Below are 57,671 nucleotides of genomic sequence, written 5' to 3'. Positions count from 1 at the left end.
GGATGGCGATAAGAACGACGATAAGAAGGACAAGAACGACGATAAGAAGGACAAGAACGACGATCATAAGCGCGATAATGAAAAGAATGACGAGGGAAAAGATCATAACAGGAAAGAAAATAACAGGAAAGACAATAACGGGAAAGGGGACAAGAAAGGAGACAAGAAGGGGTACGAGGGAGAGAAGAGTAAAGAGAACGATAGAATGAATGGCAAAGAGAACGATAGAATGAATGGCAAAGAGAACGATAGAATGAATGGCAAAGAAAACGGCAATCAGAACGCTAGAGAAAGTAAAGAGACCAAGAAAGATAATAATAAAGAGAATAATAAAGAGAATAACAGAGATAATAGTAAATCAAATAGTCAGCGTAACGGTAAATAAAGTAGCAGATAAGGGGTATCATTGTAGAAATCGTCGACATCGTATAAGTGTATAATCGACAAACTTTTTTTGGGAAGCTGGCATGACTTGATTTAATGAGGAGGGGCATATTTTGCAAGTGATATGTCCCTGTTTGTATTGCAGAAAAACAGTTGTTGGAAAGAATTTATGGAGCGGAGTCTATCGGATCAAATGAGACAAAAACAGGAAAAAATTTCGGAGTAACTTCAAAAGCAATAACTTTGCCGTTCTTATCTTTGTAAGAAATAAAATAATTACCAAACTGAGATGAAAACTCTGTTTTCTGATAGGAAAAATCCAAATCATTATATTTGAAGCTTGTATAAACGGAGGCCGTTAATCGAGCAGTCATTTTCTGTATAAAATTGAACTGGTAAGATAGTATTATTAAAAATAATATTAATAATGTTATAGTCGATTTCTTATACTTTCTCACGCCTCATTTCTCCTTTCTGAGAGGTTATTTATATAAAGAAGTTCTAACAGGAATAGTCTAACATATATGGTATCAATTATAAACCAACCAGACTATTGGGTAACCTCCTGGATCGATGCTAATTCAGAATTCTCCGTACGCCTCCACAACCGGTCCGCCGCGTTTTTGCCTCTCCGCATGGAATTCTTCCGGCGATACTTCCGGCGAAGCAGCCTTCAGCGACGATGCTGCGTAACTATTGTAGTTATTTGTTTTTTTGCGGCTATTTACTCGACAAAAAACGCGTCAAAAGACCCTTTGGAGCGAGTGGTATCGGGTCTTTTTGTGCGGCGTGTTTCGACAGTATCTCCTGTTGACATGAATTAGAAGAAGTTACTATGATATTTGTAAATGGTATGGGTACGCCGTTCTGTGCCGCAGGAGATGAGGGATAACATGCAAGCGATTCGAAAGCGTTATTTTCCGGCGCTTGCCGAATACATTCGAAGCGGTAGCGAGGCATCGCTCTTTGAAGCGACTGAAATCGGTAAATTGCTTCATGGTATTCATCCGGAAGATATTATTGCGCTTCACGAAGAAACGATGCAGATTCTTGTTGCCAATGTCGAATCGGAGGAAGCGCTTCAATTGTACAGTCGTTCTTTTCTATTCCTTATTGAGCTCATGGTTGCCTTTCGCGTTCGGCTGCAGCCAGAGCAGACGCCAGAGCAGCGTTTCAGTGAAATGAGAGATATGCTGCTGCACTCACACCGCTCATTTCGTATGGTCAAAAATAAATATGAGAATGTGCTTCAGCATATGGATAGCGGTATCGCTATTTTTGATGGTGACGGCATCCTGTCCTTTATTAATTTGCAAATGGCCAAGCTGCTGGATATTCCACGCAAAACGTTGATAGGCTGCGGACTTCGCGACATACTGTCTCATCCGCAGCTTCGGCGGGGAACGAAACGCATCATTCTTCGCCTCTACAAGGAGATGTTTCTTAGAAGGAGCCGGTATTTGGAATTCGAGGATGCCAGCGGCAGGCACTTGCTCGTGACCGTCACTTATGGCGATCAGCTCGATGGCGATTATTTGTTCAGTGTGAAGGATGTGACGGAGTTCAAGCAGATCGAGCAGACAGCTTATCAGAATGACAAGCTGGCGATGCTCGGCAAGATCGCGGCGGCAATTGCGCATGAGATTAGAAATCCGCTTACTTCGATTCGCGGTTTCATCCAGCTGTTGAAGCCTCTTCTGCTGCAGCTCGGCAAGGAAGAATACGCCCGGATCATTCTGGCTGAGATTGATCGGGCGAACGATATTATTTATGAGTTTCTGAATTCGTCGAAGCCTTCTGCGCCTATGAAGCAACGGGAGTATATTAATTTCCTCTTGAAGGAGGTCATTATGCTCTGTGAGAGCGAAGCGCTTATGAAAGGCTGCGGGATCAATCTGGAATCCTATGATCAGGATATGGCGATCTCAATCGATGTCAAACAAGTGAAGCAGGTGATTCTAAATATTATACGCAATGCGATGGATGCGATCGGCGAGCAGGAGCAGGAGCATGTGGGGCGAATTGATGTCATCACGCGCCGTGAGGGCTCTTTTGCAGAAATCAAAATTCGGGACAACGGCAAAGGAATGGATACGACGACGCTGAGCAGGCTGTTCGATCCGTTCTTTACGACGAAAGTTGCTGGAACCGGACTGGGATTATCGGTGAGCTATCGCATTATTCGGAATCATGGCGGCTCCATTCGTGTGGCCAGCAATCCAGGTGAAGGGACGGAATTTAATATCTATTTGCCATTAGTGGAATAAAGGCTTAGAATCGGGTTAGTGACTGATTCTAAGCTCCTGCCAACCTTCTAAACGGAAGGCGAAATGGGCTGTCAATGTCAAGAATCGGGGCAACCCGATTTTTTTGCGTTAGGGAATAAGTGGAAAAGATATCAGGTGATTAGAAAAGAATTGAAGGAGATGTTCAGGATGGGTGTTCAATTTACATATGGAGCTAAAGGGCTGGAGTCCGATGCAATTGTGCGGTTCGTAAGCCGTGAGGAATTGCAGGGCGTAAATGGCGCGGATACGGAGTGGGTACATCCGCAGTTGGACGAGTCTCTGCGGAGCCATTATGCGAAGGAGCTGTTCAAGGGGGAGCCCAAAGAGACATTAAGCCTGCCAACGCTTGGTCTGCTGCCGGCATCACATGTCATCTATGCCGGTGTTGCGCAATCGGGGCTGACTGTGGATGGTTTGCGTGATGCCGCTGCCGCTGCGGCTAAAGCAGCAAGAAAATTGAAGGCTGTAACTGTGGAGCAGCAGCTTCCTGTATCTGTCTGCACCGGTGCGACGGAATACACGATCAGTCAAGCCGCGCAAGCGATGACGGAAGGCTACTCGCTCGGCTTGTTCACCCGGAAGACGGAGAAGAAGGATGACGAGAAACGGTATGCTTCTGTACAGACGGTTATATTCACGCCGCCAGCGGATAGGAGCGGTTCCTCAGAAACCGCAGAGCAATGGGAAGCCGGATTGCGCCGGGGCACTGTGTTCGCGGATGCCGTGAAGTATGCGCGGGATCTGACGAATCTTCCGGGCAACAAACTTACGCCTGAGCTGCTTGCGGAGGAAGCGGAGGAGCTGGCTCGGACGTACAGCCTCGATTGCGAGGTGCTGGATGAGTGGTCAGCCGCGGAGCAAGGAATGGGCGGTCTGCTGGGCGTCGGTCAAGGAAGCGTGAATCCGCCTCGGATGATTGTCCTGCATTATCAAGGTGCGCCTGATGATAAAGATGTTTGGGGCCTGATCGGCAAGGGGATCACATTCGATACTGGCGGCATTTCGCTGAAGAAGGCGGAGGGCATGGAGGAGATGATCTCAGATATGGGCGGCGCAGCAGCGGTGCTAGGAGCAATGAGAATTCTGGGCGAGCTGCGTCCGGCTGTCAATGCGGTTGCCGTTATTCCATCTGCGGAGAATATGCCTTCTGATCGAGCGATCAAGCCAGGCGATGTACTGAAGACGATGAGCGGGATTACGATTGAGGTTGTGAACACCGATGCGGAAGGGCGTCTTGTTCTCGCTGACGGATTGACGACAGCGATCAGGCGCGGTGCGACAAAGCTGGTCGATGTCGCCACACTTACTGGAGCAGTAATGGTCGCGCTTGGAGATGTTGCGACAGGAGCGGTGAGCAACGATGAGACGCTTCAGCAGCAGGTTGTGCTTGCCTCGAAGCGGGCGGGCGAACGGATTTGGCCGCTTCCGGCTTATCCGGAGTTCCGCAAGCAGCTAGAGAGTGATGCTGCAGATATGAAGAATAGCGGTGGGCGGCTTGGCGGTACGATTACAGGAGGACTGTTCATTGGGGCATTCGCTGAAGAGAAGCCGTGGGTGCATCTGGATATCGGCGGCACGGCATGGCTTGAGCGTGAACGCTCATGGGAATCGAAGGGTGGAACCGGTGTTATGGTTCGTACGTTAGGCGAGCTGCTGGTTTAGAGCGAACGGAAGGGCAGCAAGAGAGGAAGCAGCAAGAGAGGAAGCAGCAAGAGAGGAAAGGCAGGCAAGAGACGGCAAAGGACGGCAACGTAGAAGTTAACATCATGAAGGAGTTCATATACCATGTCATTCTTGCAGCATGTCATGTCCGTGTTCCATCGCAAGAATCTGTCCAGTTATCGCAGAGGGCTGTTGACTTCCATCATGGAAGGCATTCCAGCAACCGTCATTTCAAATTTGTTAGGCGGACCTATTCTGACGGCGTACATCCTTTATCTCGGAGGGGCATCGGAAGAGGTAGGGCTCGTTATGGCCATTCCTGCTCTTGCGAATATGATCCAGCTTGTGGCTGCATATTATATGCAGCGGCTCAATAACCGGCGGCTTTTCCTAATCATTACTGGAATTACGCATCGTTTAATTTGGGTAGCGACAGGATTTATTCCATTCTTGGTTGCAGAGGAATACCGGGTTACGGTGTTCATCGCAATGTTTCTTGTATCGTTTCTATCAGCTTCAACCGCAGGCATGTTCTGGACCTCTATCATTGCGGACATGGTGCCTCCAAAGGTAAGAGGCCGATACTTCGGCATTCGCAATACGATTCATTGGGCGATTGCGAGTCTTTCGCTCCTGATTGGCGGTCAAATTCTGGAGCATATGAATGAGCGTACAGGATTTGCACTGCTGTACAGCATCAGTGCGATTTGTGTGGTTTGGAATGCGATAGAGCTCTGGCGATACCCTAATCCGTTATTCGAGAAATCAGTAGAGTCAAGCTCTGCCCGGCGCTTCCTGAAGCCGCTGCGGGATGCTTCGTACATGAAAGCGACGCTGTTTATCGCATTATTTATTTTGGTGCAGAATGTTGCGGTCCCCTTGTTCTCCTACGTCATGCTGGACATTCTAAAGATCAGTTATTTGTGGATCACAGTTATTACGACGGTTCAGATGGTTGTCATGATGTTTAGTTATTATTACTGGGGAACGTTAAATTCGCGGTTTGCGTCCCGGACGCTGTTGCTGTGGACACTGCCTATTATTGCGCTGTCCTGTCTACTGTGGGCGGGAATAGAGCTATTGCCGGTCATTTTCGTCCTGCTGCTCGTTCATATTGCTTTAGGCTTCGGTCTTGGCGGGTACAATCTGGTTGTGTTCAACTTCGTGATCGGCGATACGCCCAAAGCAGATCGTCCGATGTATATAGCGATATTCTCCGCATTGACCGGACTTACGGGATTTCTAGGTCCGATGATCGGCGGCTGGCTCTATAAGCTAATTGAGGATAGTCCGTATTGGCTGCAAAGCTACGGTATTGCGTTCTTCACTGGCATGCTGCTGCTTGCGCTTGCATTGACAATCGGGCCGCTGGCGCTGCGTGTGCAGCGTCGAAGCAATTAATTTCGAAGTGTTTCAAGGGAAGAGCTGTGTCAGCCCGCGTTGGAGGGCGCAAGAAGACACAAGAAGACACAAGAAGACGCAGCAATTTAGAAGGAGGCGGTTGTAGTGGATAGCGGTAGGGACAGCAAGAGCAAGGAGGAGCGCGACCTCGCTTCGCGTATTCCGCCAGGGCAGCGGTTGACGGAAGCGTTCCCCGTCCTGCATCATGGCTCGGTTCCCCATTACAATGATATGGGCAAATGGGATTTGCGATTGTTCGGACTTGTGGAAGAGGAAGCGGTTATTACCTACAGCGAATTTCTGAAGCTCCCACGGCAGGAGTTCGGGAATGACATCCATTGTGTCACGACATGGTCCAAGCTCGACAATGTTTGGGAAGGCGTTGCTGTTGCAACGATTATGGAGAAGGTGAAGCTGAAGCCGGATGCGAAGTATGTCATGCTGCATGCTGAGCATGGCTGGACGACGAACCTGCCGCTAGAAGATTTTCTGCGGGACACTTCATTGCTGGCTATGCGCCACAATGGAGAGCTGCTGACGCCGGAGCATGGTTATCCGGTGCGTATGGTTGTACCGCATCTGTATTTTTGGAAGAGCGCCAAATGGCTGCGCGGCATTGAATTTATGGCGGCTGACAAGCCCGGGTTCTGGGAACGAAATGGCTACCATATGTACGGCGATCCCTTTCGCGAGGAAAGATATGATTTTGATTGAAATGACTAAGACCCGCAAGAGGGACACTTTTTACGAAAGCGTCCTTCTTGCGGGTCATTTGTTTTTCTGGCGGATCTTTCGTTTGCTTCACATCACAGCTTGCAGTTTACAAGGTCCGTTGGAACACCTGATAGCTGAACGGGAGCAGCTTAAGACTCGTTTTGTCGCCATCCGATTCAATGGTTGATCCTGTGAAGGCTTCGGTCCAAGTGCCTTGCGGAAGAATGATCTCCAAGGTATTGGTCACCTCGTCGGCATTAGCCGCGATAATGAAATGTGAGGCATCATTAAACCGCTCATATGCTAGACGTTTGTCGTTCTTCTCCGCATGGAGGAAGCGGAACTCGCCGTTGCGCAGAACCTCATGCTCGCGGCGGAGACGGATGATGCTCCGATAATGCTCGAACAGCTCCCGATCCTGCTTGCTCTCATCCCATTCCATACATTTGCGGCAGTCAGGATCCATCTCGCCATTGATTCCGAACTCATCCCCGTAATAAACGCAAGGTGTTCCTATGAATGTGAACAGAAACAGCGTCGCGAGCCTCATCCGCTGCTTGTCATCACCGCAGATCGTTAGAAGCCTCGGTGTATCGTGGCTGCCCAGCAGATTGAACGCGGCTTCATTCACCTGCTGCGGGTAGCTGGATAGAATGCTGCCAATCGCATTGGCGAACCTTGCGCCGTCTAATGTTCCTCTGTTCGTAAAGAAGTCCAGCACAGCATCAGTGAATGGATAGTTCATGACAGCATCGAATTGGTCGCCCTGCAGCCACATCATAGAGTCATGCCAGATCTCGCCCAGAATATAGGCTTCAGGGTTGGCGGACTTCACGACTTTACGGAAATCACGCCAGAAGGCGTGATCCACCTCATCGGCCACGTCAAGGCGCCACCCGTCGATGCCGATCTCCTCGATCCAGTAACGGGCGACATTGAGCAAATATTCCTTCACTTCAGGATGCTCCGTGTTCAGCTTGGGCATTATCGGCTCGAAGCTGAACGTTTCGTAGGTCGGAATGCCGTCCCTTACTTCAAGCGGGAATTCACGGACATGGAACCAGTCCGCATAACGGGATGCCGCTCCATTGCTTTTTACATCGAGATAAGGTGGGAAGGTTGCGCCGCAATGGTTGAAGACGGCATCGAGAAGGACGCGGATACCCCGTTTATGGCATTCCTGCACAAGACGCTTCAACGTCTCATTGTCGCCGAAGTTAGGGTCCACCTTCAAATAATCCTGCGTATCGTATTTATGGTTCGTGGTCGCTTCAAACACTGGATTGAAATAGATGGCGTTGACACCCAGCTCCTCCAGATGATCGAGATTGTTAATGACGCCCTGAAGATCGCCGCCGAAGAAGTTCGTCCGGGTCGGCTTGCCGCCCCAAGGCTCAACGCCCTCAGGATCGTTAGAGGGATCGCCATTAGCGAAACGCTCCGGGAAAATTTGATAGAACACGGCATCCTTCACCCAGGCAGGAGGGGTGAACACGTCGATGGGATTGATATAAGGGAACTCGAATAAAGCCGCCGCGCTGACGGGCATCTCCGGGGTGAAGCCGCGCTCATTCATATAGGTGCACAGATTGCCGGATTGCAGTATAAAAGCGTAAGCCAGCCGCTTGAATGGCGGGCGAACAGCCGCTTCCCAGAAATCAAACAGCTCATTGGAAGCGAACTTGACCATGTCGGTTACGATCTTGGTGCCATTGAAATCCCACTTGTCAACGGCAAGCACCTGCACCTTGTCCATGTCGTCTCGTTTGGTTTTCAGGCGGATATGAATGGTCTCGAAATCATAGGCATAGGACCAGTTTTGTTTGGGACGGTGGTAGACAGCTTCCAGCAGCATATTGAATAATCCTCCTTGTTGGTCGAACAAATGAATGTGAAATTAGTTGCATTATATCATGTAGCTCTTTGGCATTTAAAGGGCGCTTAGATTGCAAGGCTTGTCAAGTGTGCTGGAAGTCTGGAGAAGTGCGGCTCATGCCGCTGATCTCTCAGGCAAGGTATACGCGTAGAATGAATATTTTTGATTGTGAAGGGCATAATGGATGTCGGTATTGACAATTTCAAATATAGTTGCATAATACAATTATATACCTTTCATCATGGGGCTCAATTTGCACGGTTAATCATTGATTAGGGGGATGAGAACGATGAAGGCACATGAAATGATGATCAGCCAGGTGTTTAAAGTGAAGGAAACGGATTCGATTCGGTCTGTTCTCAAAATATTTATTGATCGCGGCATTAGCGGACTCCCCGTCGTTAATGACAGGGATGAAATTGTCGCCTTTATAAGTGATGGAGATATTATGCGCTATATTGGAAAGCATAAGGATTTTATTATCGATACCTTCTTTTTTGTGAATGTGATCAAAGGCGATGAAGATGAGTTTGAGGAGAGGGTTCAGAAGATACTGGATTTAAACGTGATGACAATTGCCAAGAAAAAGGTGCATAAAGTAAGCTGGGACGAAGAGGTTGAGAATTTCGCCATTGTTTTGGGAGAGAAACAAATTAAGAAGCTGCCGGTAGAGCGGGATGGGGTATTGGTTGGCATTATCAGCCGTGGGGATGTGATCAGAAATTCCTTCAAGGACCTGCTGTAAGCCGATTATGCAGAAGCTGAACAATACGGTGATCAGAAGAAATACACCGCGAAGTAAAGGGGCAGCAGGTGAGTGACAGGCACCTTATACCTTTCTTGGCGGTGTATTTTTATCGTTTCTAGGAAGCATAGCGTGACTGCGTCTATTCCTCCAACACGATCTCAACAAAATCGGTCAGTGTCTCATTGCCGGAATAATCGGTCAAGGAGAAGCCATACAAGTAGCTGCCGTCAGGCAGCGAGCCATAGGCCAGATCGATCCCGTCGCCTACTGTGAACGGATCTCCGTCAATATAGCCGTCTTCATCCGTCGCTTCGTCGTAATAATAGAATTGCGGAATGATCTCATCGCCTTGTTTGAGCTTGATCAAGTTTTTATCCGGCATGCCAGTTTCCTCGCTGATTCCTTTCCACGCGCCCAGCACCTCGAATTGATCGGACTCGATATCGTAATGAACGAGGACATCCATTTCCTGGCCATTAAGCTTGACTGGAATCCCGTAACGGATGTAATCTTCGCCTTGAGAGATGAGATCAAGTGTCACAAAGTTTTCGTCCCACATCAGCCACTCGCCGGTAAAATCATCGCTCAGAATGCCTTTCTCCCAGTCCACATCGACGTAATGATCGTATCCCAAATAAAGCATTTCACTGTCAGAACCTTCGACAAGCATCGCTACAACTGCGTAGATTTGCTCGATTCGCTCCATATCATCCGGGTTCACGTACACCTGATACGGAGCTGACTCGTCTTCATTGTCATTATAAGAAAATGTGAAATCGCTGTTGTCCACAAGCTCAACCTTCGCCGAATTGCCCTGCAGCCGCTCAACATAGGTATGTAAAAAATCGGTGTAGATGTCTGAAAAGCCGATTGTTGAATAGCTCTTCAAATTTTCGGTAAAATTCTCCTTGTCCTTGTGAGGAAAATAAATCGACAATCCGCTAGCCGCTGGACGGCCTACACTGTTCAGATTATACACAACGGCTTCCTTCAATGCCGATTCCAGCGCTTGCGCTGACGCCGGATATGTATCCGATACGTTGCGTACTAAAGCCATCAAGTCAACCATATCTGTCGTACCGCCGTGCGCGGATGCGCTGCCATAATCCTCCGCCCGACTGCGGCTATTGGCGAAGCTGTAGAAGTTTTTGCTGTTAACGGCTATGTCGGAGTGGGCCTCCTCGACGAAATTTTCGAGCGCCTGGACAACGCTGGCCATCTTGCTCATATCCATGACGGACAGCGTAATCGACATATCCTGCTCGTATTCTTCAGCATGAAGCTTATAGGAGTCGGCAATTATGCGTCCGAGCTGACTGCCGTCCATACTGGACTCGCTGGAGAGCGCCGTCATGATGGCTTGGTAATTCCAGCCGTGTCCGGGCTCCAGCTCCTCTGAAGCTATCATATAACGACCATACGGGCTCAGCTTATAAGCCGTTTCCACAGTGGCCATCAGGCATGCGTCAAAGCCGATTAGCTCAAGCTGTGTCTCCGATTGCTCATAGGCTTTACTCAGGCCAGCTTCTATCTCATCGAGCGTGAGGGAATCGTTATCGAACAATTCATCCGCGCCAAAGCCAAGCACCGCACCGCCGCCGTGGTTCCAGAAAACGAGAGCATACTTATCCGCAGGATAGTTCTCCACCCCCCAGGTGACAAAATCCGTCAGTGTATCGGAAGCGCCCATGTTCTTGGCGCCCAAGCTTTCCACAAGAACGAGCTTGCCGTTCTCCACAATCCAGCGTTGATTCTCTTCGCTGCTAACCTGCTCATTGGCCCAGCCTTTCGTGCCGCCTGTCTCCAGAACGAGATGAACGCGATCGCTCGTCAGACCCTCCGTCATCTCCAGAATATCGGTCGTTGCCGCTCCGGAATATTCGCCGCTTTCCTCATCATAGTCGCTTTCCAGATCGGAACCGTTCATATACACGAGCACCGTATAATCGGTCATGCCGTCGACTGCTTCTTTTATCTCCTGGCTCATCTGTGACGGAGCCTCTGAGAATTCCTCTGTCCCTATGCTCGCTAACCACCACACAATCAGCGCCGCTCCGATCAACGAGATGGCGATCCAGCCTATCTTTTTCATCCTGCCTGACCCTCTTTTCTGAAATAAAATATAATCGCTTCTAATATAACGAGTTTGAAATAAGAGAAAAGAACGATCATTATAGCGAAATTTGTCATTTTATTATAATAGGGTTGAGCAGTTAGTACTAGCATTATTCGTTAAAAGCAGCTGTTGCGAGTTATGAAGAGTTCATCAAAATACATATCGAGTATCGATTTGCCCGTTTTAGGCGTATCCAATCCAATAAGCAGGGAAAACATGAAAAAACAGCCGGTACACAAGATACCGGCTGTTTCAATAAACGGCTTATTGTTGAATTTCATAAATTGCGTAAATTTCATCAAGCATGAGGTTAGCAGCGAGCACGCCGCCAGCTGTATTCCAAACAGCGTCATTCACCCGAATTGCCTTGTTGTTCTTCACAACGGAGAGGCTCTGCCAGAGCGGGTCCTTCAGCATCGTTTCTTCCATCTCTGTTCCTTTGCCATCGCCTGTTTCATAGGTGAAGTAGAACAGCATGTCCGCATCTACCTCTGGAAGACGTTCCTTCGTAATTTCTTCTACGAATGTGTCTGTATATTTCTGATTGTCCGGACGCGTAATACCGAGCTTGGAGAAGGCAACTCCTGTAAAGGTATCCTCCAGGTAGATGCGTGTTTTTCCAGCCATGAAGCGAACGACAGATACTTTCTGATTCAGCTTGTCGCCTGCTTTTTGTTTGAAATCTGCAGTGCGGCTATCGTAATCGGCAATTACTTTCTCGCCTTCGGCTTTTTTGCCTAGTGCATCAGCATACAGGAGGAAGTTCGCTTGCCATTCTCCGCGAAGCGTCTCTGAGAAGACGGTCGGAGCGATGCCTTTCAATTGCTCGTATACTTTCTCCTGACGCAATTTATTACCGATAATAAGGTCTGGCTTAAGACTTGCAATAAGTTCAAGGTTCGGCTGACTTTCGTCGCCTACGACTTCGACGCCCTCCATCTTCGCGGAGATGTGCTCATACCATGGATTGCCTGTCCAGGATTTAACTGCGCCTACTGGCTTCACGCCAAGCGCGAGCAGCGCTTCAGTTCCTTCATTAGTCAGTACGACTACACGAGCCGGCGTTCCTGTAATTTCTGTGCTGCCCATTGCATGGGCGATGCTGCGTGCTTGCTCTGACCCGCCTGTTGCAGCAGTGTCATTCTTCTTGTTGTCGGACTCAGCGTTGCCGCAGCCTGACACAATGATTGTGAATGCGAGCAAAATAGTGGAGACAGTCCAAGCAAATTTCTTGTTCAATACATGTGACATTGATTATGACTTCCTTTCTTCTGCGAATGACTCTCAATATCAGTCAAGGAGAAACTATAGCAGGATCAATATTCAAAGTCAATAATCTGTGACAGCTGCCTCTGATAATGATTCTTATAATCATTGACACCATCTGTTGCATGACCTAAAATTATTGAGTGCCGATCGATAAGGTTCATCCTTATAACATTCGGCCTTAGCAACCAGGAAAGAGGACATCATGAATACTTTACTAACTACGACCTCACAGAAGATAACGGGTTTGCTGGTTTCTCTGATTGCGCTTGCTGCCGGAATCATCTGCAGCATAGTGTTCGGAGTGGCCAATATTAGCTGGCATACAATTGTAGAATCTTACACCGCATACAATGGCTCGCAAGAGCATCTTATTATTCAAACGACAAGAGCACCTCGTGCATTCATTGCCGCGATCGCCGGTGCAAGTCTGGCAGTAGCTGGCTCGTTGATGCAAGGAATAACCCGCAACCCGATTGCATCTCCAAGCATCTTCGGCATTAATGCCGGGGCTGCTTTCTTCATCGTTGTAGGCGCTGCATTCTTCGGGGCAAGTAGCCTCGAAACATTCGCCACACTCGCTTTCCTTGGCGCGGCATTCACAGCTACAGTTGTCTATGTGCTTGGCTCCATAGGCAGTGACGGTCTGACACCGATTAAGGTGACACTCGCTGGCGCTGCGATGACAGCCTTCTTCTCTTCGCTTTCTCTGGGTGTCCTGCTGACAGGCGGGCAAACATTCGATCAAGTGCTGCATTGGTTCGTCGGCTCCGTGGCGGGTCGCGATATGAGCATCTTTACATCCGCAGCTCCGTATATGGGCATTGCGCTTCTGGGGACCCTAGTCATTGCCAGACATATGAATTTGCTGGCGCTAGGCGAGGATGTCGCTACTGGACTCGGGCAAAAGACGATCTACATCAAGCTCGCGGCGGGAATTATTGTCGTGCTGCTTGCAGGCGGGTCGGTAGCTATCGCTGGACCCATCGCTTTTGTCGGCATTATTATTCCTCATCTAACACGCCATCTGGTCGGCATTGATTACCGCTGGGGCATTCCTTACTGCGCAATGCTTGGGGGCGTTCTATTGCTGGCAGCCGACATCGGGTCGCGATTTATTTCTTTTCCCAAGGAAGTGCCTGTTGGCGTTATGACCGCTATTATTGGTGTGCCGTTCTTCGTCTATATTGCCAGAAGAGGGGGCCGCGCTTAATATGAATAGCTGGCTAACGCTTAGAGGTCGTTATCATTCGTACCAAATCCACCGCCGAACGATATTCATGATCCTGCTTCTGTTGGCGGCGAATGCTGCTGCCATTGTCGTATGCACAGGTCTGGGGAGCACAACGATCAGTCCGCTCTCCGTCATACGGACGCTTCTGGGTGCAGGAGAATCATCCGATTTCATGATTCTGTTCTGGCTGAGACTGCCGCGTGTTATCATCGCTGTCATGGTAGGCGCAGCGCTTGGCGTATCAGGCGCATTGCTGCAAGGGATCGTGCGCAATCCGCTTACTTCGCCGGATATTATAGGCATCTCGGGCGGAGCCGCGCTCGGCACTGTTATTTTCATTCTTTATTTCTCGCATGTGAGCATTAGCTATATGCCAATTAGCTCGATTGCCGGGGCATTTGCCGCCGCCTTTCTTATTTATCTGTTCGCTTATCGGAAGGGGATCACTCCGCTTCGGCTAGTGCTGATCGGTATCGGTATGGCTACTGCATTAACGGCAGTTACCTATATGTTGATCCTTACATCATCGTTCACGCCTACAGCTGTAGCGGTTAAAGCCTTCACCTTTATGACGGGAAGCATATACGGGGTTTCCTGGGAGCGGGATGTGATGACCTTGCTGCCGTGGCTTGCTGTACTGCTGCCTGTGTCATTCATTTATGCCAGACATTTGAATGTGCAAGAGCTTGGCGATGAGGTTGCAACCAGTGTTGGAAGCTCCGTTAATGTGAAAAGAACGATTCTGCTCATCATCAGCGTCGCACTCGCAGGAGCAGCGGTTGCTATTGGCGGCACGATCAACTTTATCGGCCTGATGGCTCCGCATATTGCCCGCAAGCTTGTCGGTCCTGCATATGGCGGGGTCATTCCGGTATCGGCGCTTATTGGCTCTCTCGTTCTGCTGTTGTCAGATCTTGTCGCCAGAATCGCATTTATTCCACTGGATATTCCTGCAGGTGTATTCACTGCCGCCATTGGAGCGCCTTTCTTTATTTACTTACTGTATCGAAACCGCAAATCATAAAGGGAGTGAGCCCATGTCGGTCATACAAGCAGAGAAACTTACGTTGTCCTATGGAAAAGAGCCGGTCTTCTCCAATCTCGATTTAGCAATACCGCCAGGCCAAATTACGGTATTCATCGGCAGCAATGGCTGCGGCAAATCAACGCTGCTGCGTTCGCTTGCTCGTCTATTGAAGCCTCAGGACGGGGCCGTTCTTCTTAATGGCAAAGATATAGCCAAGCTATCCAGCAAGGAAGTGGCAAGACAGCTTGCGATTCTGCCGCAAGGCCCGACTGTTCCAGAGGGGTTGACCGTGCAGCAGCTCGTCAAGCAAGGCCGCTATCCTTATCAGAGCTTTCTTCAGCAATGGTCCCATGAGGATGAGAAGCAGGTGAAGAGAGCGCTTGAAGTAACACATATGGACGGGCTGGCTTCCCGTTCCGTAGATTCGCTCTCCGGGGGGCAGCGGCAGCGGGCATGGATTGCGATGACGCTGGCCCAGAACACAGGGACAATTCTGCTGGATGAGCCTACAACGTATCTCGATATGACACATCAGATTGAAATTCTCGATCTGTTATTCGAGCTTAACAAGCATGAGAATCGCACTATTGCTATGGTGCTTCATGACATCAATCTCGCCTGTCGTTATGCGCATCATATTGTAGCAGTCAAGGAAGGCCGCATCTACGCGCAAGGCGAGCCGGAAGCGATTGTCAACGAGCAGCTCATCCGCGACGTATTCGATATGGAGTGTCAGGTTATGGCCGATCCCATCTTCGGCACTCCGCTCTGCATTCCTTACGGCAAGGGACGCATGCTGACGGGCTAGTGAAATCGCGATTGCTGCTTCGACGAAGAAGCAGCAATCCCGCGCAGCTCCCAGCACATGCTGCGAGCTGGTTATTGCTGATAGAACATACAATAAACAGGTATGTGATTGAGTTGTGTTTCCGCATGCAATTGAAATCCGAATTGTCGATACCAATTCACATTTTCTTTGTTTTCCGTATCCAGCGCGACGCCTCGTGAATTTGCATCCGCAATGACGGTGTTTATTAGCTGCTCCAGCAACGCTGTTCCAATGCCTTTTCCCTGCGCCGCAGGATCTACGCCAATCATAATGAGGTAGTGATGCGCCGAAGGGGGCGCAGAGGATCTCGTCACTCGCATGTAACGATTAAGGGTCACTAACGCTTGCCCTGACAAGCGAAATAACAACGGAATCAGCCTTCCTAGCAGCAGCAAGCCTCCTTGCACCTGCCGAAGCTTGCGCGTTTGCGGTTTCTCTACGACATAGGCGCCGAGCAAGACATTATTTTCGAATATCCCCCACATCTCTTCATCGAGCATGAAGCTCTTGTCAAACATAAAGGACATAAAGGCGGTCATTCTGCTGTGCGCTTTGCGATCACGCTCTGAATTTTCGAATAAGTGCAGGAATAAGGGATCGCGGGCGAATGCCCTGCTCATAAGCGATACGAATGGGGCTTTGTCCGACTTGGTTAGCTTGGCAACGTTATACGATGCACTCATGCTTGTTCTCCGGCATCGCAGATATTACTGGCATCGCTGTTCACTCTGCCATAATGATCGACGGCGAAGCTGAACAGCACTTTAAGCATAAATAATAAGCAAGCGATCAGCATATAGGGCTGTATATCCGGGAGCAAAGGGATGCAGCCAAGCCCCGCAGACAGGAGCAGACCCGCAACAAATCGCTGGGATTGCTTGCTGTGAAGAGCATTGACGATAAATGCGCCTCCGATTGTGTAGCCCCATACGCCTATCGAATACCAAATATCTGTATGCAATAGCAGCGCAACAAGTATAATATGGACGTGAATCGCAATGAATACGATGCGGTTTTTTTTGCGTGCGGCATAGTAATTGCTGGTCGATGCCGTGAAATTGGCGGCGCAGCCGGCAAAGATGTCGAACATGAGCAGCAGCGCCAGAACGCTGCGCCATAGCGGCACATTATCGCCAAGCTCAGGGTAGGCGGAATATAGGGCTACTGTCAGCAATCCGCCAAACAGCAGTATCGCCGCAATCATGCCAATACTCTGCCTCTCGCCAAAAATATCATGCAGAAATGAAGGGATTCGACGCTGTTTCATAACAAGCTCACTCCAATCAAAATTGTAATTTCATATGCATGAGGCATTGCTGATAAATAAATTATATACTCAAAATATCGATTCACTCTAAAATTATTATAAATTCACAACGTTAAAATTTCAATAGTTTTGTACTGAACGCGTTGATTTGCTCTAAATCCTGAGCTACACTACAAGTGAGGTGGAGAAGATGAATGGATTCGAACGACGGAAACAGAGGAAAATCGAGCAAATATATGACGCATCCTTTCAACTTTTTGCCAAATTCGGCTTTCAAAAGGTCAGTGTGAACGAGATCGCGGAGCAGGCAGGAGTTGCCCCGGCGACCATATACAATTATTTTGGGACAAAAGAACAGCTCTACGCTGATGCGCTATTGAACTGGATGGACAGACAGCTGGCCCAGTATGAGGACATCCTGGATTCAGAGCGTTCCTTTCCAGAGAAGACGAAGGAAATCATGCTGTATGAGGTGAATCATTTGAAATTTTTAACGGATGAGCTGCAGAAGGCGCCAGCCTCCGATAGAAATAGTTTGATGCAGATGATGGAGAGCTACAGCGAGCAGAGGATAATGCGTTTTTTTATGAAGTTTGTTGCGATGGGCAAGCAGGAGGGCTATATTCGGGAAGACTTCCCGGAGGAGCTGATGCTGCTGTACTTCAACATGTACAAAAATGAGCTGGGCCGATGTTGGGAATCGTCGAAGCAAGGGCATGGAGCTCAAAATATAGATCAATTAATGGAGCTGTTCTTTCATGGGTTGGTTGGCGAGGCGGGCAGGGAGAGGCGGGGCGACAGGGAGGCCGTTCGAAACGAGCCTAAGAACGACTAAGAGGCTCGTTTTGTGATTTTAACTGAACGTACGGTTAAATTTTGACATGAGTTTACCAAATGCCTCGCATTCCTCATCAGTCCAATCCTTCAGCAGAGCGCCGATTCTGGCGGTTCTGGCTGCTTTTGTTTCGATGAGTTCCTTTGTGCCCGGATCAGTGATTTGAAGAGAGTATGCCCTCCGGTCCAGCGGGTCTGGAATTCGGCGAACATATCCTCGCTGCTCCAAGACTGCGGCTTGTCTGCTGACAGTGGAAATATCCAATTGAAATTCTTCTGACAAGGCTTTAATGCCAGCGGAGCCATGGTGGGCGATTTGCTGCAGCAGAAGATAAGCGGAACGGTCGAGAGTTCCGATATTCGTGGTTGTAAAGGATGTGATCCGGCGGAGCAGGAGCGCGAGTTCAAATTCAATCGTTTCTAATGCATGTTGATCCATATCGTTTACTGCCTGCCTTTCTCATTATTTTCTAAACGCAATAGTATCATATTTATGGGGAAAAGAGGATATGCACTCGATCAGAATGAATAGTTAATCTAGCTGAATATGGGGCTGACTACAACGATGAAAGCAGGGCTGGGAATGAAGGATGACCGTCATTATTTGGAATTAGCCTTTGAAGAAGCAGAGCAGGCATCGCGTGAAGGGAGCATACCGATCGGCGCTGTACTGGTTGCTCCGAATGGGGAAGTTATAAGCCGTGGAAGGAATCAAGTGTTTACAGCATGGGACCCGACATGTCATGCCGAGGTTGATGCAATAAGAAAGGCAGGCAAGCTGCTGTTTCAACCTGAATACAAAAATAAATGCACCATCTATTCGACTGTTGAGCCCTGTCCAATGTGTACAGGAGCATTGATTCTCGCAGATATTAATAGGTCTGTATGGGCTCTAAGCGACGATTATTTGGGGGCGGTAAGGATATCGAAGTCAGGAGAGCACTTTAGGCATAAATACGACAAGCTGAGTATTACAGCTCAGCCATACATAGATTTGGCGGCAAGGTCCGAAAGGCTGCATAGAGAATTCGACTCCAAACGTGGTGTTGTGTATAAGGTGAGCAAGATAAAAGACCCAAAGGCATAGCTTCATGCAACTTTTATCGAATAAAGCACGTTTATGAAGAAGAAGCAGAGCCGACATTAAAGGAGGGAGCTTATGCTTATTCTTAATAAAGGTTGGATAGCTGTAGTAGCGATCATGCTGCTGCTTACTGCTTGCAACGGAACGCGCGAGCCGGTGCCGGAGCCGCAGAATCAAGTACAGGAATCGCCAGAGGTGTCGGAGCCGGGGGATCAGGTGCAGGAATCACCAGAGGAGCCGCAGCCGCAAGAGGATACTGAGCCGACGCCGACGGAAGGACAACCGCCAACTGCGAAAGAATCGGCGGCAACGGTCATGAAAGCGCTGAAGGCTGGCAATATGAGCACGCTCGCGGCATGGGCGCATCCTGAGAAAGGGATTCGGTTCTCACCATATGCTTACGTCGATACGGGGACGGACCTTGTATTTACAAGGGATGAGCTGGAAGGTCTGATGGCGGATTCCGAGAAGCGAGTATGGCGGACGTTCCCCGGATCGGGCGAGCTGATTGAGATGACCTATGCGGAGTACCATAAGCAATTCGTCTATGATGCGGACTACATCAAGGATGCCGAGATCGCGGTGAACGAGGGACTTGGGCAAAGCACGACGATTAACAATTTGAACGAAGTGTACCCCAAGGACAGCCATGATTTCGTCGAATATCATATCAAAGGGATCGATCCGGCAGTCGAAGGAATGGATTGGCGCAGCCTGCGTCTTGTCTTTGAGAAAATCGGGGACGATCATGCCCTCGTTGGCATCATTCACGATCAATGGACACCATAAGGGAAACAATACAATAGGACGGCAGCAGTCACCGAACAGTGAACTGAGGCCGTCTTTTCTTTCATGCGCTTGGAAACTTGAAAAAAACGTTGCGAAGGATCACAATAAGAACATCGGTTTGGACTTTGTTTGCTTGCGGAAGCTGCCGGTAGAATGGAACATGAAGCAGGAGGGATAGCCAGTGGAGATAGGAATAAGCACATTTGTTGAGACATCACCGGACGTTGAGACTGGTGAAGTGATGAGTCATGCACAGCGCTTGCGCGAGGTTGTGGAGGAGATTGTACTAGCAGATCAGGTAGGGCTGGATATATTCGGTGTGGGCGAGCATCATCGTCAAGATTATGCGGCGTCTTCTCCTGCAGTCTTGCTGGCTGCGGCAGCGTCGCAGACGAAACGGATCAGGCTTACAAGTGCGGTGACGGTACTCTCCTCTGCCGATCCGGTGCGTGTGTTTCAGGATTTTGCTACACTGGATGGAATCTCGAATGGACGAGCTGAAATTATGGCGGGTCGAGGGTCTTTTATTGAATCCTTTCCGCTGTTCGGATATGATTTGGACAACTACGATGAGCTGTTTGATGAGAAGCTGGAGCTGCTGCTGAAAATACGGGAGTCTGAGAAAGTGACATGGAGGGGCGGGCATCGCCCGGCGATTCATAATCTGGGTGTATATCCGCGTCCGGTTCAGAATCCGCTGCCCGTGTGGATTGGCAGCGGAGGCAATCAGCAATCTGTTGTCCGCGCAGGCTTGCTCGGCCTGCCGCTTGTTCTGGCAATTATCGGGGGCAGTCCGCTGCAGTTTGCACCGCTCGTTGAGCTCTACAAGAAAGCGGCGGCTCACGCAGGCCATGATGTCTCGCAGCTGCCGGTTGCGTCACATTCGCACGGATTTATTGCGGAGGATAATCAGCTTGCGGCTGACCAATTCTTCCCTTCGACTCAGGCGGTCATGAATTTGCTTGGTCGGGAGCGGGGCTGGGGGCCGTACAGCCGTGCAAGCTACGATGCTGCGCGCAGCTTCGAAGGAGCGCTGTATGTCGGTGACCCGGAGACAGTTGCCGGCAAAATCATTCATCTTCGCAAGCATGTAGGCATCACGCGCTTCATGCTGCATGTACCGCTTGGCACGATGCCGCATGAGAAAGTTCTCCGAGCTATTGAACTGCTTGGAACAGAGGTTGCGCCGCGGGTTAGAGATGAAATTTCCAGATGGGAAGCCGAGAACGAAGCGAAATAATGAACATTTGTATCTATGAAAAGGCCATCCCGTGCTCTAATGCTGCGGGATGGCCTTTCATTCATCCTTAATAAGAAATGGTAGGCTTGCTTGCTCAGAATATTTCGATTGCCTTGAATATTCCTTGACAGGAATATTCCCTAAGTGGTATATTTCAAATACAAGGTCGACAATTAAACAACGGAGCGAGGTGGTATGGAAGAATCCGAATAATGGACACAACAACTTTTAGCGCATTGTCCGAGCCTAACCGCTTACGTATCGTTGAGCTCCTGATCCATGGTCCATTGACGGTAGGGGATATCGCCGATAATCTGGAGCTCCGCCAGCCTCAAGCCTCGAAGCATTTGCGTGTTTTGTTGAAGGCTGAATTAGTTGAGGTGGAGGCTGTCGCCAACCGCCGGAATTACAAGCTCCGCTTGGAGCCGCTCCAGGCAATGGACCATTGGCTTGAAGCCTATCGCAATATTTGGAATGACCGATTCAACAATCTGGACATTTACTTGCAGAAGCTGCAATCTGAAAACAAAGAAAACAATGATAATTAAAATTCAAGGAGGAATATGTAGTGTCGAACAAAATGATTACCAAGGTAGAGGGTCAAGAAATTACGCTGGAGCGTGTTTTTAATGCGCCGCGCGAGCTTGTATTCAAAGCTTTCTCGGAGGCTGAGCATCTGAAGCATTGGTGGGGACCACGCGGCTGGACGCTTACGGTATGCAACATCGATTTTCGTCCGGGCGGAATTTGGCATTATTGTATGAAGTGCATCGATGAGAACATGGGGGATTATTTCGGATACGAGTCTTGGGGCAAAGGGGTTTACCAGGAGATCGTAGAGAGTGAGAAGATCGTTTACGTCGACTACTTCTCGGATGCCGAGGGCAATGAGGCGGAAGGAATGCCGTCATCTGATATTACAATGTATTTTGAAGAGTACGAAGGAAAGACGAAGCTCATTAGCAAGACTAAATATGCGTCTGAGGAAGCGCTCAAAACTGTTCTGGAAATGGGAATGGAGCAAGGCATTACGGAAACATGGGATCGTCTTGCCGAGCATCTGGAATCGGTACAATCGGTATAATAAGAGGGAAGATAGCGATAACCCGGAACAGAATTTCTTGCAAAATAAGAAGGCCATCCTGCGCTCAGGATGGCCTTTCTTCAATTAAGGACTGCAATTCAGTCGATACATAAAGGACTGTAGTTCAATTCAGTAGACACATAGGCATACAGAGGGCACTGTCACGCCGATCCATATCAGCGCTTGGAGCCTGTTCCCATTGGCTAACTCCCTTTTTCATCCATGTCTATGAGCGGGTCCCCAAACTCCACGTGTCCATGCTATTTGCATGCCGGAGCGTTCCATATTGTTTTGACTGGTGCTGCCGAAGCTCGCTTGTGCGGCAACCAGTTCACAATTCGCTGCATGTGCTTCGTACATGCGTCTTTGCAATAGAGCGGTTTGCAGACCGTTTCGCCTGCATTCAGGGACCGTTGCGGCAAGCGTGCAGGAAGCAATGTTGTTGCTCATATGCATGACAGCCACAGCGGCAGGCATGCCATGCAATAATGCCAAGTAAATTTTCCAGCCGGGCCTATTCAGCAATCCGATGTTATTGTTTACAAAGTGATGCTTATGTTCCACAGACATTCCAGAAGCTAAGCAATGTATGCCTGCATAGATGTCGAAATCGGCTTCATTGTCTACTTCTCGGATCGTTATATGTGCAGGACATGCAGGTGCTTCTCTGCGAGGAAGTCCATAAAGCACGGAGTGAAAGCTTACTTGATTCAAGCCATGCGCGGCCAAAGCCTGGAACAATTGCGGGCTGCAGTCCACAGGATTGATATCTAGCTGGAAGGCTCGCTCCCTCTCTCTGTAGAACGCAGTGATTTCTTCCAGCTTGTCTATATCCGCAATAGAGAACCCCTTGACTGAATTGAAGATGCCCCAGGGCATTGTTCGAATGTAATAAGCAGTAGTGCGCCCAAACTGATGGATTTCGACGCCTTCTGGATTGCCGTTTCGCTCACGAATTGAGCTGATTCTTGAGGTGAAATAGTCAATTTCGGCCTGTTCGATTCGTTTGCCCAGGTCGTCATGAATAACAGGTAATTTCAATGTCAGCACATCCTATTCTTTTATAAATTATGCATAGGTAGCTCAACCCCACAAACATGCTATTGTGATTTTTACACATTTTATCCAAAAAGTATATACATCGAGATTATCGTTTGCTATGATCAACAATTATTCGGGGAGGGATCGTATCGTATGCTGCAAAAATTCGAAGAGAGCGATAGCGTATTAAACAGAGAGTTGTTCATGGCTGATGAGGTTCAGTACAATTTGATTCATCGCATTTGCGAATCGCAGAGCTCGACATGTTTGAAATCCTCTGATGAAACGTTGATATATGCCCAGTCTGAGGGTAACAACCCGTGGCTATGGATCTCGAAGGAAGCGGCGAGTGAGACTAAGATCGCTCTACTGCAAGCACTTCTAGATGAGCTTGATGGAACTTCCTTGCCAGGAATATGTGGGGAGCCTGCAACGGCGGAAAGTTTTGCACAGCTGTATTCCGAGGTTAGGCATACACAATACCATCGTAACATGATGATGGAAGCCTATTATTGTCCAAAGGTGAAGAAGCCATTGGATATAAAGGGAACCGTGCAGCAAGCTAAGAGGCATCACGTGGAGACTGTTGCAGCGTTTCTGGCAGGTTTCTCGGAAGGCGCATACGGCGCTGCGGTTGATCCTGCGAGTCTTATACCAGAAGCTGAGGGAATGATTGAGACTGGCAATTTGTATCTATGGATAGCTGACCAGCTTCCAGTATCCATGGCGAATATCTCTCATCGCTCTCCAAGACATGGGAGAATCAATGCGGTGTATACGCCGTCAGCTTGCCGCAAGCGAGGTTATGCAAGTGCATTAGCAGCAGCGCTATGTTCAATCCTTGAATCGGAAGGCTTTGTACCGATGCTGTACGCAGACGCGAAGAATCCGGATTCTAATAAGGTTTATCAAAATATCGGCTTTATAGAAAGCGGCAAAATCGTCGATATTACATTCAAATAAGCGGGAAGCGGACCTTTTCAGAAAAAGGGATCTCCTGATGTGACGATACTGTCCCAAGCATGGATTGGAAATCGGTCTTAACTTGGATGGAAATTCACTCGGAGCGGCTAATTTCGTCTATGGTGGACAAAAAACGACAAAGACTGGCGCTAGCGTGGTCTGAGACGATGGTGTTTTGTCACCGGAAGATATTGAAATAATAAGTGAAATCCATCCATAGGGGGATGGATTTTTTTAATAGAACTTTCAAACCTACAGCCGGAGCGAGAGGCCGAAAACTGCGTCTATGGAGTCAATAAGCGCAAAAAGCTGCTTACAGCGCGGTCGAAAGTGTGCGAGCGGTCGTGAAAGCGTGAAAAAACGTCTTACAGCCGGAGCGAGCGGGCGCAAACTGCGTCTATGGAGTCAATAAGCGCGAAAAAGCCGCTTACAGCGCGGTCGAAAGTGTGCGAGCGGTCGCGAAAGCGCGAAAAAACGTCTTACAGCCGGAGCGAGCGGGTGAAAACTGCGTCTACGGAGTCAATAAGCGCGAAAAAGCTGCTTACAGAGCGGTCGAAAGTGTGCGAGCGGTCGCGAAAGCGTGAAAAAACGTCTTACAGCCGGAGCGAGCGGGTGAAAACTGCGTCTATGGAGTCAATAAGCGCGAAAAAGCTGCTTACAGCACGGTCGAAAGTGTGCGAGCGGTCGCGAAAGCGCGAAAAAACGTCTTACAGCCGGAGCGAGCGGTGGGGTAGCGATGCTGAGGGGGAGTCAAGGGGTCACGCGATCGTTCACCTCGTGGTCATTCGACGATATCGGTTTGATTAACTAGTGAAACACGATATCCAATGGGGGCAACCAGCTATGAAGCTTCTCTCATGCCACGTGCTGAGAGCTGCGCGCGCTGAGTGCTGCTTGCTGCACTGCTTGCTGCACTGCGTGTAGCTCCCCGCGTGCGGTTCGGCAAGCAACTGGAGCAATGTCATGCAGGGGCGTAGAGAAGCAGAGCATTCTCATGTCCTTGCTTGACATTTTATTATGCAAATGGCCGTCAATCCAATATTATAAAAAACTTTATATTAGTTTATTTACAATAGTGTGTGACGTACAGTATAATGACAGCAGGAGTTGATAATATGAGCAGCGTTAAAGAAACCATTAGCGGATTAATGCAGGAATTGCGTCGCGGGACGATCATCATCGGCGTGCTGAGCCAGCTATCAGAGCCGCAATACGGCTACTCCCTCGTCGCCATTCTGGAGGAGAAGGGGATCAGTATTGATCCAGGCACATTATATCCGCTGCTCCGCAGACTGGAGAAGCAAGAGCTGCTGGAGAGCAAGTGGGATACGAACGAGACTCGCCCGCGCAAGTATTATTTGCTCAGCCCGATGGGGAAAGAGGTCTACGAGCAGCTTTGTCTGGAGTGGAAAAGTATGATAAGCAGCGTGGAAAACATTATTGAACAATCTTAGTGAAGCAATCTTCAAGGAGGTTAGAGCAATGGAAATTGTGAAGCGGTATATTTATGCGGTTACTCACAAATTGCCTGAGAAGCAGAGAGCAGATATTGAGCAGGAATTGCAGGGTTTGATCGAGGATATGCTGGAGCATCGTACACAGGGCGGCGAAATCTGTGAGCGGGATGTGGAGGAGGTCCTTCTTGAGCTGGGTGCTCCCCATGAGCTCGCTGCCAAGTATAAGGGGAACCGCAAATATTTGATCAGCCCGGAGCTGTTTGATTTGTATTGGGTCGTTCTCAAAATTGTTATTCTTTCGATTGTGATCGGATTGTCTGTCGTGGCAGTGATAGAATTTCTCCTGGAGCCGGTGCGAGGCGGTCCATTTATCGGGGAATTTGTCGTTTCTTTAATTACAAGCTGTGTGCAAGGTTTTGCTTGGGTTACGATTGCGTTCGGCATAGTGGAATACAATGGGGTGAAGGCTTCAGGGATCGAGCTCGATAAGAAAAAGGAATGGAAGCCGTCCCAGCTGCCGGCAATTCCGAATCCCCAAACGCAAATAAAACGAAGCGAGCCCATTGCATCGATTATTTTCACTTTAATCATTACGATCCTGTTCACCGCATCCATCCAATTTTTTGGCATCATAAATTTCAATGATGAGGGTAGTACTGTCGTTGCTCCATTCTTTAATGAGGAGGCCATTCGAACGTATTTTCCACTTCTGTGGGGGCTGATCGCGCTAAGCATCTTGAAGGATGGCTTGAAATTAGTGGCAGGAAGATGGACGGCAAGGCTCGCGGCCTTTAACCTGCTTTTCAATATTGCTTCTCTCGTCATTTTGATTATCGTGTTCAGCGATTCGGCGGTGTGGAACCCAGAATTTCTGAATGATCTGGTGGCGTCCGGGATCGTGTCCAGCGGCAGCGAAGGCTTTCAAACGGTCAGCAATATATGGAATAATACCACCGATAGCATGATTTATATCATAGCGGCAATTACAATAATCGACACAATATGGATAGTTTGGAAAATGTATCGGATCAGAGGCAGCAAGTAAAGGGATCAAGTAAAGTAATCAGCGATTTATTGAGGCTGTCCCAGCGGTTTACCGCTCATAGGACGGCCTCGCTTATTGTGAAGGGAAAATACAGGTCATGTATCGGCTATTTACTCTGAAACACCCTCAAAAAAATATTTTTTAAGGGCTATTAACAAATCGACTATCGATATGCTATGATACGTTTAGTAGCATAAGTTTTTACTTTTTTATGCAGAATACGGAAAGGAGAGGATGCAATCAGCCGAATGGGTTAGAGTCATCCTTTTTTGTCACCCTTTTTTGGAGTATCAGCTACGATTTGTATACTTGGCAAGTTCTTTAGACCGGCGCTAATATCCTTCAGGCGAATCTATTCACATGAGAAGTCAATGCTTTCGATGCAGCTTCTGCTTCGCAGTACACTTTGAGGAGGGATTGTTGTGATCATTAGCCAAACGCCTTTGAGAGTCAGCTTTTTTGGAGGTGGTACGGATCTTAAAGACTATTACAGCACACATGGTGGAGCGGTGTTAAGCAGTACGATTGACAAGTATATTTATGTGATTGTGAAATCCAGATTCGATGACAAAATTGTGTTGAATTATTCGAAGAAAGAGGAGGTTTATTGCGTAGCGGACATTGAGCATCGGATTATTAGGGAAGCGCTTGGAATGGTCGGCATCGACAGAGGCATCGAAATTACGAGCATCTCGGATATTCCTTCTGAAGGCAGCGGTTTGGGTTCGTCCAGTTCCTTCACAATCGGCCTGCTGAATGCCTTGTACATGTACAAGGGGGAAACGAAAAATCCGTATCAACTGGGCGAGCTTGCTTGCCGGATCGAGATCGATTTGTTGAAGGAGCCTATCGGCAAGCAGGATCAATATGCAGCGGCCTTCGGCGGCTTCAAGAAATATTGCTTTAACAACGATGATTCTGTAAGCGTATACAATATCCCGCTGACCCATAGCCAGTACAAGCTGCTCGACCTGCACACGATGATGTTTTTTACCGGAATTACGAGAAAAGCATCTGCGGTGCTGATGGATCAGAAGCAGAATACGGGCAATAATCTGGAAACGCTCGATCGGCTAAAAGAATTTGTAAGCGCTTCCCATGATGATTTTATGGACCTGAATATCGAGCGAATCGGCAAGCTTCTGGATGTTAGCTGGGAGGAGAAGAAGAAGCTGTCGCAAAAAATCAACAACAGTGAAATCGACAGCATCTATGATGCAGCCAAGGCGGCAGGCGTATATGGAGGGAAGCTGCTGGGCGCTGGCGGCGGCGGATTCTTCCTCTTCCTATGTCCATTGGAGAACCAGCAGCGGGTAAGGCAGGCGCTTCAGCAATATGACGAGCTTCCTGTCAGCTTCGACCGCTACGGCAGTCGAATCGTTCTGAATGCCAGCGATCATTGCGGCTTCGTTAATTTGAAGGTGGGCTGTTAGGGCAGGTTAATCACTCTCAAAATGGAGGTTAGAGCGATGAACAATACTGTGCTATTCGTTACTTCACAGTTGTATCCCTTCACAACCGGCACGATGGGGATCTTCAATTATTCGCTTCCGAAAAATTTGATCGAAATGGGCTGGGATGCCCGAGTGATTGTTCCGAAAATGAATAAAACCTTCCGCGCTTACCCTTCAGACACGAAGATTATGGCAGTCCTGGATATTGGGATGGGCGATAGCGCGCACATCTGCACCATTGAAGCCTGCGTGTACGATGGCATTCCGCTCTACTTCATGTATGACACGCATTATTTTGACAGGGACGAGCTGTATGGCTATGAGGATGAGGGAGAGCGGTTCAGCTTCTTCTGCAAGGCGGTGCTGGAGGCGCTGCCCCATCTGGATTTCAAGCCGAGAATTCTGCACTGCCAGGATTGGCATACCGGCTTTATTCCGCTGCTCAAGAAGGCCAAGTACGATGAACAGCCCTTCTATCGCGACATCAAAACATTGTATACGATACACAACATGGGCTACCAGGGTGTATTCGGCAAGGATAATTGCGTCCATCTCGATATGAGCTGGGAGGAGCTGCTGGAGCATCGTGTCGACTACAATGACGGGATTAACTTCATGAAGGCGGGCCTTCTTCATGCGGATATGATTACAACCGTCAGCCCTACGTATGCCAAGGAAATCGCAACCGAGAAGTATGGCTCAACGCTTGAGGTGACCGTTCAGGAGCGGCAGGAGGATATATACGGCGTATTATGCGGTCTTGATCTTGAGATCAATAATCCTGCCACAGATACTAGAATTTATGCCAATTATGACGAGCATTCGCTGGAAGGGAAGGACTTGAACAAGCGGATGCTGCAGCAGGCGCTCGGATTCGAGGTCAGGGAGGATATCCCGATGCTCTCGCTGTTCTCCAGATTGAAGACGGAGAAGGGGCTGGACCTGGTCAGAGATGCCTTCGAGCACCTGATGAAGCTGGATATCCAATTCGTCATGGTGTCCAATGGCGATGCGAGCTACGAGGCCTATTTTCAAGAGGCGGCGCTTCGATATCCGGACAAGTTTTTCTTCACGCTCTATGAGGATGATTTTGCCTACCAAGCGTATGCGGCCTCTGATTTGTTCCTCATGCCATCCAGCTATGAGCCCTGCGGCATCGGCCAGTTAATTGCGCTGCGGTATGGCGCTGTTCCGATCGTCCGTCAGGTTGGTGGACTGAGTGACAGCATTCAGCGTTTTAACGAAGCGACTGGAGAAGGGAATGGCTTTCTATTCAACCACTACAATGCCAACGTTATGCTGTATACGATTCGGCAGGCTATTAAGGCATACAAGCGCAGAGACAAGTGGAGAAAGATGGTTCGCGCATGCATGGCTCAGAATCATGGATGGCCGCGTTATGTGAAGGAATATACTGGCGTGTACGAAAAGGTGCTGGGAGCATGAAGGCGGTCATACTGGCTGGCGGCAAAGGAACGAGGCTCAGTGAATTTACGAAGGAAATTCCGAAACCTCTCATTCCGATTAACGGGAAACCTGTGCTGGAGTACGGTATCGACAATTTTGCCTTGTATGGCATTAAGGACATCATTATTGTCATTGGGCATCTGGGGCATAAAATTCAGGAGTATCTGGGCGACGGCACAAGGCTAGGGGTGAATATCAGCTACTATGTGGAGACGGAGCCGCTTGGGACGGCGGGCGCATTGTATCATTTGAGAGATTCTCTGTCTGAGGAGTTTGTCCTTGTGTATGGCGATGTAATCTTTGATATCGATCTGGATCGATTCATCTGCTTTCACCTGGGGCATGGGTTCACGGGCACGCTGGCGGCGCATCCCAACAACCATCCCTATGACAGTGATGTGCTGCAAATCAGAGCGAGCGGCCTCGTGGAGGACATTCTGAAGAAGAATGAGAAGCGGGACTACTACTATAATAATTGCGTGAATGCGGGAATATTCCTGTTCAACAAGCGGATTATTAATTATATCGCAGCCAATACGAAGCAGGATCTAGAGAAGGATATCATCGCACAATTAATTCCTGAGGGCGAGATTTGCGCCTATCGAACGACAGAGTATATGAAGGACATGGGGACTCCCGACCGCTACAGCCTCGTTCAGCAGCATGTGGACAAGGGAATTGTCGGAAAGAAGAACCTGGCCTTGAAGCAACGGGCGATCTTCATCGACCGGGACGGAACGATTAACAAATATGTTGGACTTCTGTCGAAGCCGGAGCAGCTCGTTATTGAGGATAAGGTTGTCGAGGCACTACGGCGAATCAATGATTCGGAATTTATTAGCATCGTCATAACCAACCAATCCGTCATTGCGAGGAATCTGTGCTCGGTGGAGGAATTGGATGATATCCACCGGAAGCTGGAGACTCTTCTTGGCGAGCGGGGCGTCTATGTGGACGATATTATTTATTGTCCCCATCATCCGGACGGCGGTTATCCCGAAGAGAATAAGGCGCTCAAAATTTCCTGCAGATGCCGGAAGCCATCCATCGGCATGCTTGAATCCGCTGCGGCCAAATACAACATTGACCTCGCAAGCTCCTATCTGATCGGCGATACAACGGTAGATATTCAGACAGGCATCAATGCGAATGTAAGCACCGTCCTTGTAGGCACTGGTCTCGGAGGGAAGGACAATCTGTTTCAGGTAGCTCCGAATTATTATGCCGACCATCTGTTGGAGGCGGTTGATTACATTATGAAGTGAATCGTATAGACAGATCAGGAGGCGATCTTATGATCTCAAGTCAACGGTTGGATTCATATGGGGCGGACAGATGGAGGCGGATGGGGGCAGAGAAGCGGGCGGGCTTGCTGGCGCCGTTATTCAGCCTTCATTCCAAGCGGAGCGCGGGTGTAGGCGATCTGGAGGATTTGAAGCTGGCTGTGGATTGGTGCGTGCAAACCGGACATACCATCCTTCAGCTCCTGCCCATGGGTGATTATTATATTTCGCCTTATTCGACGACAAGCTTGTTCGCAATCGAACCGATGTACATGGCATTGGATCGATTGGAAGGGATCGCGAAGGAAGCGGCAGAGCCTTATATTCAGCAGATCCGGCAGAAATATCCGATTGGCGGCAAAGGCTATATGAATACGCATGTGAAGGTCGCCAAGCTCAATGCGCTGCGCAATCTGTTCCAGCTCGCATTGCCTCTGGAATGCGCGGCCTTCAGCGACTATGTGGCGGACAACCGGTATTGGCTGGAGGATTACGCCTTGTTCAGCGCATTGAAAACCTATTATTCCACAGATTGCTGGGAGAGCTGGGAGCCAAGGTACAGAGATCGCGAGCCTGCGGCTCTGCAGCAATTCAGCGAGGAGCAAGAAACGAATATCTTGTTCGTTAAGTGGGTTCAATGGCAGCTGTACGAGCAGCTCAAAGCGGCGAAGGCCTATGCGAACGCCAGCAATGTGCGGCTGATGGGAGATCTCTTCTATGTCTCGGGCCGGGAATGCTCTGACGTCTGGGCGCGCACACCTTATTTTCGACTGGATCTTGTGCCTGGCGTGCCTCCAGAGCCAGCCCATGTCAAAGGGCAGCGATGGGGGGACCAGCCGATCTACAATTGGAAGGCCATTATAGCGGATGACTGTGAACTATACCGGGAGCGTCTTCGCTATAATGCACACTTCTTTGACGTCATGCGGATTGATGCGATATCTCTGATGTTCAAGATGTGGTGCATTCCAAAAGAGGAGCCTAATGAGAATGAGGGGCTGAACGGATTCAATTATCCGGGCACGGATGAGGAGCAGGAGGAGCAAGGAAGGAAGCTGCTGACGACTATGCTCGGGAGCACCAATATGCTCTTATGCGCAGAAAATTTGGGTCCCTTCTGCCTGGATTTTATTCCTCTCGTGAGAAGTCTGGGCATTCCGATATTCAGCTTTCAACGGTGGGACAAGGATTGGGACGGCACGGAGGATTTCATATTGCCGGAGAATACTCATCCGCTCACGATTCATATGATCTCCAATCAGGATACGTCCGTATGGTGGGAGTGGTGGGAGAATGAGGCGGGAATGATAGAGCGCTCCTGCTTGACGAAATTCTGCATGAAGGCTGGCCGGATTGGCGCGGAGCTGCAGCTTCGAGAGCTGCTCTTCGATGAAGCCCGCTCCACGGCAACTAAATTGCGCTGGCGCGAGAGTGTAGATTCGCATGATAAGCTGGCAGAGCTTCTGGGCATGACGAAATCGGAGTTGTTTGTGTACGAGCTGTACCGCGAGTACCTGTTCAGCTATCGTGAGAAGGAGAAGGTATGGGCGATCATCGGCTTGGAAGGACCTATTAGGGAGAGCTGTGATCACGATATTCTAAGCGCGGCTATTCGTTCGGTCCTGTCAGCCAGAGGAGTATGGTCGATCATATCCATTCTGGAGTATTTGTGCATGCTGGACATCATAGAGGGCGATTATGAGAGCGTCAGGTATAACCGGCCGGGAACAGTGGGGAATTGGAACTGGAGCATCACGTCACCGCTGTCTCTGGAAGAGCTGCTGGAGGAAAGCTACTGCAGCAAAGTAAGAGCTTTGGTCGAAGATTCTGTGACAGCGTTGATTCAGGAGGGGATCTTGTGATCACAAGTCAATTGCTGGATTCAAATCGGGCGGACAGATGGAAGTGGATCGGGACAGAGAAGCAGGCGGGCTTGCTGGTGCCTCTATTTAGCCTTTACTCCAAGCGTAGCGCGGGTATAGGCGATTTGGAGGATTTGAAGCTGGCTGTGGATTGGTGCGTGCAAACCGGACATACCATCCTCCAGCTCCTGCCCATGAGTGATTACTACAGCTCGCCTTATTCGACGAACAGCTTGTTCGCCATTGAACCGATGTACATGGCATTGGATCGATTGGAAGGGATCACGATGGAGGCGGCGGAGCCTTATATTCAGGAAATCAGGCAGCAGTATCCGATCGGCGGCAAAGGCCACATGAATACGAATGTGAAGTATGCCAAGCTCAATGCGCTGCGTAATCTGTTCCAGCTCGCATCGCCTCTGGAATGCGCAGCCTTCAGGAACTATGTGGCGGAGAATCGGTATTGGCTGGAGGATTACGCCTTGTTCAGCGCATTGAAAACCTATTATTCCACGGATTCGTGGGAGCGCTGGGAGCCGAAGTACAGAGATCGCGAGCCTGCGGCTCTGCAGCAATTCAGCGAGGAGCAAGAAACGAATATCCTGTTCGTTAAGTGGGTTCAGTGGCAGCTGTATGAGCAGCTTAGAGCGGCAAAGGCTTATGCGAATGCCAACAAGGTGTGGCTGATGGGTGATCTGTTCTATGTCTCTGCTCGGGACAGTGCTGATGTCTGGGCACGTCGGGAATATTTTCGGCTGGATCTCGTTCCTGGTCTGCCGCCCGAATCGTCCCATGTGAAGGGACAGAGATGGGGGGACCAGCCCATCTATAATTGGAAGGCCATTATTGCGGATGATAGCTTGCTCTATCGGAAGCGGCTTCAATATAACGAATGCTTCTTTGATATGCTGCGCCTTGACTATTTGTCCGCCATGTTCAAGATGTGGTGTATTCCAAGAGACGACCCTAATGAGAATGGAGGTCTTAACGGATTCAATTATCCACGCTCTCTGCAGGAGCAGGAGACGCAGGGGAGGCAACTGCTGACGGTCATGCTGGAGAGCACGAATATGATCCTATGCGGCGAGAATTTGGCTCCCTTTGCTGTTGAATTCATCCCCGTATTGAGCGAGCTGTCTGTTCCAATGATCAACTTCCAACGCTGGGATAAGGATTGGGATGGAACGGAGAACTTTATTCGGCCGGAGGATTACCATCCGCTTACGGTGTATACGCTCTCGAACCACGATACGTCTATATGGCGGGATTGGTGGGAGAACGAAGCGGGAATGATAGATGCCTCGATCTTTGTGGAATTTTGCGAGAAAGAGGGATTGAACGAAGCGGAGATGAAGGGAATTCTCTTTGAGGACGCTCCCTCTGTGAATGGCAAATTGCGCTGGCGCGAGGAAGTGGACTCTTACGACAGATTAGCGGAGCTTCTGGGCAAAACCAAGCCGGAAGTATATGACCTGTACCGCGTTTACCTGTTCAGCTATCAGGAGAAGAATAAATTGTGGTCGATTATGGGCTTGGATGGACCTGTGCGGGAGAAGTGCGATCAACAGATTCTAAGAGCGGCTATTCGTTCGGTTCTGTCCTCTACTGCGGTATGGTCGATAACGTCCTTTCTGGATTATCTGTGCATGCTGGGACTAATAGAGGGCGATTACCGGAGCATCAGGTACAACCGGCCGGGAACAGTCGGGGATTGGAATTGGAGCATTACTTCGCCATTGTCGCTGGAAGAGCTGCTGGATAAGGACATTTGCAGCCAAGTAAGCTCTGTGCTCGAAGAAGCCGCAGCACAACTGGCTACTTAATTATCAGAAAATTATGAATAGTTAAACTAAATTAAATTGAGAGGAGTTTTTAAAATGAGTGAAATGATGGGGCAGGCTGTTGTCGATTTTCGTGGGGATATCAAGGGGTATTTGAATGGGCTGAAGGACGTGCTTGATGGGATGGACGTGGAGGAAATTCACACCGTCATTGAGAAATTAATAAATGTGCAGCAGCGGGGCGGCTTTGTTTATATTTTCGGCAATGGCGGAAGCGCTTCGACGGCCTCTCATTTCGTCAATGATTTCAATAAGGGAGTCAGTGAGAAGCTGCGCAAGAAATTTCGTTTCAGCTGCTTGAATGATAGTGTTTCTACAATTATGGCGATCGCAAATGATGTCAGCTATGATCAAATTTTCAAGGTGCAGCTGGAAAACTATTTGACGCCTAATGATCTCGTTATCGGAATTTCCGGCAGCGGCAATTCCAGGAACATTGTAGCCGCGCTGGAATATGCCAACGAGCTGGGTGCGGAGACAATCGGACTTGTCGGCTATGACGGCGGCAGGGTCAAGGAGCTTGCGACCTGCTCCATTCACGTTCCGATCCATGATATGCAGAAGGTGGAGGATGTCCATATGATTATGGATCATCTGATGATGTTTATTCTGAAGGAATATTTGGAGAAATGCGCGAGCTGAGGTTGCCGCGTGACAGCAAGCCGGCGATATCACTGCGGCGTGTCGGGTGGATGATGGCAGCATGACGGCAGACCGCATAGGAGGCTGTTTCAAAAGGGGTGAAATAAACGTCTATTGACCCTGAATTCCATCCAACACAGCCAAAAATGGCGTCACAGGGTCCTATCCTCTGTGGCGCCATTTACCGTTATGATTCCACTGCAGCCTCCTTTAGCAAATGTGCACTTGCTTCGTTGCCAGGTTCGAAGTAGAAAACATAAGAAATCAAGCATAGAATCTCACATTTGTCAGTAAATCTCGTGAACTGCTTAAGTCATGATATTACAAAATGTATACATAATTTTTCTAACTATAATTGACAAATGGTGTTAGAAACTATATTTTTATTATGAAGAAATATTTGTATAATAACTAAGAAAATTCCGCTTTACAAAGATGGTATTAACTCTTATGAATACTCACATTGTGATAACGATATATACCATTTATAGTATTATATTGGCAATTATCCGCCGAAGATTTACCTTAATGGAGGTCCCCACCTCTGTTCCCGCCAACAGGTCGGTCCCAAATATTCTCACTCCGTAAACTATTATCCAAGGCTGCTTGGGATGTCAACAATGTAATCCTATGAAGGAGCGAGAAAAACGGAGAAAACTTTAATTTCCTGAGGGAGGTGAACGAAACACGTCATATAAAACTTATTGGGACGGTGATTGTGATGAAAATGATCGAGGAACGATAACATGACGTAGAGCAACGGTTACAGCAGGTCAAATTTTATCGAAAATGGATCATGTATATCGTGAAGCTATCGCAATTCGACTTAGATTATAGTTTGGACTAATAAGAGGGGGATAATAAATTTGTGGAAGTGGAATGCAAGAAGCATCGGAGCGATCGGATTATTATTATGCTTGTTTCTTCTAAATAGCGGATATGGCGTCTCTGCCCTATCACAGGATGATCAGAATCAGCCGCTCGTTGGAGAGATGTCCCGCAGTCAGTTGGAGGATTGGATTAACAGCCAGATGGAGGAGAGTGATCTCCCCGGACTGGCCGTAGCGATAACGAACAAAGATACGACCTTGTATCAGAAAGGCTACGGATATGCAGATCTGGAGCAAAGCCGAGAAGTGAAGCCGACAACCTTGTTCGAAATCGGTTCAAACACCAAGGCCTTCACCGGTTTAGCCGTCATGCAGCTAGTACACTTGGGGCTCCTTGAATTAGACGCCCCTGTGAGTCGCTACTTGCCTTGGTTGCAGATGAAAGTGCAAGAGGCGAATCCATCAGACAAAGAAATGACAGTCCGTCATTTGCTTCATCATACGAGCGGTATTCCGTTCAGCTCTATTCAAGATATCCCGGCTTCCGAGAGTGACCAGGCGCTCATGAATACGGTGAAGAAGCTGGAGGGATGGTACCTAAATCGCGAGCCCGGAGAGGGATTTGAATACGCGACGATCAACTACGATGTCCTTGGACTCATTATTCAAGAAGTGACGGGATTATCTTACGAAGCTTACATGCAGAATTCCATCCTTACTCCCTATGAGCTGAATAATACGTTCTTGTTCAGGGAAGATGCAGCGAAGCTGGATTTCGCGCAGGGCTACAAAATGGGCTTTCTGCGCCCTGCAGCCTATCAAGCGCCGACCTACCGAGGGAATACGCCCGCTGGTTATATCATCACGAACGTAGAAGATGCCTCCAAATGGCTGCGAATTCAATTGAAGGCCTTAGAGGAGAGCGAGGAAGCGAGTCCAGTTCGCCAATCACAGATACCGGATCACACCGGCGTGGCGTCCTATGCAGCTGGTTGGTTTGTGTATCAGGTTGATACTACTGATTATGTGGCTCATGGCGGCAGCAATCCGAACTTTTCATCATCTATGATCATGCTGCCAGATAGCGAAGTAGGCATCGTTGTCTTAACAAACATGAATTCAGACTATACGGAGTCGATTGCACAGGGGATTGCTTCCCTTATTCAAGGCAAAGAGCCCACAACAATTTCCGAGGACACATACAAGAATGTAGACAAATTAATGACACGTGTGATCATCGTCGTCTCAATTCTGGGAATAGGCTTTGCGTTACTTTTACTGCGCATCGCCCTGAATTTTGTCCGCAAAGAAAGGGTCTTCACAGATTTTCGCTGGATACATACCGTCTATATGATTGGGGGAATATGTATTCTCGGCATCATCGGCTACTACTTATATCGCTTGCCTCAAATGATGTTCTTTGATTTGCCATGGGGTTTTGTGAAAGTGTGGGCTCCGTCGACGCTGTTGATTGGCGCATGGTCGAGCATGATCGTCAGCTGCCTGTTGGTCATCTATCTGCTCATCATTTTGTTGTCCAGGAAAAGAGATAAGAAACAATTACATTAAGCTCGATCAGCGGATTTGGTCATGTACTCATCATATTTGCATTGATAGTAAGCGGCTTGCCCTCTTAGACAGTTGTTTAGAGGGCAAGCCTTTTACTTATTCGACGAATGGGCGGCGGATCAAGACCCTCAGGGCAAGGGAGTTGTACGGAGGCACGAATTCTGAATCTATTGGCAAACCTTTAGATAACTATGATATATATATTTATAAATATCAGATGATAATCTATCAATTGTTTCAGTGAAGGATTCTGGTGAGCTTTGTATTGCTGGCTGGAATTACATGAAACCTTGTTCATATCCTTTTAGGGAGAGGGCTGTTCATTAAGTCGTATGAGTCAAGCTATAATAATTGGACTAGCGGTTTTACTAACATTTTCGTATGCGATGCTTAGAGGGATTGCTACAAAGGCTACTTACCTATTGGGAGATAGAAATTTAGATAGATATATTGTTTATATTTGGGGAGGCGCAGCTTCCATTGCCGCTCTTTTTGTAAAGGATAATTTTGTGTATCATCTCCCTGTAGTTGATAGGGCTATCATCTTTATATGTTTGGCGATTTTGATTTCAAATCTTGTTATTACAAAATATTCGGGATACCAGCCAACGGGAAAATTTCATGTTATAAACTTTATTGTTTTCTACCCCATTTTTGAAGAAGTCCTATTTAGAGGATTGCTATTGCCGATATTGAATAGATCATTTCAGAATACTATTATTGAATTAGCTTATTTACCAGTCAGCTTAGCAGTAATCATTTCGGCATTGTTGTTTGCAATTTCTCATCTGCAATACTATAAATTTGATAAATTATGCATCAGATACATGTTCTTCGCGTTCATAGGAGGGCTTATGTTCGGAGCGATTGCTGATTATACGCAATCCATAGTTTTTTCGGTATTGCTTCATATCGCATTCAACTTGTTGTCTGCATATTACTCTAAATTTCAGGGCAACGATAGGTGATCAAATTATTATGCAGAGCTCAAGGTTCATGATAGGGGATGAAGGAAGATGGAGGTCACTCTGGAAATTATCGTCCGGTCGACAGAAATCGATGTGAACGGGCATGTAAATAACGCCAAATATTTGGAATATCTCGAATGGGGAAGAGAGGAGTGGTATGAGCGCTCCGGGTTTGACTATGAAACTTTCCTGAGAATGGGGATTCAAACCGTAACCGTAAACATTAATATTAATTATCGTCATGAATGCAGGCAGGGCGATGTGCTGACGATCACCACGACTCCCGAGCGCATGGGAAAAAGCAGTTATGTACTGAAGCAGACGATTGCCAATTCGCGGGGCGTACTGTGCGCGGATGCGTTTGTGACAAGTGTTGCAATGGACACAGCCACACGTCGGAGCCGCGAAGTTCCGGGTCAGCTTCGGGTGTTGTTCTCGGAGCAGCAGTAGGGCCCTATGCGCAGCGCCTGCGAAGGCCGCAGCAGATGTATACGATAGCCGAAATTACAGTAAAATACTGCTAACGGTGCTCATCGCATCGATGAGCTGTATTGGAGGCGACAGGAAACATGAGTTTCAGAACAGAGAAGGACTCGATGGGTGAGATACAGGTTCCGGCGGAACGGCTGTGGGGGGCTCAAACCCAGCGCAGTCTGAACAATTTCAAGATCGGCGCGGATATTATGCCGATCGAGCTCATTCGCGCGTTCGCGTATTTGAAGAAAGGCGCGGCGGTTGCCAATAAGGAGCTCGGCAAGCTGGATGAGGGGAAGGCAGCAGTCATATCGGCGGCTGCCGATGAAATATTGGCTGGACGCTGGGATGCGGAGTTCCCGCTTGTCGTATGGCAGACGGGCAGCGGAACACAATCGAACATGAATGTGAATGAAGTGATTGCGCGAAGAGGGGGCCAGCTGCTGGATGAGCAAGGCTTGTCCGCAGCGCTTCATCCCAATGATGACGTGAATCGTTCACAGAGCTCGAACGATACCTTCCCGACAGCGATGCACATTGCTGCTGCAATTGCAGTCGATGATCACGTGCTGCCAGCTATTGCGCAGCTGAGAGAAACATTGGAACGCAAGCGTGACGAATACGCGGATGTTATTAAGATTGGGCGCACCCATCTGCAGGATGCGACCCCGCTGACGCTTGGGCAGGAGATTAGCGGCTGGGTGAGCATGCTCGCCAAGTGCGAGCGTTATGTGCGGGCCAGCCGCGAGGAGCTTCGTGAGCTCGCCATTGGCGGAACGGCAGTGGGCACGGGGCTCAACGCCCATCCTCAGTTCGGGGAGCGCGTTGCGGCTGCGATCAGCGAGATGACAGGCAAGCGTTTCGTGAGCGCGCCCAATAAGTTTCATGCACTGACGAGTCATGATGAGCTTGTATTCGTTCATGGCGCGCTCAAGGCTTTGGCGGCAGACCTCATGAAGATCGCCAATGATGTCAGATGGCTGGCCAGCGGTCCCCGCTGCGGAATCGGAGAGCTTCGCATACCGGAGAACGAGCCCGGCAGCTCCATTATGCCGGGCAAGGTGAATCCAACGCAGAGCGAAGCGCTGACAATGGTCGTCTGTCAGGTGATGGGCAATGATGCGGCAATCGGCTTCGCTGCCAGTCAGGGCAATTTTGAGCTTAATGTGTTCAAGCCTGTTATCATTCGCAATTTCCTCCACTCCGCCAGACTGCTGGCTGATGCGATTCGGTCCTTTGACGAGCATTGCGCAGTTGGCTTGGAGGCGAACCGGGAAGCGATCGCGAGCTATCTCAGCGAATCACTGATGCTTGTGACGGCGCTTAATCCGCATATCGGCTACGAGAATGCGGCGAAGATCGCCAAGACTGCCCACCAGGAGGGGATGACGCTGCGCGAGGCAGCGATTCGCAGCGGGCTCATTACTGCCGAGAAGTTCGATGAGGTCGTTCGGGCCGAGGATATGATTCATCCAGAGGAATGAATGGCCATGTATAGCGTTATCTCTGAATTGGCGGATTCACCGCTCGCGCAGAGTCTTTGGAGGAACCGCCATGGTTCTTCTTTTTTTTGCTCAGGAAAGGGAGCGATAGTGAGAATTGCTTGCACGGTTTTTTGTGAATGGCATTTCTGTCGAAGTGCAGAACGGCGTTTATTTCCCCGCCCAGGACGATCGTAATACTGGACAGATACAGCCATGTCAACAGTACGATAATTCCCCCGATGCTGCCATAGGTTTTGGAATAGCTGCCGAAATTGTTTACATAGAAGGAGAACAGCAGGGAGATGGCGATCCAGCCGAATGTGGCGAATACAGCACCCGGAATGACCTCCTTGAACTTCAATTTCAAGTTCGGTATGAACAGATAGAGCAACGCGAACACAACAATCATCATGGCGATAGGCAGCGCGAACTGGGCGACGGCCCAAATCTGGTCGAAGCTGCCCGGCAGCTGGGTGAACTTGTAGAGCTTGTCGCCGATTACCCTTCCGAAGACAAGCATGACAAAGCTGGAGACGATAACGATAGCCAGCACAATCGTGAATACGAGCGAGATCGCTTTCACCTTCCAGAACGGACGTGTTTCCTCTGCATCATAGGCTTTGTTCAGCGCCTTCATCACTGCGCTAATGCCATTGGATGCAGACCATAATGTAATCAGCAGACCGAAGGAGAGCAGGGAGCCGCTGCGGGACTGCTGAATTTCCGCGAAAGCATCGGTAATCGTCGATGCTGACATCTCCGGCAGAACAAGCTGAATGTAGTCAATCACATTCTGGGCGCTGAGATCGGTGAAGCTGAGAACGGCAATGACGAAGATCAGGAACGGGAAGAATGCGAGTATCAGGTAGTAGGTCAGCTGCGCTCCCATAGCTGGAACCTCGTCATCCTGAATGCGGCAGTATAGACTCTGGGCGAAATCAATGGAACGTTTCTTAAAGGACTTGCGTGGCGCAGACATGCTGTCAGCCTCCTTCCTTTTCACGTTAATACCCCTTCCGAGTGTGAACAAACCGATGCGGCGGCAAACATTTTTTACGATTTTATACTTTCTTTAGATTTCATTAACGGGCAGTTTAGAGATGGGAGTTATTCTGTTATCAGAAAGCTTCAGAGCCGCAGCAGAAGTTTTCAAAACATAGAGGAGTGGAGGAAATGAAGATGAGTAAGAAAAAATGGTTGAGCTATGGTGTTCCAGTTGCATTGAGCGCAGTAATATTGGTCGTTAGCGGATTCTCAGTCAGCGCAGGAACCTCCGGCTACGAGGCGTACAAATCGGCATTGAAGAACAGCGAGAAGATTTCCAGCGTAACGACGAATTTCCAGCTGTCGATTACGGACAATGGCAGCTCGGTGCTGGATGCCAAGGCGAATGTCAAGCTCGATGAGGAGGGAGAGGGCACGAACGCTGATTTCGCAATCCATAGCGGTACAGACAGCCGTCAGCTTCAGGTCTACCATCAAGGGGACCAGGTAGTCATTAAGAACAGTGCACAGGACACATATTACACACTGGATTTGGATAAGAAGAAGGAGAGCGCGGAGCGTAAGGAGCATGGTGACTGGGAAGTGCCAGAGGAAATCGAGCAGGTCATTGATGCATTGGTCGGCAATTTGAAGCAGCAGATCAGTCTTGAAGAAGGAGCGGACGGGAAGAAGGATGTATCCTTGCATATGGAAGGCAATCAGCTGCCGCCAATTGTGAATGCGGTTGGATCGCTCCTGGTCAAGCATGGTGTCAAACATAAGGACTCGGACGTATCCGACATTCCATCAAGCTCGTTCAAAGAGCAGTTGTTCGGCGGTGAATTCGATGCTGCGCTGCCTCAGCTGACAGACGATATCCGAATTGAAGCGGTCAATCTGGACGCAACGATCAATGGGGACAATCAACTGGAGCGCCAAACGTTGGAAATCGATATTGCGGGCAAGGATGCGGCAGGAGCTGCACATGAGATTACCGTCGCTTTTACAGCTCAATTCTCAGATTTCAACAACACGATTGTCGATGAGATTGATTTGGAAGGCAAGAAGGTAGAGGCCATCGATACGAAAGCTTGGAAAGAGAGAAAACAGCATTAAGCCATCACGGCGATAACGAATCAGTCAAAGGAGCTGGGCAGCGGCAGCGCAAGAGGTTGCCTGGCTTCTATGACGCATGAATGAGGGGATGGGAATGACAGAACAAGCAGCGATGTCAATTGAGCGTTTATCCAAAACGTACAAGAATGGAAGAGGCGTTCGCGATATTAATCTTGCTATCAACAGGGGCGATATATTTGGTCTGTTCGGTCCGAATGGATCGGGCAAGACGACCCTGCTCAAATTGATGACGGGATTAATGACTGCCGATGAAGGCAGTGTACGCATATTCGGTCAATCCATATCGGAGCAGTTCGAAGGGGCGATGGCACATGTCGGTTGTGTGATTGAGACTGCGGATGCTTACGAATATATGAACGGCTATGCGAATTTGAAGCTGGCAAGCAGATTTTATCGGAATATGGCTAGTGATCGGATCTATGAGGTGTTGGAAATGGTAGGGTTGAAGTCATACAGCGATGAGAAGGTAAGCGGGTATTCCCTTGGTATGAAGCAGCGGCTGGCTCTGGCAGCGGCGCTGCTCGGCAATCCCAAGCTTATTTTACTGGATGAGCCGACGAATGGTCTTGATATCGAGGGAATTATCGATGTGCGCAATGTCATACTCCGCTTGGCTCGGGAGGAGAAAATAACCTTCATTATTTCCAGCCATATGATGAGTGAGATGGAGATGGTCTGCAGCCGGGCAGGCATTCTTTATAATGGCCAGTTAATTGGCGAGGGAGTGATTGAGGAGCTGCTTGCAGGGGGGCAAACGATGGAGCAGGTCTATCTATCTGCCATACAAAAAACGAGGGAGGGGGCAGCTCATGTATAGCCTCACTGCAAATATTCGCAATGAAATGCACAAATGGTGGCTGCATCGCAAGACCAAATGGTTCCTGCTTACGATCGTGCTTCTGCCCGTTCTATTCGCTTGGCTAATCGCCAATGTTCAGTCGAGCATCGGCATCTCAGCGGTTATCGGCACGAACTTCCCGCTTATTATGCTGGGCCTGCTAACTGCGGTCCTCGTGCCGCTCTACCTGTTTATGAGCGCAGCGGACTCATTCTCCAGCGAAGCGTCAGCACGAACTCTTAAGATTGTTCTGGTCAGACCGATTACAAGGGCGAAAATCTATGCTTCCAAAGTAATTGCGCTGCTGATCATTACGTTTCTTACTTTGGCAGGTGGATGGGCAGCTTCACTTCTTTCAGGACTTTTTCTAGAGCATAGCTGGAGTGCGGCAGGGATGTGGGATGGAGCAGCCGCATATTTGGCGGCGATGTTCCCGATGGCGGCTGTAGCGATGCTTGCAGCATTAGTAGCCCAGTGGTTCACCAGCAGCACGACCGCGATTATTATATGCATCGCCCTGTATTCCGCACTCAAGCTGCTGCCTTACTTTGTGCCGCAAGCGTCCCTATGGTCTCCTTTTGCCTATACGGACTGGTATACGATGTGGGTTGGAAGCGGTGTGTCGTTCATGAAATTATTCAGCATCTTCGCCTTTCTGGCATCCTTTAGTATAATCATATATATGGCGGGCCTGTTTCGATTCGCCAATAGACAATACTAAGCTAGGAGAATTCCGATGTCCATCCGGCTGAAGCTGCTTGTATCCTATATCGCAATGATTATCGTGCCTACCATGATTTTTATACTAACCGTAATACTGGTTCTCTCTTTAATGATGAAAGACAAGATGAATCCTGTTGCGAAGTTCATCGGCGACTTCGAAAGTGTGCGAGAAGTGCAGGAGATGATGCAGAAGCAGGAGGAATGGGCCTCTGGGCTAGCCTACTTTGCCAAGAATGAGCCGGATCGATTCAAGGATGCTTCCTTTCTGAAGAAGACCGGCGAAGCGCTGGGCGGCTTGCAGGCAGGATTAGTCGTGGAGATGGAGGGGGCTGTATCCTTCGTTTCATCTGCTCTGGATGAGGGAGAACTGTTGCCGAAGCTGAAGTCAATCGCATTGAAGCGACCCGCCTACAGCAATTTCGAGTTGGATGAAATAGATGTGGACGGCATTAACTACACGGCAAAGAAATATACGCTGACATTTGCAGATCGCAGCAAGGGCGCAGTATATGTGCTGACAGCGGACCGCGTGAGCGAGATTTTCATCGCGATCTTCCCGATTATTCTGCTGTTCATTCTGATCGTAGTGGGGTTGACGAATGGCGGATTGACCTATCTGGTGTCGCGCAGCTTCATTAAGCCTCTGTACGGACTCAAGCGTGCGGCGCAGCAGATCAAGGAGGGCAATCTTGACTATGAGCTGAAGCTGAACCGGAAGGATGAGTTCGGCCAATTAAGCGCGGCTTTCGAAGAAATGAGAGTTCGGCTGAAGGAATCAATCAGTGTCCAGCTGCAATTTGAAGAAAGCCGCAAGGAGCTGATCTCCAACATCTCTCATGATCTGAAGACGCCGATTGCCGCCATAACGGCATGTGCGGAGGGCATGCGGGACGGCATTGCAGATTCTCCGGAAATGCAGATCAAATATATCGAGATGATTCATAACAAAGCAACGCATATGAATCGGCTTATAGATGAATTGTTTTTGTTCTCGAAGCTGGATTTGAACCGGCTTCCCTTTTATTTTGAAAAGACAGATATGGCAGGATTTCTGCATAATTATGTTGAGGAGCTCCGCCTGCATCCGCAATACTCGGATATCAGCTTCTTGTTCCCGCACCCTGGCGGCGAGCCAATCTATGTGATGGCTGACCGCGAGAAGCTGGGCAGAGTCGTTGCAAATATTGTGGACAACAGCATCAAACATATGGACGGGGCAGTGAAGCAGGTTCATTTCAATCTCAGCCGGAACAAGGGTGAGGTTATCATTGCGATCAGGGACAGTGGGCGCGGAATTGGCGCGGAGGCGCTGCCCCACATCTTCGACCGCTTCTATCGTGCGGAGTCAGCGCGTAATACAGATACTGGCGGTACGGGATTAGGTCTTGCCATCGTGAAGCAGATTATTGCGGGGCATGGGGGACGAGCGTGGGCTGAGAGCAAGATAGATGAGGGCACAGCTATTTTCTTTACATTACTTACTCCGGAAGGGCATACAGGTGAGCGCCATGAAAACGATACTAATCATTGAGGATGATACCGTTATTGCAGAGGTGCAGAAGGATTATTTGGAGGCAAGCGGCTATAAGGTGAGAATCGCCCCTGCGGGGGATGCCGGATTGCAGCTTGCCTTGGATGAGAAATTTGATCTCATCATCCTGGATCTGATGCTGCCGGGTGTAGACGGCTATGAAATTTGCAAGCAGGTCAGACAGATCAGTACAGTTCCCATCCTTATGTGCTCAGCCAAAAAAGAAGAGATCGACAAAATTCGCGGCTTCGGATTGGGAGCTGACGACTATATCATTAAACCATTCAGCGTCGGCGAATTGGTCGCAAGAGTGAAGGCTCACATCGCCCGCTTCGAGCGCTTGACGGGCGACCAGCCGCAGAAGCGATTCCAGGAGCAAGTGCGTATCCGCGATATCGTTATCGATAAGCTTCCCAGGAAAGTGTACGTAAGAGAAAAGGAGATCGTATTCACGACGAAGGAATATGATCTATTGCTCTATCTCGCGTCCAACCCGAACCAAGTGTTCACGAAGGAGCAACTGTTCGACAGCATCTGGGGCATGGACTCCCTTGGCGAGCTTCCCACCGTTACCGTTCATATTAGCAAGCTGCGCGAGAAAATCGAATTGAATCCCTCCAAGCCGCAGCTCATCGAGACGATCTGGGGCGTAGGCTACCGTTTTAATTTATAGGATAAGAATATAATTATGCGGGTGCAATTCGGCTCAAAACCAAAATCAGCGGTTCGCGTATCGAAAAAAAGGCGCTATATGGTTCGGACTGGCTGCTGAAAAAGATTTCCCCACCCGCATGCTGCTCCAACAGCTGCTCTCACCTTCGTTGCTGCAAAAATACAGGTCATATAGCCAGAATGGGCCTTTTCAAGCCACTTACCTGCAAAAGCGAAAGTACATCAAAATAGCAGGAAAGCATCGTTTACGCTGGGTTCTGGCGATGGTTGATGTATTTTTGCAGTTACTTCGTCTGTGAGCGGCTTTATTTGAGGCAGGAGATGTACTTTTGCAGCTCTGTGGGACTTCTTGCAGGTATAGTTGGAGTTTACTGCTCCAGCCCGATTGTGCGCCACTTTTATATAAAAGCCGTTGTTTTGCTGCTGATTGGCAGTAAAACAACGGCTTTTCAGTGTTCTCCTACAGCTCTCTGCATTGTTCCTGCCAGCTGACACGAGCCGCGGCGAGGCGGAGATTGCAGCTTCAGATTAGATTCCATACAATAGGAATAGGACACAACCGACCTGTTTTGCGGCTGCAACTGAGGAGTCAATGAGCTTGCTAACAGGCTGCAACTGAGCAGCCAATGTGCTTGATAAGGGGCTGCAATAGATGGGCAATGAGCCTGCTGGGCAGGCTGCAATAGAGGAGGCAATAGGCAATGAGCATGTACCGGGTATTCATCGTTGAGGACGATGATAAAATTGGCGAGCTTCTGCAGCAGTCGCTGATGAAATATGGATTGGAGGCGGTGCGCTGCTCCAGATTCCACGATTTGAAGCTGGAGCTCGTAGAAACGGCTCCGCATCTCATCCTGCTGGACATCCATCTGCCGCATTTCGATGGTTATTACTGGTGCCGCCAGTTTCGCACGGTTTCCAGCGCTCCTATCATTTTTGTTTCTGCGCGCGCGGGGGAGATGGATCAGGTGATGGCGATTGAGAACGGCGGCGATGATTATGTGACGAAGCCGATTCCATTGGATTTGCTGCATGCCAAGATTAAGAGCCTGCTGCGCCGGACCTACGGTGAATATGCTGTCCAGCCTGCTGCGGCAACGGAGCTGGAAGCGGGAGGTTTGAAGCTGCAGCTCAGCAAGAATGAGCTGGAGTGGCGAGGGCATGCCGTTGATTTGACGAAAAATGAATGTCTGCTGGCGGAATGTTTGATCAGACAAGCTGGACACATTGTGTCCAGGGAACGGCTGCTGGAGACGATGTGGGACGATGTACAGTTCGTTGATGACAATACGTTAACGGTCAATGTCACACGGCTCAGGAAGAAGCTGGAGGAAATCGGGCTTGAAGGGGCCGTTGAAACGATACGTGGACACGGCTATAAGCTGAGTCTGCGAGAATGAGCGCTGGAAGGAGTGACGAGGGTTGGGCAGTTATGAGTATGCAGAGGGGCGTCAAGATGTGCATGAGATTACGTGGATTCGCTATTTTCGCGGCCGAGTCGGATATATCCTCGTATTTATCGCGGCACTGCTCTTATCCGGGGCTTCTATTATTTTAGGTGAAATGTATTTTCCCACAATGATGGATATGACGATGGCTTTGTACGCGGGGCTGCTGGCAGTATGCTGCATCCTGTTCTGGCTCGCATTCGATTATTTGCGCCAGCGGCCGTATTACATACAGTTGAATGAGGCGATTGGGCAAGCGTCGGCATTGAATGCCTCGCTCAGAGTCCGATCAGGCGTAACCGCCGATCAGCTTGCCGTGCAGGAATTGCTGAAGGCGCAGCACCAGGCTTACATGGACGAGCTGGGGCGCTATCGAAGACAGCTTGAGATCCATCAGCACTTTATTCATCAATGGGTGCACCAGATGAAGACGCCGATTGCCGTAATTGATCTCATTACGCAGCAAGGGGAGCAAGCGGATTCGCAGCAGGAGGCTGCTGGCTGGAAGTCTGATCTGCGAAGCATTCAGGAGGAGACCGACAGGCTGACTCGCGGTCTGGATATGATGCTCTATACTGCCAGGTTGGAGAAGTTTGAGGTGGATGTCCATATCCGTTCCATCTCTCTGCATGAGACTGTCAGACAAGTTGTGAATATGCACAAGCGTCTATGCATTCGCTATAAGATCTATCCGCAAATTGAAGGCGAGGGTGTCGTTCAGAGCGATGAGAAATGGATGGCTTTTGTCATTAACCAGCTCATCGGCAACGCCATCAAATACAGTAAGCAAAAGTCCGGCAGCAAGAAACTGCGCATTCGCATCGCGTCTATTCCAGATCAGGCAGATGGGGTGTCGCTGCAAATCATCGATGAAGGAATAGGCATTGCGGGGCATGATCTGCCGCGCATCTATGAGCCTTTCTTCACAGGAGACAATGGGCGTCTGGTAGAGGAATCGACAGGCATGGGACTTTATCTGGCCAAACAGGTATGCGCCAAGCTGGGACATAAGCTGACCGTCTCATCGGAGCAGGGGGTCGGCACGACTGCGACCATTGTCTTCCTGCCCAGCAGCTTGCAGCAGCTGTCGGATAAGGTGACAGCATTGTAAGGTTGGGCTGGCAATTGAAAGTTTAATCGATGGGGAACGGACTGCCTCTGAGGGTATACTGATAGCAATCATGAATCGTATGCTTGCAAAGCGGCGGAACTGCCTGCTCTGCATAACTTAGGGAGGCCGAGAGATGACTGTTTTGAAGACGGAGGCACTTTGCAAAACCTATAGCAGCAAAGGGAATATTACGTATAAAGCGTTGGAGGATATCCATTTCGAGGTGGACAAGGGTGATTTTGTCGGAATTATGGGTCCCTCCGGGAGCGGCAAAACAACACTGCTCAACCTGCTTGCCACAATCGACAGACCGACCTCGGGACGGATCGAGATAAACGGCAAGGAGCCAACCAAGCTGAATGAAAAGCAGCTGGCGTTGTTTCGCAGGAGAGAACTAGGTTTTATATTCCAGGATTTCAATTTGTTGGATACTCTATCGATCAAAGAAAATATCGTTCTGCCGCTCGTACTCGATGGCGTGCTGCTGGCCAAGATCGAAGAAAGTCTGGGACCCTGTGCGGAGCTGCTCGGAATATCGGCTATTCTGGACAAAAGAACATACGAGGTATCCGGCGGACAGAAGCAAAGAGCGGCTATTGCCCGGGCAATGATTCACCAGCCTTCGATACTTCTCGCAGATGAATTGACAGGAAATCTCGATTCCAAGGCAGCCAAGGACGTGATGGAATCGTTGAAGGACTTGAATGAACAGCTTGGCGCAACGATTGCAATGGTCACACATGATCCCTTCGCTGCGAGCTACTGCCGGCGTATTATTTTTATAAAGGATGGCAAGTTTTTCTCGGAGATTCGCCGCGGCACAAGCCGACAGCTGTTCTTTCAGCAAATATTGGATGCGCTCAGTGTGTTGGGAGGGAACTTCGATGACATTCCGTTCGCTCGCTCTTAGCGGTATTCGGGGGAATTGGCGGGCGTACAGCGCTTTTTTCCTGAGCAGTGTCTTCTCTGTCTTCGTCTTCTACATGTACGCTTCCTTTATCTTTCATCCCGATGTCATTAATGGTGAGATTAAAGGAGCTGGCAGCGTACGCCAAGGCATGGTTGCGTGCGAGTATATTGTGGCGATTTTCTCGTTCTTCTTTATCCTTTATGCTAATTCTGCTTTTCTCAAGACGCGTAAGAAAGAGCTGGGACTATACACCTTGTTCGGAATGACGAGAGGGCAGATGCGCTGGATGCTGATGCTGGAAAGTGTCTTTATCGCCTTGCTCGCGATCACAGTCGGCATCGGTATCGGCATGCTGCTGAGCAAGCTGTTCTTCATGGCGATGGCTGTTCTGCTCCAAGTTGCAAGCCCGATCCCGTTCGCAGTGCCATTGAAGGCTGTTCTATTTACCGTTGTTGGTTTTTTCCTGTTGTTTATTGTTCTGACTTTTCTGATAACGATACGGATTGGCCGTTCAGAAATTGTCGAGCTGCTGAAGGAAGCGAACAAGCCGAAGAAGCTGCCGGTATTCTCTATATGGCTGTCTATTCTATCTGTCCTATGTCTAGGCGCAGGATATGCGTTGGCGTATACGATGAATGTGAGCACGGCTGTCATCCTCATGCTTCCCATACTGGGGCTTGTTACGGTCGGCACGTATTTCTTATTCACACAGGGCAGCATTGCGTTAATACGATTGGCGCAGAAGAACAAGAAGCTCTTCTACAACCGGACGAATATGATTATTTTGTCGCAGATGGCGTTCAAGCTTAAGGATAATGCGCGGATTTTGTTCATGGTATCGATATTGAGCGCAGTCATTCTGACCGCATCGGGAACCTTCTATGTGTTTGATAAGGGAGGGAAGGAGCAGGTTTTATCTCAAACGCCTCAAACGATCGGGTTTATTGAGAGGGGGCTTCAATCCCATGCGGTCATTCATCCGGACAAAGTCCGCGAGATAGTGAAGGGTGACGGGCGGGAGCTTGACTATGAGGTGCAGCTTGTTGGCATTCCGACAGAGAAGGTCAGGAAGGGCGATGGGGAGAAGCTTCTTTATGACAATTGGACGGCAGCTGTCGTATCGGAATCGGATTACAATCGTGTCGCGGAGCTGAAAAAGGTGTCGAAACTGTCTGTTGTGAACGGCCGGGCTGTCATCGTATTTCCATACAAGTACAAGGAACAATCAAGCAAGCCGGACTTGGATTTCTCCTCTCTGGAAATTCAGTTGAATGGCGAGCGGACCACATTGGACATGGACCCTATGCAGTTCGGCGCAATCATTGCACCGATCGAGAGCTTCAGGAATTTGATCGTCGTTGATGATGCGCAGTACAAGAAGTGGCTATCGGCAACACCGATGGCTGGGCAAAAAGTAGCTTATGGCTTCGAAATTAAAGATTGGGAGAGCGCGCTCACGACGGTTAGGAAGATAGAGGCGGCAATCGATTCCGATCATGAGCAATTCGCGCAGATGAATCGGGTTTCATCCTATCTTCATATGAAGCAAACCTCAGCTCTGACCCTCTTTATCGGATTATTCGTGAGCTGTCTGTTCTTCATCGCTTCAGGAAGCATGCTTTACTTCAAGCTGTTTACCGAACTGAAGGAGGATGAGGCGCAGATCAGAGCGCTGACACGAATCGGAATGACGGTTAGTGAGGTCCGGCGCATCGTCATATCGCAGGTGGGAATTATTTTCCTTGTTCCGGTGGCAGTCGGGATCGTCCATACCTTCTTCGCTATGAAGGCGCTGGGCAATCTGATTATGATGGACGTATGGCACTACGCTGGCGTTATAGTCGGGATATATATTATTATGCAAACCTTATATTTTGCGGTAGCCTGCACTAATTATATGAGACGGCTGTTGAAGGCTGCTGTGTGATTTGTTCCTTGCCCTTATGAACCTGAAGCCTCCCAAGCCGCTGATGACGCGGTTTAGGAGGCTCTTTGTTCTTCCATCTATCTCTATCACCTATTCAATCAGGCGAGTGGAAGCGGTCAATCATCCAAGAGACGACTGTCTTTGAGGCATATTATGGATTAGTAGGATGATATGAAAGGGGAAGTTGTCATGGGTGAAGGACAAGGAAGGCAACTGGCCAGCAAATGGGCAAAGACGGAGGTGCTGCTGTCCCATTCGCAGATTGCGCCGCATATTCCGCCGACAAGGATATTCTCGCCAGCTAGCTTGAGGACTATGCTTCAGTCGCATGGGATGGTCGTTATCAAGCCTGTTTGCGGGGCAGGGGGGCATGGTGTGATCAAAGTATCGAAAGAAGGCGGGGGCTACTCGCATACGTACTTTAGTAGTACGAGACGATTCTCCAGCTTCGATGGACTTTATCAGTCGCTCAACACACTGCGCAAGGGACGCAAATATTTGATTCAGAAGGGAATCAGACTGGCAACGATCAGCGGACGGCCAATCGATTATCGAGTCAAGCATGTGAAACAGCCGGATGGCCGATGGTTAATTACAGCAATTGTCGGGAGATTGGCAAGGAAGGGATTGTTTGTCACCAACCTCTGCCGAGGAGGTACAAGTCTAACCGGCTCCCAAGGCATTCGACAATCGGTTTCGGCCCGTGCAGTATCGGGTAAGAAGCGAGAGATGAGGATGCTGACAAAATTAGCTACGCAAATGCTGGAGAATCGGTTCCCGGGTATTGGTCAGCTTGGCTTCGATTATGGGATTGATAAGAGTGGGAAGCTGTGGATATTCGAGGTGAATACACGGCCGCAGTAATGGCTAGGAACAGTTGTTAACTGGATTTAATATATTTAGCTAATAGAATAGAGAGTATCCATAAAAGTTTTTTATTGGAATTCCGTGCGGAGGAGCTGTGTATAATCATATCCACATATTCCGCATTGATATTCCTGTTTATTCGACCATTACCCACAACTTGCACACATAATGTCCACAGCATGCTGTGGATAACCGGAACACTTGTTCTGCTATTAGGGACATGCTAAGATGAAACAAAAAGAAGGAAGGAGTGTGCATAGATGGAAATTTTATCGGATGATCTTCTCGTAGATGCCTACCGGTTGGCTGTTAATTATCATTTGGAGCTGGACTTTATTCTTCTGCTTGCCGAAGAAATGAAACGCAGACAAATCAATCCTGATCACTATCGGATTACTGCATAATGCCAGGCTTATTCAACACCTCGGGCGAATCCCACAACAGAACGGCAACCTCATCGGTATAATTGCAACCTGCACAATATACGACATGTCTGCACCTGAGATTGAAAGTCATCGTTTCCATACAGCAGGAGGGGTCATCAGCCAAGGGCTGATAGGGTGCGTATGGCGCTGAATAATCGCTCATGCGTCCACAATCGTCCAGAGTTCTTGAACATGTCCGACATATGACGGACAGCTGCTCCAATCCATTGCAAATGGGACATAACATAAATAAAGGGTATCCTCCTTTAGCAGCGCATGAATCCATTCGCCGGGCAAAGTTAGGATACCCTATTTGTTTAATTTCATTGCTATAATTTCATGTTGCTGCTGTGTCCTGGCGAGAGCTTGGCATCCGGATCGACGTATACCTTCGCATTATTGATCGCGGTAGGCGCTTCACCGAAACCGACGGCAATCAGCTTGAGCTTCCCGGGATAAGTTGTGACATCGCCGGCGGCGAATATTCCTGGAATATTGGTCTCCATACGTGAGTCAACAACGATGGAGCCGCCGTTAATTTCCAATCCCCATTCGGAGATGGGACCGAGAGAGGAGACGAAGCCGAAGTTAACGATAACAGCATCAACTGGCAATTCTTTGATCTCCTTCGACTTGATTTCTTGCAGGGTAACGCGTTCTATGCGATCTGCACCGTGAAGTGCTGTAATTTCGTATGGCGTAAGAACATTAACCTTGGAATTCATCAGGTTCTCAACACTATGCTCATGGGCTCTGAATTTGTCGCGACGGTGGATAAGGGTGACGCTCGCAGCAATCGGCTCAAGCATGAGCGACCAGTCGACAGCAGAATCGCCGCCGCCGCTTATAAGAACATGCTGATCCTTGAATTGATTCAGATCCTGTATGAAATAATGCAAATTTTTCTTCTCATACTGAGCAGCCTCAGGCAGCTCCAGACGACGGGGCTCGAAGGCGCCAACACCGGCCGTTATAATAACCGCTTTGGCATAATGAGTCGTCTTGTCTGTTACAATCTGGAATGATCTTTCGCCGTGCTTGATGACTTCCTGTACTTTCTCTTCGAGGCAGACCGTTGGTTTAAAGTGATCCATTTGCGTCTTAAGCTGGTTAACGAGCTCGCCGGCAGTCACCTTCGGAAATCCGGCTACATCATATATATACTTCTCAGGATATAGCGCGGCCAATTGACCGCCAAGCTGCGGCATGCTTTCTATAATCTTAACAGAAGCTTGTCGCATTCCGCCGTAGAAAGCGGCAAACATACCTGCGGGACCTCCGCCAATGATGACAATATCGGATTGTTGTTCAGCTGCTGATAAGTTGGACACAGGTGGCACCTCCAATGGAATCTGACTAACACTTTGTTCATTATAGCCCTTCATCTTGAGCAATGGAAATAAAAAAATTGTATGCAGCTCTAAAGTTTTTCGTATAAATAACTCTTGAATTTTTTGCGAAAAGTTTGTATGATGTGAGGTATTATATTATTTGTCGAATTGATGTCGACGCTCCGTAATAAAAGGGCTATTTGATTCGCACACTATAAGTACGCTATTTAAATTTTTGCCTGAGATTGTGTAATTTTTCACAAAGCGAAAAAGAATTAGGAATGGATGGGATTCTGCGATGAGCAACATACCGAAAATCGTTATACTTGGAGCTGGGTACGGCGGTGTACTGACCGCGCTTCGCCTGCAAAAGGAATTGAATTACAACGAAGCCGACGTCACGCTTGTTAACAAGCATGATTATCATTATATCACCACACATCTCCACATGCCGGCTGCGGGAACAGATAAGACGGAGAATGCCCGTGTCAGCATCTCCAAGCTGATTGACGAATTCAAAATTGATTTTGTCAAATCGACAGTTGTACAAATACGGACACAGGATAAGAAGGTCATTCTTGAGGATGGCACGCTTTCCTATGACTATTTGGTTATCGGCCTTGGCGGCGAGCCGGAAACTTTCGGTATTCCAGGTATGCTTGAGCATGCAATGAACATCAGAAGCATCAATTCGGTCCGTCTGATCCGCGAGCACATCGAATATCAATTTGCCCGTTTCAAGCGCGAGCCGCACCGTCTGGATTACTTGACGTTCGTAGTTGGCGGCGCAGGCTTTACGGGTATCGAATTCGTCGGCGAGCTGGCTGACCGCATTCCAGAGCTGTGCAAACAATTTGACGTGGATCCTTCCCTCGTCAAACTTTACAATATTGAGGCTGCGCCAACTGCGCTGCCTGGCTTTGACCCTGAGCTTGTCGAGTACGGCATGCAGGTGCTGACGAAGAAGGGTGTTACATTCCGCATCGGAACGGCAATCAAGGAATGTACGCCAGACGGCGTTATCGTTGGAGAAGGCGAGGAAATCCGTTCTGCAACCGTTATCTGGGCAGCAGGTGTTCGCGGCAACCGACTCATTGAGGAAGCCGGCTTCGAGACGATGCGCGGACGCGTTAAGGTGGACGATATGCTTCGTGCGCCAGGACATGAGAATATCTACGTAGTTGGAGACAACTCGCTGATGTTCAACCCTGAGGGCCGTCCTTTCCCGCCAACTGCTCAAATTGCGATGCAGCAAGGTGTTACTTGTGCTCACAATCTGGTGGCGTCGATTCGGAATCAGCCGCTTAAGAAGTTCGAGTTCAAGAATAAAGGTACGGTGGCATCCCTTGGCAAAGGCGAAGCAATCGGCGTAGCGTTCGGCCGCAAGTACAAAGGCGGAGTGGCAGCGATGCTGAAGAAAGCGATCGATATTCGCTACCTTTACATCATTGGCGGAATTCCGCTCGTCATCCGTAAAGGCAAGTTTCTGTAATGCGCCATTGCAGCGTCCAAGTTCGTGGATTGCTTACGCGCGATGAGCTGGATCGGTACAACGCACTGATGGAAGTGGGTTCGTTCCTGGAATCGCAGAATCGCTACGACTTGTCTTATACGGTGCAAAAGGAAGTGGACACGCTTATTCTCCCCGCCATCGAAAGGCTGAAGGAGAAGGGCAGGGAACGCGACCGTCAGACCGAAGCTTATTTGGAAGCAAAGCGGCTGATGGAGGAAGACGACGACGAGTAAGTGTATAATAGGGGCTTTCGTTAACCAGTGATAACGCTGGTTGATGGAGGCCTCTTTTACTATTTAGAAGAAGAGCTTGCTTGTGCGTCGAATTAGCCCACAAATCAAAAATACTAATTGATGTGCCGGCCGTCGCGAAAGCGGGAAAAAGAGGTTATCGATTCAATGTGGACAATCTCACAGCTGCTAATAAATACATAGTCGCACTCATGGAGGCTGCATGTCGGCATTCTGAAAAAGTTCTCAAGATGCCCATTTCCAACTAGAAACATCGCGGCACATGGTACTCGGTCACACGTCGGCGGTCAAACATGGAGGCAAGTAGCTTTTTTGCAGGCTGTTGAAAAGTCAAACCAGCTTGTTCACTTTGAAAAACCGTCTTACAGATGGCGGGGCGTAGTAGAATCCCCTTCACCTGTCGCTGTAAGCTTGAAAAACAGTGTTACAGCACGAAAAAGTGAAACGAGAAGTGCTGTAAGCGTGAAAAACCGTCTTACAGATGGAGGGGCGTAGTAGAATCCCCTTCACCTGTCACTGTAAGCTTGAAAAACAGTGTTACAGCACGAAAAAGTGAAACGAGAAGTGCTGTAAGCTTGAAAAACCGTCTTACAGATGACAGTCATTCTGGGTGGGGGAGACGTCATCGACGTCATAGACGTCGTGGGAGTTTTTGCAGCCTTTTAGCGTTGTGTGGCTTCTATAGGCTGAAAAAGATGTACTTTAGCATCTATATGTTTGGATCGCAGCATGCAGCAAGCGACGATACGCCACAAGAGCGGGAAACTACTGCGATAAAAAATGGTTGGACGGGAACCCACTCCCGTCCAACCATTTCCAGTCGTGCGATCAGCATAAATGCTGACTCCTTACTAAGCTGCTCCTGCTTGTTTGCATAAGCCAAATGAGCTATTGAAGCTATTGCAGCATTGCGGCGAATTTACCGCCATCAAGCAGGTTGCCGACAAAAAACTCGCCAAAGTCGCCGAAACGCGCACTTACTTCATCGAAGCGCATTTCGTACACGAGCTTCTTGAATTGCAGCGCATCCTCTGCGAACAGCGTTACGCCCCATTCCCAATTGTCGAAGCCGACAGAGCCGGTAATGATTTGCTTTACTTTGCCTGCATATTGGCGTCCAATCATGCCGTGGCTGCGCATCATCGCGCGACGCTCGTCCATGCTGAGCATATACCAGTTGTCATTGCCTTCACGGCGTTTGTTCATCGGATAGAAGCAAATATGGTTCCACTTCGGCAGAATCGGTTTCAGTCGCGCGATAATTTCCGGATTTTGCAGCGGATCTGTGCCAGGCTGAGCCATATAGTTGCTTAACTCGACAACGCTGACATAGGAATGCGCAGGTATGGTAAATTGAGCGAACGTTGTTTTATTGAAAGCAACCTCAAGCGCGTTCAGCTCTTCAAGCGTGTCACGCAGGTGCATAAATACAAAATCAGCTTTCTGGCCTACGATCGAGTAGAAGGCCGTGCTTCCTGTCCCGGCATCCTCTACATCCTTCCATTCTTTGAACAGGGTATGCAGCTCGTCCAGCGCAGAATTTCGGAGGCTAACATCAGCTTGCTTCCATGCGGTCCAATTTATAGTGCGAAAATCATGTAATGCGTACCAGCCTTCTAATGTTTGAGCAGCTTCACTCATTCCAATCACTCCTTTGAAAACATTGTATCTTATTGGTACAAAGAAGAGCAAATGACGGACTTGTGACAACATGCCGCTACCGATTGACTTCCAATGTATCATCTACTAAACTAATCGTAGCGAAAGGGGAACGAACGTG

General features: G+C 48.9%; 51 protein-coding genes (1 of these 51 cut by a window edge). 41 read left to right on the top strand and 10 right to left on the bottom strand.

The genetic code is table 11. The features are described 5' to 3' along the window. From L6H65_RS00705 to L6H65_RS00685, 5 genes are all read left to right on the top strand, one after another. Positions 1 to 385, top strand: the end of a protein-coding gene (locus tag L6H65_RS00705) for an anti-sigma factor domain-containing protein (RefSeq protein WP_236338329.1). The gene continues 1,304 nt to the left of window position 1, outside the view; 385 of the gene's 1,689 nt are visible here — the last part of the coding sequence; its start codon lies off the left edge, out of view; its stop codon occupies positions 383 to 385. Positions 386 to 1,277: 892 nt separating this feature from the next. After that, positions 1,278 to 2,651, top strand: coding sequence for an ATP-binding protein (locus L6H65_RS00700; RefSeq protein ID WP_236338327.1), 1,374 nt, complete (start codon positions 1,278 to 1,280; stop codon positions 2,649 to 2,651). 168 nt (positions 2,652 to 2,819) lie between these two features. After that, complete coding sequence (locus tag L6H65_RS00695; protein WP_236338325.1) at positions 2,820 to 4,334, top strand: leucyl aminopeptidase; 1,515 nt, start codon at positions 2,820 to 2,822, stop codon at positions 4,332 to 4,334. Positions 4,335 to 4,457: 123 nt separating this feature from the next. Then, entirely contained in the window at positions 4,458 to 5,735 is a 1,278-nt protein-coding gene (locus L6H65_RS00690; RefSeq protein WP_236338323.1) for an MFS transporter, read from the top strand. Positions 5,736 to 5,840: 105 nt separating this feature from the next. Next, on the top strand, positions 5,841 to 6,449 hold the full coding sequence (locus L6H65_RS00685) for a sulfite oxidase-like oxidoreductase (RefSeq protein WP_236338321.1): 609 nt from the start codon (positions 5,841 to 5,843) through the stop codon (positions 6,447 to 6,449). Positions 6,450 to 6,555: 106 nt separating this feature from the next. Here the strand turns inward: L6H65_RS00685 and L6H65_RS00680 are convergent, their stop codons facing one another. Next, positions 6,556 to 8,304 (bottom strand): alpha-glycosidase, encoded by a 1,749-nt coding sequence (locus L6H65_RS00680; protein ID WP_236338319.1) that lies wholly within the window; start codon positions 8,302 to 8,304, stop codon positions 6,556 to 6,558. Positions 8,305 to 8,614: 310 nt separating this feature from the next. Here L6H65_RS00680 and L6H65_RS00675 point away from each other — a divergent pair, with 310 nt between their 5' ends. After that, entirely contained in the window at positions 8,615 to 9,070 is a 456-nt protein-coding gene (locus L6H65_RS00675; protein ID WP_236338317.1) for a CBS domain-containing protein, read from the top strand. Between the two features lie 142 nt (positions 9,071 to 9,212). On the opposite strand, the gene L6H65_RS00670 is transcribed toward L6H65_RS00675, so the two are convergent. Both L6H65_RS00670 and L6H65_RS00665 read right to left on the bottom strand, forming a co-directional pair. After that, the gene (locus tag L6H65_RS00670) at positions 9,213 to 11,165 is read right to left on the bottom strand and encodes a clostripain-related cysteine peptidase (protein ID WP_236338315.1); all 1,953 of its coding nucleotides are present in this window, start codon (positions 11,163 to 11,165) and stop codon (positions 9,213 to 9,215) included. A gap of 288 nt (positions 11,166 to 11,453) precedes the next feature. Beyond that, positions 11,454 to 12,440, bottom strand: a complete 987-nt coding sequence (locus tag L6H65_RS00665; protein ID WP_236338313.1) for an ABC transporter substrate-binding protein — start codon at positions 12,438 to 12,440, stop codon at positions 11,454 to 11,456. 220 nt (positions 12,441 to 12,660) lie between these two features. On the opposite strand from L6H65_RS00665, the gene L6H65_RS00660 reads away from it, so the two are divergent. The 3 genes from L6H65_RS00660 to L6H65_RS00650 are packed head-to-tail and all read left to right on the top strand — an operon-like array spanning position 12,661 to position 15,524. Continuing rightward, positions 12,661 to 13,668 (top strand): FecCD family ABC transporter permease, encoded by a 1,008-nt coding sequence (locus L6H65_RS00660; RefSeq protein WP_236338312.1) that lies wholly within the window; start codon positions 12,661 to 12,663, stop codon positions 13,666 to 13,668. Between the two features lies 1 nt (position 13,669). Next, on the top strand, positions 13,670 to 14,713 hold the full coding sequence (locus tag L6H65_RS00655; RefSeq protein WP_236338311.1) for a FecCD family ABC transporter permease: 1,044 nt from the start codon (positions 13,670 to 13,672) through the stop codon (positions 14,711 to 14,713). 13 nt (positions 14,714 to 14,726) lie between these two features. Further along, a complete protein-coding gene (locus L6H65_RS00650) occupies positions 14,727 to 15,524 on the top strand; it encodes an ABC transporter ATP-binding protein (protein WP_236338310.1) in 798 nt (265 codons plus the stop codon). Between the two features lie 71 nt (positions 15,525 to 15,595). Here L6H65_RS00650 and L6H65_RS00645 read toward each other — a convergent pair whose 3' ends face one another. Both L6H65_RS00645 and L6H65_RS00640 read right to left on the bottom strand, forming a co-directional pair. Beyond that, positions 15,596 to 16,228 (bottom strand): GNAT family N-acetyltransferase, encoded by a 633-nt coding sequence (locus tag L6H65_RS00645; RefSeq protein WP_236338309.1) that lies wholly within the window; start codon positions 16,226 to 16,228, stop codon positions 15,596 to 15,598. Beyond that, positions 16,225 to 16,812 (bottom strand): hypothetical protein, encoded by a 588-nt coding sequence (locus L6H65_RS00640; protein ID WP_236338308.1) that lies wholly within the window; start codon positions 16,810 to 16,812, stop codon positions 16,225 to 16,227. The genes L6H65_RS00645 and L6H65_RS00640 overlap by 4 nt, the downstream gene beginning before the upstream one ends. Before the next feature lie 190 nt (positions 16,813 to 17,002). Between L6H65_RS00640 and L6H65_RS00635 the strand changes: the two genes are divergently transcribed. After that, on the top strand, positions 17,003 to 17,647 hold the full coding sequence (locus L6H65_RS00635) for a TetR/AcrR family transcriptional regulator (RefSeq protein WP_236338307.1): 645 nt from the start codon (positions 17,003 to 17,005) through the stop codon (positions 17,645 to 17,647). Between the two features lie 18 nt (positions 17,648 to 17,665). On the opposite strand, the gene L6H65_RS00630 is transcribed toward L6H65_RS00635, so the two are convergent. Further along, positions 17,666 to 18,085: a MarR family winged helix-turn-helix transcriptional regulator gene (locus L6H65_RS00630; protein ID WP_236338306.1), complete on the bottom strand. Its 420-nt coding sequence runs from the start codon at positions 18,083 to 18,085 to the stop codon at positions 17,666 to 17,668. A gap of 126 nt (positions 18,086 to 18,211) precedes the next feature. On the opposite strand from L6H65_RS00630, the gene L6H65_RS00625 reads away from it, so the two are divergent. From L6H65_RS00625 to L6H65_RS00605, 5 genes are all read left to right on the top strand, one after another. Next, complete coding sequence (locus tag L6H65_RS00625) at positions 18,212 to 18,733, top strand: nucleoside deaminase (RefSeq protein WP_236338305.1); 522 nt, start codon at positions 18,212 to 18,214, stop codon at positions 18,731 to 18,733. Positions 18,734 to 18,805: 72 nt separating this feature from the next. Next, entirely contained in the window at positions 18,806 to 19,519 is a 714-nt protein-coding gene (locus tag L6H65_RS00620) for a hypothetical protein (protein WP_236338303.1), read from the top strand. A gap of 181 nt (positions 19,520 to 19,700) precedes the next feature. Then, positions 19,701 to 20,759: an LLM class flavin-dependent oxidoreductase gene (locus L6H65_RS00615; RefSeq protein WP_236338302.1), complete on the top strand. Its 1,059-nt coding sequence runs from the start codon at positions 19,701 to 19,703 to the stop codon at positions 20,757 to 20,759. Between the two features lie 212 nt (positions 20,760 to 20,971). Then, positions 20,972 to 21,307: an ArsR/SmtB family transcription factor gene (locus L6H65_RS00610; protein WP_236338301.1), complete on the top strand. Its 336-nt coding sequence runs from the start codon at positions 20,972 to 20,974 to the stop codon at positions 21,305 to 21,307. Positions 21,308 to 21,339: 32 nt separating this feature from the next. Next, the gene (locus tag L6H65_RS00605) at positions 21,340 to 21,843 is read left to right on the top strand and encodes an SRPBCC domain-containing protein (RefSeq protein ID WP_236338527.1); all 504 of its coding nucleotides are present in this window, start codon (positions 21,340 to 21,342) and stop codon (positions 21,841 to 21,843) included. A gap of 216 nt (positions 21,844 to 22,059) precedes the next feature. On the opposite strand, the gene L6H65_RS00600 is transcribed toward L6H65_RS00605, so the two are convergent. Next, entirely contained in the window at positions 22,060 to 22,884 is an 825-nt protein-coding gene (locus L6H65_RS00600) for an N-acetyltransferase (protein ID WP_236338300.1), read from the bottom strand. 153 nt (positions 22,885 to 23,037) lie between these two features. Here L6H65_RS00600 and L6H65_RS00595 point away from each other — a divergent pair, with 153 nt between their 5' ends. The 13 genes from L6H65_RS00595 (at position 23,038) to fumC (ending at position 40,223) form a co-directional block, all read left to right on the top strand. After that, entirely contained in the window at positions 23,038 to 23,847 is an 810-nt protein-coding gene (locus tag L6H65_RS00595; RefSeq protein ID WP_236338299.1) for a GNAT family N-acetyltransferase, read from the top strand. 1,115 nt (positions 23,848 to 24,962) lie between these two features. Beyond that, the gene (locus L6H65_RS00590) at positions 24,963 to 25,301 is read left to right on the top strand and encodes a PadR family transcriptional regulator (RefSeq protein ID WP_236338298.1); all 339 of its coding nucleotides are present in this window, start codon (positions 24,963 to 24,965) and stop codon (positions 25,299 to 25,301) included. A 28-nt stretch (positions 25,302 to 25,329) separates the two neighbouring features. After that, a complete protein-coding gene (locus L6H65_RS00585; protein ID WP_236338297.1) occupies positions 25,330 to 26,349 on the top strand; it encodes a hypothetical protein in 1,020 nt (339 codons plus the stop codon). Between the two features lie 422 nt (positions 26,350 to 26,771). Beyond that, complete coding sequence (locus L6H65_RS00580) at positions 26,772 to 27,782, top strand: GHMP family kinase ATP-binding protein (RefSeq protein ID WP_236338296.1); 1,011 nt, start codon at positions 26,772 to 26,774, stop codon at positions 27,780 to 27,782. Between the two features lie 36 nt (positions 27,783 to 27,818). Then, positions 27,819 to 29,249 (top strand): glycogen synthase, encoded by a 1,431-nt coding sequence (locus L6H65_RS00575; RefSeq protein WP_236338295.1) that lies wholly within the window; start codon positions 27,819 to 27,821, stop codon positions 29,247 to 29,249. Next, positions 29,246 to 30,535, top strand: a complete 1,290-nt coding sequence (locus L6H65_RS00570) for an HAD-IIIA family hydrolase (RefSeq protein WP_236338293.1) — start codon at positions 29,246 to 29,248, stop codon at positions 30,533 to 30,535. Before L6H65_RS00575 ends, L6H65_RS00570 begins: the two co-directional genes overlap by 4 nt. Before the next feature lie 29 nt (positions 30,536 to 30,564). Continuing rightward, on the top strand, positions 30,565 to 32,415 hold the full coding sequence (locus tag L6H65_RS00565) for a 4-alpha-glucanotransferase (RefSeq protein WP_236338292.1): 1,851 nt from the start codon (positions 30,565 to 30,567) through the stop codon (positions 32,413 to 32,415). Beyond that, on the top strand, positions 32,412 to 34,238 hold the full coding sequence (locus L6H65_RS00560; RefSeq protein WP_236338291.1) for a 4-alpha-glucanotransferase: 1,827 nt from the start codon (positions 32,412 to 32,414) through the stop codon (positions 34,236 to 34,238). Before L6H65_RS00565 ends, L6H65_RS00560 begins: the two co-directional genes overlap by 4 nt. A 54-nt stretch (positions 34,239 to 34,292) precedes the next feature. Next, positions 34,293 to 34,898: a D-sedoheptulose-7-phosphate isomerase gene (locus tag L6H65_RS00555; protein ID WP_236338290.1), complete on the top strand. Its 606-nt coding sequence runs from the start codon at positions 34,293 to 34,295 to the stop codon at positions 34,896 to 34,898. An 866-nt stretch (positions 34,899 to 35,764) separates the two neighbouring features. After that, complete coding sequence (locus L6H65_RS00550) at positions 35,765 to 37,297, top strand: serine hydrolase domain-containing protein (protein WP_236338289.1); 1,533 nt, start codon at positions 35,765 to 35,767, stop codon at positions 37,295 to 37,297. Positions 37,298 to 37,629: 332 nt separating this feature from the next. After that, positions 37,630 to 38,265, top strand: coding sequence for a CPBP family intramembrane glutamic endopeptidase (locus L6H65_RS00545; protein ID WP_236338288.1), 636 nt, complete (start codon positions 37,630 to 37,632; stop codon positions 38,263 to 38,265). A 48-nt stretch (positions 38,266 to 38,313) separates the two neighbouring features. Then, positions 38,314 to 38,715, top strand: a complete 402-nt coding sequence (locus L6H65_RS00540; RefSeq protein WP_236338287.1) for an acyl-CoA thioesterase — start codon at positions 38,314 to 38,316, stop codon at positions 38,713 to 38,715. A 119-nt stretch (positions 38,716 to 38,834) separates the two neighbouring features. Beyond that, positions 38,835 to 40,223: a class II fumarate hydratase gene (gene fumC, locus L6H65_RS00535; protein WP_236338286.1), complete on the top strand. Its 1,389-nt coding sequence runs from the start codon at positions 38,835 to 38,837 to the stop codon at positions 40,221 to 40,223. Between the two features lie 16 nt (positions 40,224 to 40,239). Here the strand turns inward: fumC and L6H65_RS00530 are convergent, their stop codons facing one another. Then, entirely contained in the window at positions 40,240 to 41,202 is a 963-nt protein-coding gene (locus L6H65_RS00530; protein ID WP_236338284.1) for a YihY/virulence factor BrkB family protein, read from the bottom strand. A gap of 200 nt (positions 41,203 to 41,402) precedes the next feature. Here L6H65_RS00530 and L6H65_RS00525 point away from each other — a divergent pair, with 200 nt between their 5' ends. The 11 genes from L6H65_RS00525 to sda all read left to right on the top strand — a co-directional run bounded on the left by L6H65_RS00525 (position 41,403) and on the right by sda (position 52,775). Further along, complete coding sequence (locus L6H65_RS00525) at positions 41,403 to 42,323, top strand: hypothetical protein (protein ID WP_236338282.1); 921 nt, start codon at positions 41,403 to 41,405, stop codon at positions 42,321 to 42,323. A gap of 94 nt (positions 42,324 to 42,417) precedes the next feature. After that, positions 42,418 to 43,161: an ABC transporter ATP-binding protein gene (locus L6H65_RS00520; RefSeq protein ID WP_236338281.1), complete on the top strand. Its 744-nt coding sequence runs from the start codon at positions 42,418 to 42,420 to the stop codon at positions 43,159 to 43,161. Further along, positions 43,154 to 43,903: an ABC transporter permease gene (locus tag L6H65_RS00515; protein WP_236338279.1), complete on the top strand. Its 750-nt coding sequence runs from the start codon at positions 43,154 to 43,156 to the stop codon at positions 43,901 to 43,903. Before L6H65_RS00520 ends, L6H65_RS00515 begins: the two co-directional genes overlap by 8 nt. Before the next feature lie 15 nt (positions 43,904 to 43,918). Further along, positions 43,919 to 45,436 (top strand): sensor histidine kinase, encoded by a 1,518-nt coding sequence (locus L6H65_RS00510; RefSeq protein WP_236338277.1) that lies wholly within the window; start codon positions 43,919 to 43,921, stop codon positions 45,434 to 45,436. After that, the gene (locus L6H65_RS00505) at positions 45,414 to 46,109 is read left to right on the top strand and encodes a response regulator transcription factor (protein ID WP_236338275.1); all 696 of its coding nucleotides are present in this window, start codon (positions 45,414 to 45,416) and stop codon (positions 46,107 to 46,109) included. The genes L6H65_RS00510 and L6H65_RS00505 overlap by 23 nt, the downstream gene beginning before the upstream one ends. Positions 46,110 to 46,815: 706 nt before the next feature. Beyond that, complete coding sequence (locus L6H65_RS00500; RefSeq protein WP_236338524.1) at positions 46,816 to 47,508, top strand: response regulator transcription factor; 693 nt, start codon at positions 46,816 to 46,818, stop codon at positions 47,506 to 47,508. A 22-nt stretch (positions 47,509 to 47,530) separates the two neighbouring features. Continuing rightward, positions 47,531 to 48,667, top strand: a complete 1,137-nt coding sequence (locus tag L6H65_RS00495) for a sensor histidine kinase (RefSeq protein ID WP_236338273.1) — start codon at positions 47,531 to 47,533, stop codon at positions 48,665 to 48,667. Positions 48,668 to 48,800: 133 nt separating this feature from the next. Beyond that, positions 48,801 to 49,577 (top strand): ABC transporter ATP-binding protein, encoded by a 777-nt coding sequence (locus L6H65_RS00490; protein WP_236338270.1) that lies wholly within the window; start codon positions 48,801 to 48,803, stop codon positions 49,575 to 49,577. Then, positions 49,552 to 51,504 carry an ABC transporter permease gene (locus L6H65_RS00485; protein WP_236338268.1) on the top strand — a complete coding sequence of 651 codons (1,953 nt, stop codon included), beginning with the start codon at positions 49,552 to 49,554 and terminating at the stop codon, positions 51,502 to 51,504. The genes L6H65_RS00490 and L6H65_RS00485 overlap by 26 nt, the downstream gene beginning before the upstream one ends. 189 nt (positions 51,505 to 51,693) lie before the next feature. Next, a complete protein-coding gene (locus tag L6H65_RS00480) occupies positions 51,694 to 52,368 on the top strand; it encodes a YheC/YheD family protein (protein ID WP_236338266.1) in 675 nt (224 codons plus the stop codon). 263 nt (positions 52,369 to 52,631) lie between these two features. Beyond that, positions 52,632 to 52,775, top strand: a complete 144-nt coding sequence (gene sda, locus L6H65_RS00475; RefSeq protein ID WP_236338265.1) for a sporulation histidine kinase inhibitor Sda — start codon at positions 52,632 to 52,634, stop codon at positions 52,773 to 52,775. Between the two features lie 350 nt (positions 52,776 to 53,125). Here the strand turns inward: sda and L6H65_RS00470 are convergent, their stop codons facing one another. Further along, positions 53,126 to 54,127 carry an NAD(P)/FAD-dependent oxidoreductase gene (locus tag L6H65_RS00470; protein ID WP_290370272.1) on the bottom strand — a complete coding sequence of 334 codons (1,002 nt, stop codon included), beginning with the start codon at positions 54,125 to 54,127 and terminating at the stop codon, positions 53,126 to 53,128. Between the two features lie 298 nt (positions 54,128 to 54,425). On the opposite strand from L6H65_RS00470, the gene L6H65_RS00465 reads away from it, so the two are divergent. Continuing rightward, positions 54,426 to 55,619 carry an NAD(P)/FAD-dependent oxidoreductase gene (locus L6H65_RS00465; RefSeq protein ID WP_236338264.1) on the top strand — a complete coding sequence of 398 codons (1,194 nt, stop codon included), beginning with the start codon at positions 54,426 to 54,428 and terminating at the stop codon, positions 55,617 to 55,619. Then, a complete protein-coding gene (locus L6H65_RS00460; RefSeq protein ID WP_236338263.1) occupies positions 55,619 to 55,873 on the top strand; it encodes a hypothetical protein in 255 nt (84 codons plus the stop codon). Before L6H65_RS00465 ends, L6H65_RS00460 begins: the two co-directional genes overlap by 1 nt. A 915-nt stretch (positions 55,874 to 56,788) precedes the next feature. Here L6H65_RS00460 and hemQ read toward each other — a convergent pair. Beyond that, positions 56,789 to 57,532 (bottom strand): hydrogen peroxide-dependent heme synthase, encoded by a 744-nt coding sequence (hemQ, locus tag L6H65_RS00455; protein ID WP_236338262.1) that lies wholly within the window; start codon positions 57,530 to 57,532, stop codon positions 56,789 to 56,791. Positions 57,533 to 57,671: the final 139 nt, after the last annotated feature.

Origin of the sequence: Paenibacillus plantiphilus (assembly GCF_927798095.1) — a bacterium.
GTDB lineage: Bacteria > Bacillota > Bacilli > Paenibacillales > Paenibacillaceae > Paenibacillus_Z > Paenibacillus_Z plantiphilus.
This window is presented reverse-complemented; position numbering and strand designations above follow the sequence as displayed.

Coding starts and splice junctions, on each gene's coding strand:
- L6H65_RS00670 (WP_236338315.1), bottom strand. CDS start 11,165: ATGAAAAAGATAGGCTGGATCGCCATCTCGTTGATCGGAGCGGCGCTG.
- L6H65_RS00680 (WP_236338319.1), bottom strand. CDS start 8,304: ATGCTGCTGGAAGCTGTCTACCACCGTCCCAAACAAAACTGGTCCTAT.
- L6H65_RS00555 (WP_236338290.1), top strand. CDS start 34,293: ATGAGTGAAATGATGGGGCAGGCTGTTGTCGATTTTCGTGGGGATATC.
- L6H65_RS00650 (WP_236338310.1), top strand. CDS start 14,727: ATGTCGGTCATACAAGCAGAGAAACTTACGTTGTCCTATGGAAAAGAG.
- L6H65_RS00505 (WP_236338275.1), top strand. CDS start 45,414: ATGAAAACGATACTAATCATTGAGGATGATACCGTTATTGCAGAGGTG.
- L6H65_RS00460 (WP_236338263.1), top strand. CDS start 55,619: ATGCGCCATTGCAGCGTCCAAGTTCGTGGATTGCTTACGCGCGATGAG.
- L6H65_RS00630 (WP_236338306.1), bottom strand. CDS start 18,085: ATGGATCAACATGCATTAGAAACGATTGAATTTGAACTCGCGCTCCTG.
- L6H65_RS00565 (WP_236338292.1), top strand. CDS start 30,565: ATGATCTCAAGTCAACGGTTGGATTCATATGGGGCGGACAGATGGAGG.
- hemQ (WP_236338262.1), bottom strand. CDS start 57,532: ATGAGTGAAGCTGCTCAAACATTAGAAGGCTGGTACGCATTACATGAT.
- L6H65_RS00525 (WP_236338282.1), top strand. CDS start 41,403: ATGAGTAAGAAAAAATGGTTGAGCTATGGTGTTCCAGTTGCATTGAGC.
- L6H65_RS00500 (WP_236338524.1), top strand. CDS start 46,816: ATGTACCGGGTATTCATCGTTGAGGACGATGATAAAATTGGCGAGCTT.
- L6H65_RS00520 (WP_236338281.1), top strand. CDS start 42,418: ATGACAGAACAAGCAGCGATGTCAATTGAGCGTTTATCCAAAACGTAC.
- L6H65_RS00635 (WP_236338307.1), top strand. CDS start 17,003: ATGAATGGATTCGAACGACGGAAACAGAGGAAAATCGAGCAAATATAT.
- L6H65_RS00540 (WP_236338287.1), top strand. CDS start 38,314: ATGGAGGTCACTCTGGAAATTATCGTCCGGTCGACAGAAATCGATGTG.
- sda (WP_236338265.1), top strand. CDS start 52,632: ATGGAAATTTTATCGGATGATCTTCTCGTAGATGCCTACCGGTTGGCT.
- L6H65_RS00575 (WP_236338295.1), top strand. CDS start 27,819: ATGAACAATACTGTGCTATTCGTTACTTCACAGTTGTATCCCTTCACA.
- L6H65_RS00595 (WP_236338299.1), top strand. CDS start 23,038: ATGCTGCAAAAATTCGAAGAGAGCGATAGCGTATTAAACAGAGAGTTG.
- L6H65_RS00490 (WP_236338270.1), top strand. CDS start 48,801: ATGACTGTTTTGAAGACGGAGGCACTTTGCAAAACCTATAGCAGCAAA.
- L6H65_RS00585 (WP_236338297.1), top strand. CDS start 25,330: ATGGAAATTGTGAAGCGGTATATTTATGCGGTTACTCACAAATTGCCT.
- L6H65_RS00695 (WP_236338325.1), top strand. CDS start 2,820: ATGGGTGTTCAATTTACATATGGAGCTAAAGGGCTGGAGTCCGATGCA.
- L6H65_RS00620 (WP_236338303.1), top strand. CDS start 18,806: ATGCTTATTCTTAATAAAGGTTGGATAGCTGTAGTAGCGATCATGCTG.
- fumC (WP_236338286.1), top strand. CDS start 38,835: ATGAGTTTCAGAACAGAGAAGGACTCGATGGGTGAGATACAGGTTCCG.
- L6H65_RS00465 (WP_236338264.1), top strand. CDS start 54,426: ATGAGCAACATACCGAAAATCGTTATACTTGGAGCTGGGTACGGCGGT.
- L6H65_RS00655 (WP_236338311.1), top strand. CDS start 13,670: ATGAATAGCTGGCTAACGCTTAGAGGTCGTTATCATTCGTACCAAATC.
- L6H65_RS00625 (WP_236338305.1), top strand. CDS start 18,212: ATGAAAGCAGGGCTGGGAATGAAGGATGACCGTCATTATTTGGAATTA.
- L6H65_RS00660 (WP_236338312.1), top strand. CDS start 12,661: ATGAATACTTTACTAACTACGACCTCACAGAAGATAACGGGTTTGCTG.
- L6H65_RS00610 (WP_236338301.1), top strand. CDS start 20,972: ATGGACACAACAACTTTTAGCGCATTGTCCGAGCCTAACCGCTTACGT.
- L6H65_RS00590 (WP_236338298.1), top strand. CDS start 24,963: ATGAGCAGCGTTAAAGAAACCATTAGCGGATTAATGCAGGAATTGCGT.
- L6H65_RS00480 (WP_236338266.1), top strand. CDS start 51,694: ATGGGTGAAGGACAAGGAAGGCAACTGGCCAGCAAATGGGCAAAGACG.
- L6H65_RS00700 (WP_236338327.1), top strand. CDS start 1,278: ATGCAAGCGATTCGAAAGCGTTATTTTCCGGCGCTTGCCGAATACATT.
- L6H65_RS00545 (WP_236338288.1), top strand. CDS start 37,630: ATGAGTCAAGCTATAATAATTGGACTAGCGGTTTTACTAACATTTTCG.
- L6H65_RS00640 (WP_236338308.1), bottom strand. CDS start 16,812: ATGAAACAGCGTCGAATCCCTTCATTTCTGCATGATATTTTTGGCGAG.
- L6H65_RS00570 (WP_236338293.1), top strand. CDS start 29,246: ATGAAGGCGGTCATACTGGCTGGCGGCAAAGGAACGAGGCTCAGTGAA.
- L6H65_RS00605 (WP_236338527.1), top strand. CDS start 21,340: ATGATTACCAAGGTAGAGGGTCAAGAAATTACGCTGGAGCGTGTTTTT.
- L6H65_RS00530 (WP_236338284.1), bottom strand. CDS start 41,202: ATGTCTGCGCCACGCAAGTCCTTTAAGAAACGTTCCATTGATTTCGCC.
- L6H65_RS00645 (WP_236338309.1), bottom strand. CDS start 16,228: ATGAGTGCATCGTATAACGTTGCCAAGCTAACCAAGTCGGACAAAGCC.
- L6H65_RS00665 (WP_236338313.1), bottom strand. CDS start 12,440: ATGTCACATGTATTGAACAAGAAATTTGCTTGGACTGTCTCCACTATT.
- L6H65_RS00515 (WP_236338279.1), top strand. CDS start 43,154: ATGTATAGCCTCACTGCAAATATTCGCAATGAAATGCACAAATGGTGG.
- L6H65_RS00485 (WP_236338268.1), top strand. CDS start 49,552: ATGACATTCCGTTCGCTCGCTCTTAGCGGTATTCGGGGGAATTGGCGG.
- L6H65_RS00690 (WP_236338323.1), top strand. CDS start 4,458: ATGTCATTCTTGCAGCATGTCATGTCCGTGTTCCATCGCAAGAATCTG.
- L6H65_RS00675 (WP_236338317.1), top strand. CDS start 8,615: ATGAAGGCACATGAAATGATGATCAGCCAGGTGTTTAAAGTGAAGGAA.
- L6H65_RS00510 (WP_236338277.1), top strand. CDS start 43,919: ATGTCCATCCGGCTGAAGCTGCTTGTATCCTATATCGCAATGATTATC.